The sequence below is a fragment of the Niveispirillum irakense DSM 11586 genome, assembly GCF_000429645.1.
Lineage (GTDB): Bacteria > Pseudomonadota > Alphaproteobacteria > Azospirillales > Azospirillaceae > Niveispirillum > Niveispirillum irakense.
Genome location: NZ_AUCG01000007.1, coordinates 1 through 45,315 on the forward strand (window position 1 = coordinate 1; position 45,315 = coordinate 45,315).

A 45,315-nucleotide genomic window follows, 5' to 3' on the forward strand; every position below is an offset into this window, starting at 1 on the left:
GGTGGTCATAGCGAGGGCCCCCCACCCGATCCCATCCCGAACTCGGCCGTGAAACCCCTCTGCGCCAATGGTACTTTGTCTTAAGGCACGGGAGAGTAGGTCGCCGCCAGGTCCGCCCGTAACAGGTAAATCACGATACCAGAACCAAACGCCCCTCGGCACATCGCCAAGGGGCGTTACCTTTTGCGGGCCGCAAAACGGCCCTCTGACGCGGGGTGGAGCAGCCCGGTAGCTCGTCAGGCTCATAACCTGAAGGTCACAGGTTCAAATCCTGTCCCCGCATCCAAACAAAAGCCGCTGAACTCGTAAGAGATCAGCGGCTTTTTGCTATCTGCGCCAGGCCGATACAGCTGACAGTGACGGAACACCCAAACCCGAATGTTCCGCCTGCTTGACCAGCGTGTGAACCCGGCGGCAAACCGGGGCTTCCCCGCCCAGCTTATCGGCCAGCGCCAGCACATGGCCCTGCAAGGCATCGATCTCGGTCGGGCGGTGCTTCTGCAAATCCTCCCACATGGAGGATCGCGCCAGCGGATCAATACGCAGCATGGCCCCTGCCAGCCGTCGGAACAGGAAATCCGGCAAATCCAGGAGAAAAGGCAGCCAAGTGGGGCTGATGCGTCCCAGGCGCGCCGGGCGGATGCCGGCCTGGCGCAGAAGGGTGAGGGTTTCGCGCTGCTGTGCCGCCAGCAGGCGTCGCCAGCGGCGGTCGCCCAGTTGTTGCGCCAGTGGCAGACCCGAAAGGGCGTTCAAAGCATTATTCAGGTTGAGCAGCAGCTTACCCCATTGGACACTCACCATATCCGGGTGGGCGATCACCTTCCATCCCGGCACATTCAGCATCTCTGCCAGACCCGGCACTGTATCGGCGATCATGACCTCGCCCGTAGTCGCGCGGTGGAAATGGCTCTCTGTGGGCCGGGCGACGTTGAACGGCACCATGCCGGCCAGCACCTGCCGCCCTGGCAAATGGGCCTTCAGCCGGTCGGCATTGCCGATGCCATTCTGCAAACTGACAATAAGGGCATCGGCAGGCGCATGGGTGGCGATCAAGGCTGCCATCGCGTCCGTATCCGTCGCCTTCACGGTCACCAGGATCAACCCGGCATCGGCAAAGGCGATGGCCGGCTCCGTTTCCAGGTGGAGGGCATCTGGCGATAGAACCCGATCAACCCCATCCAGGTCTGACAGATGCAGTCCCCCAGCCAGCGCCGTTGCCAGGGCAGGGCGCAACAGCAGGGTGACCGGCAGGCCGGCCAGGGCCAGGCAGCCCCCGGCATAACCACCGATGGAACCGGCGCCGGCGATAGCGATCCGCCGGCCCGCTGGCAGGGTAAAGGCCATCTGCGTGTCAGGCGGTGGTCTGCCGGGGATGGGCGGCCACCGGGCCGGCAATGCCGCTATCGACCAGCCGGTTCACCTCCGCCTCCACATCCTTGCGCAGCCCCAGGGCAAAGAAAGCTTCAGCCATCAGGAACAGGGGCGCCATGAAGATCTGCCAGAGATTGGCGGTCAGGGCTGGCTTGTTGCCCTCAAACCAATGGCCCAGCAACTGTACGGCCCAGCCGCCGACAAAGGCGGCGATGCCGATACCGGCGGCAATGGCCGTGGGCAGTGCTGCCACCTGTTCCGCCAGCCACAGGACCGGGAGAGTGACCAGCGCCAGGGAGCCGCCGATCAACGGGTCCAGCGCGACATAGTAAAAGACCAGTCCCGCCACCAGGATCACGGCAAGGCTGATGTTCATCCCGGCAATGTCGAACCGGGCATAGGTCGCAGCCAGGATCAGCGAGAAGACGATGGTCGGCACGCCGAACGCATGGGTCAGCTTATTGTGCGGGTGGCGGTGATAGGCGGCATAGAATGCCATGGTGCGGGCCAGACGGCTCATTCTCTGTTCCTCCCGATATCGATAGGCGGCTCTTAAAAACAGACCGATTGGTTTGTTTTTACATCGAAGCGTGGTTCGTGGCAATGATGAAGCGATGAAGGGAAGAATCGAGATCGTCATGGAACAGATGGCATCACAGCCGGTGGCCCGGCGCAGCCAGACACAGCGCCGGGAGGAGATGCGCCAGCGTCTGGCGGCGGCGACCCTGGATGCCCTGGCTGAACATGGTCATGCCGGCGCGTCGCTCTCGGTGATCCTGGCGCGGGCCGGGGTGTCGCGCGGTGCCTGGAGCCATCATTTCGAAACCAAGGCCGAGATGCTGGCCCTGGCCGCAGAAGGGCTGCTGCGTGACGCCATCATCGCCGCACGCACCCTGGCCTTGCCGCTGCCGGCTGATATGTCGGACCCGGCGGCCCGGTTGTCCGCTTTGCTGGAGATGGCCTGGGGGCGCTTTTATCAGGGACGCCACCGCGACCTGCTGTTCGAGGTGGTGCTGGCGGCGCGGACGGATGCGGAATTGCGCGCCCGTCTGGCCCCAATCTTTGATGCCTTTATCGGTGAGGTCGGACAGGGCTGGGGGATGGCTTTGGCCCCATCGCCGCAGCGGGGGGCGGCCATGGCCGATCTGATGGTGCTGACTGTCTATATGCTGCGCGGTATGGCGATGCAGGAACTGGCAGCCGGTGACACGCCCCACCATGCGGCACTGCGCCGGCTCTGGGTGGATATGCTGATCGGCTTTCCGGCCCCGCCCGCCACCTGATCAGGCCGGCGGCAGGGGGACGGGGGCCGGATCGCCATCAAGATCCGGGGCTGCCGGGCGCTGGGCGATGGCGCAAAGCCGCTGGATGACGGCAGCCTTGGGGCTGGACACTTCCCCTTGTTCAAACGCGACGACATGAAGCCGGCCCCGCGCCAGTTCCAGCAACTCCCCCGCCCGCAGCAGGAAAGCGGGGCTGGACGGACGGCCAAAGCGCTGGTTGCCCATGGCGAAGGTCTCGTAAAGCAGGATGCCGCCCGGCTTCAAGGCGGCCAGCAGGTCGGGCAGCAGCGGGCGGTAGAGATAATTGGTGACGATCACGGCATCGAAATCCGCCAGGGCTGCTGGCCAGGGATTGCCATTCTCCAGATCCGCCTGAAGCAGGTTCACCCGCTCCTGCCCCACAAGGTCGGCCACGCCGCGCAGGTCGAGATCCACGCCCGTGACATGACAGCCCCGTCCATGGAAGAAGCGCAGATGCCGGCCACCCCCGCAGGCCAGATCCAGCAGCCGCGCACCGGGGGGCACCAGGGGCGCAAACCGGGCGATCCAGGCAGAGGGTGGGGAAAAGGGCAGGCTGTGGCTCATCACATGTTTCTCATCAGGGCAGCGGCGGAAAGACGGGGCGATGGGTGCCTTGCATGACAATGGCATTGCAGTGGGCGTCCCCTGTCGCCATGTTCATCGGCAGAAGGCGGTCGCCATCATGGCATGGGGGACCGATGATCGACAGCAATGGGATGTGGGATCGGGGATGATCCTGTTCGATCTGAAATGCGGCCAGGGCCACCGGTTTGAAGGATGGTTCCGCAACAATGATGCCTATGAGCAGCAGGTGGCTTCCCACGCCCTGACCTGCCCGGTCTGCGGCGATGTGCATGTGGAAAAAGCTCCGATGGCACCGCGCATCGCCAAATCCGGCCGCACCCGGGAGGCGGAGGCCATGCCGGCCCCGGCCCCCGCGGCCAACCCCGAGCCGGCCGAGCAGGCGCAGCAGGCCGAAATGCTCCGCGCGTTGCGGGAACTGCGCCGGCAGGTGGAAGCCAATGCCGAACATGTCGGCGACCGTTTTGCCGAGGAAGCGCGCAAAATCCATTATGGCGAAACCCAGTCCCGCGCCATCTATGGCGAGACCAGCCAGGAACAGGCGGAAAAGCTGCAGGAAGAAGGCGTCGCCTTTGCCCGCATCCCCTGGCTTCCGACTGGGAACTGACCGGCTGCCATGCCGTGACCTTGCAGGGAGGATTGCTGGAATCCGCTTGACCCTGCCGGCCTGATGGCGCATCAACCCTCCTACCGTTGACGCCTGTTCGCGCGCGGGACCGTGCTGGACGACATCCCGGCCCGGCCCCGGTGAGAGCGGGCGCGTATCCATTTGTGGGGTTCGCCCCGCCAATCCCTGTCCAGGGGCGGCCTTGTGGTTGCCGGATGCGCTTCCCTTGAAACATTCAGATGTGGAGACGACAGATGTCGATCACGGCTGAGCGCAAGACTGCGCTGATTGAAGAGTACAAGACCAAGGAAGGCGATACCGGTTCGCCGGAAGTGCAGGTTGCCATCCTGACCGAGCGCATCGTCAACCTGACCGAACACCTGAAGACCCACGCGAAGGATTTCCATTCCCGCCGTGGTCTGCTGGTGATGGTCGGTCAGCGCCGCCGTCTGCTGGACTATGTGAAGGGCAAGGACAAGGCCCGTTACGAGAGCCTGATCCAGCGCCTGGGCCTGCGTCGCTAAGACGCCGGAACGGTCGTCTGGTCGCCGCCATCCGATCCATCATCGGCAAGGTGCCATCCCACGTGAGCCATCGCCTGTTTCTCCCATGCCAGATCACCGGGCCTGCTGCGGCAGCCAGGGGGATGGCGTCGGTGAAGGGGATGGCCGGGCTGACACCCTTTGGCGGCGCGGCGATCCGGGCTTTACGCCCGACATGATTGAGGACGGCCAGCCGGGATCCCTTCCGGCTGGCCGTTTTCGTTTTCCGGTGCCGATGAGCGGTGCTGGAAAACATCTGAAGGGATGAAACAGGCGGGGCCGTCCGATTAGGCCCCGGCCCGGCGCCCAATCCGGGGCGATCCAGGGTTTCGGATGGAAGGAACGATAAGATGTTCAAGGTCTTCCGCAAGGAAATGGAATGGGGCGGTCGCAAGCTGGTCATCGAGACCGGCAAGATCGCTCGTCAGGCCGATGGCGCCGTCATGGTCAGCTACGGCGACACGGTGGTGCTGGCCACTGCCGTTGGCGCCAAGTCCCCGAAGCCGGGTGTGGATTTCTTCCCGCTGACGGTGAACTATCAGGAGAAGGCTTTCGCCGCGGGCAAGATCCCCGGTGGCTTCTTCAAGCGTGAAGGCCGTCCGACGGAAAAGGAAGTCCTGGTCAGCCGTCTGATCGACCGTCCGATCCGTCCGCTCTTCGTCGATGGCTATCGCTGCGAGACCCAGGTGGTCTGCACCGTGCTGAGCCACGATCTGGAAAATGACCCGGACATCGTGGCCATGATCGGCGCGTCCGCCGCGCTGACCATTTCCGGCCTGCCCTTCCTGGGCCCCATCGGTGCCGCCCGCGTCGGTTACGAGAATGGCCAGTTCATCCTGAACCCGACCGCTGACCAGATGGATAATGCCATCCTGGATCTGGTGGTTGCCGGTACGCAGGAAGGCGTGCTGATGGTCGAATCCGAAGCCAAGGAGCTGTCGGAAGAGATCATGCTGGGCGCCGTGATGTTCGGCCACACCCAGTTCCAGCCGGTGATCGACATGATCATCGACCTGGCCGAGGAATGCGCCAAGGAACCCCGCGACATCGCCCCGCCGGCCTTCGACAAGGAAGCCGTCAAGGCCCGTATCCTGCAAGTGGCCGGCGCGGACGTGAAGGCCGCCTATTCGATCCTGGTCAAGCAGGAGCGTTACGCTGCCGTCGGCGCTGCCAAGGACAAGGCCAAGGAAGCGCTGAAGGAAGAGTTCGCGCCGGAAGCCATTTCCGAGATGTTCAAGGAAGTGGAAGCCGACATCCTGCGCGGTTCGGTCATCGAGACCGGCAAGCGCATCGATGGCCGCACCACCGTGGATATCCGCCCGATCGTGGCTGAAGTGGGCATCCTGCCCCGCGCCCATGGTTCGGCCCTGTTCACCCGCGGTGAAACCCAGGCGCTGGTCGTTGCCACGCTGGGCACCAACCAGGATGAGCAGATCGTGGATGCGCTGGAAGGCGAATACCGCGAAAACTTCATGCTGCATTACAACTTCCCCCCGTACAGCGTGGGTGAAGCCGGCCGCATGGGCAGCCCGGGCCGCCGCGAAATCGGCCATGGCAAGCTGGCCTGGCGTGCCATCCACCCGCTGCTGCCGTCCAAGGAAGAGTTCCCCTACACGCTGCGCGTCGTGTCGGAGATCACCGAGTCCAACGGCTCCTCCTCCATGGCCACGGTCTGCGGCACGTCCTTGTCGTTGATGGATGCCGGCGCCCCGCTGGCCCGCCCCATCGCCGGCATCGCCATGGGCCTGATCAAGGAAGGCGACAAGTTCGCCGTTCTGTCCGACATCCTGGGTGATGAAGATCACCTGGGCGACATGGACTTCAAGGTCGCCGGCACCGAAGCGGGCGTCACCGCCCTGCAGATGGACATCAAGATCACCTCCATCACGGAGGAGATCATGAAGATCGCCCTGGCGCAGGCCCAGAAGGGCCGCATCCACATCCTGGGTGAGATGAACAAGGCGCTGAACACGGCGCGCGGCGAAGTGTCGGGCAATGCCCCGCGCATCACCGTGATCAACATCCCGAAGGAGAAGATCCGCGACGTGATCGGCTCCGGCGGCAAGGTGATCCGCGAGATCGTGGAGCAGACCGGCGCCAAGATCGACATCGAGGATGACGGCACCGTGAAGGTGTCGGCCGTGGACAGCAAGTGCTCCGACGCCGCCATCAAGTGGATCAAGGGCATCGTGGCCGAGCCGGAAGTGGGCGAGATCTATGACGGCAAGGTCGTCAAGGTCATGGATTTCGGCGCCTTCGTGAACTTCCTGGGTTCCAAGGACGGTCTGGTCCATATCTCCGAGCTGAAGAACGAGCGCGTGGCCAAGGTCACCGACGTTGTGAAGCAGGGCGATGCCGTGAAGGTGAAGGTCCTGGGCTTCGATGATCGCGGCAAGGTGAAGCTGTCGATGAAGGTTGTCGATCAGGCAACCGGCGAAGACCTGTCCAAGAAGGACGCCCCGGCCGAGGGTTGATCCCTTTTGCCGTTGCGGCCCTGAACAGGGACTGTGTGGAAAGGCCGTCGGGGTGACCCGGCGGCCTTTTTCATATTATGGTTATGTAAAAAATATTTGACACGGAAAATCACTTGGCGCACTTATTGTTAAATAAACTTAACATAAAGAATGGGGCGCTTAACATGTCCTTCCGAGAGAAGCTGATCTGGTTGCAATTGCTGGCGCTGGCCGTTTTTGGGGTGGCCTATTTCGGCCCGGTCTTCGGCTCTTATCTGGGGGTGACGGCGGTGCCCGGGGGCCAGTTTATGTGGATGGTCTATTGCATCCTGGCTTTAATCATCGGCCTGCCGGTGGCTGCTGTGGGGATGGCGATCGTCGCCAGCCTGCGCACACCGCGTGAAGCGCGCAGCCCCAGGGATGAGCGCGATCGTGTGATTGCGCTCTTGGGAACGCGGACGGGCTTTTATGTCCTGGTCACCGGCGTCCTGGTGGCGATGCTGAGCATGCATGCCGGCTCCGGCCCCGTCCTGCTGGTGAATTTCATGCTTTTCGCCCTACTGCTGGCTGAACTGTCACGCCTGGGTACTCAGGTTTTCCTGTATCGGCGGGGTTGGTGAACGATGCTGCCCTTCACCAACAATATCCGCCGCCTGCGCTTTGATGCGGGGGAGATGACCCAGCAGGATCTGGCTGAACGGATAGGCGTTACGCGCCAGACGGTGGCCGCCATTGAACAAGGGAAATACTCACCATCCCTGGAGGCTGCGTTCCGCATCGCCCAGGTGTTCAAGGTACCGCTGGAAAGCGTCTTTCAGTGGCAGGGTGATGGCAAGGCCGGCGCCCCATAGGGAATTTGAAAAGCGAGAGGCGCCGCATTGCCGGCGGCCTCTCGCGTTCGGCGGACAGCCGGGATCAGGCCGCCGTCAACCGCGCCAGCGCCTGCACGGTCTGGACACAGGCCGATGCGGCTTCCCGGCCTTTCTTGATGAAATGGTCGCGGAAGAAGCCGTTATGGGCGTCATGTTCGTGGAAATGATGCGGGGTCAGCACGGCGGAGAAGACGGGCACGCCGCTATCCAACTGTACCCGCATCAACCCGTCAATAACGGCGGATGCCACGAAATCATGGCGATAGATGCCGCCATCGACCACCAGCCCGGCAGCGACGATGCCGGCATAGCGCCCGCTTTCCGCCAGCTTCTTGGCATGCAGCGGAATCTCGAAGGCGCCGGGCACCTCGAACAGATCGACATGGGCGGCGGGGATGCCCAGATCGCCGATGGAGGACAGGAAGCTATCGCGGCACTGGTTGACAATATCGCTGTGCCAGCAGGACTGGATAAAGGCGATGCGTGCCGTGGCCAAGGTTTCAGACTGATTCATGGTCTCCCTTTCCTTCAAGGACCAGAACCAGGGCATGATGACAGGCGCCGGCCCCCGGCACCGTGCCGGGCGGGTGGCGAGCCTGTCCTCTCTTCCATCCGGACTGTAACCGTCGGCCCCGGAATTTCACCGGATCTGCTGACCCCGACCGGGATATCCTGGCCGGGCGCTCGCGGGCTATACCGCCGGTGGGGATTTTCACCCCGCCCTGAGAGATGGTGGCGACCGGAATGGCGGCCACGGTGAAAGCCGATAGCAGGGATGGGGGCGTGGGTGCAACGGTGCGGAACGGGGTGGGTGACGTTGCCCATCTGATGGTTGGGCTCACCTGATGGTTGGAGACGGTGGCGGCCCCGGTGTCTTGGCATGCAGGGTCTTGCCGGTTACGGCGTAACAGACGGAAGCCTCAAAGGGATTTGCCCATGGTGACCCGTCGTCTGTTGCTGGGGGGGCTGACCGGTTTTGGCCTCGCCTGGTCCTTTCCGGTTCGCGCCGCTCTTGACCCCTCATCCCCTGACATTCCGGCTGTCACGGCACTGATCCGGAATGCTATCGCTCGCCACGGGCTGAAGGGGGTGGCGGCCGTGGCGCTTCAGGCCGGCCAACCCTTCTATCGCGGCTATTTCGGTGCGATCAGGCCCGCCACCGCGATCCCTGTCGCCTCGGCCAGCAAATGGGTGGCTGGCCTGCTGGTGATGTCTTTCGTCGCGGCGGGAAAATTACGTCTCGATATGACCATGGCTGAGGCGGGGCTGGTGAAGGCTGGCCCCGCCGGCGCCATCACCCTGGCCCAGTTGATGAGCCATGTCTCCGGCCTGGAGCCGCTGAGGCCCATCCGGCAAGATCGGCGCTATCCAACCCCGGCCTCCGCTGCGCGGGCTCTTGGCGAGATGGAGATGGCGGCGGTACCGGGCACGGTTTTCGCCTATGGTGGCGTGTCCATGCAGGTGGCTGCCTATCTGGTGGAGCAGGTGGGCGGGGCGGATTGGAACAGCCTGTTCCGCCGCCATATCGCCGATCCGCTGGGCCTGTCGCCCGCTTGCCGATGGGGGGAGAAATGGGGGGTGGCAGGGGGCCTGATCGCCAGCCCGGATGATTATGAGCGTATCCTGTTGATGATCGCGGCCCGTGGCGTGACCGGGCAGGGGCGGCGCATCCTGCCCGAAAGCATATTTCCGGCGATGGAACGCAATCTCGTTGCCGGTGCGCGGCGCGAGAAACTGCCGCCGGCGGCTGAAACGCTGGCCGGCTATGGTATCGGCTTTTGGTGCGAGACGGCGGCAGCCGATGGTACCTGCACCATCCTGTCCAGTCCCGGTGCCTTTGGCACTTATCCGTTGCTGGACCGGCAGCGTGATATTGCCATCCTGCTGATGGTGGAAAACCGCCTGCCGCGGGTCATCAAGGAATGGCGTGGCATCATCCAGATTTTAACGCAAGTGGCCCCACGGCCCTAGCGGATGGCGCAATCCCCACCCGTCCTGCTTGCAAAAAACAGGGAAATGAGTAGCCTTCGCAGCATCCGCCGGCAGGGCCGGCCCCAAGGCAGTGACAGGGACGATGCTGGAAACCCTTCCCCTCTATTTCACCTTTCTTGGTGTGTCGGTTGCCCTGCTGGCCGTCGCCGTCACCCTTTATATGCTGATCACCCCTTATCGGGAGGTGGCCTTGATCCGGGAGGGCAACAGCGCTGCCGCGGTCAGCCTGGGGGGCACTGTGATCGGCATGGCGATTGCGCTCTTTTCCATCGCGTCGGGCACCTATGCCATCGTGGATCTGCTGCTGTGGGGTGCCGTTGCCCTGGTCTGCCAGCTTGGCGTCTTCGCCATTGTCTGCCTGAAGCTGCCGGGCTTTCGTCAGGGGATTGAGCAGGACCGGCTGGGCTATGGCATCACGCTGGGCGCTTTTTCCATCGCCATGGGCATTCTCAACGCCGGTGCCCTTTCGATTTGATGGGGGCTTCCCCACATTTGCCCCGATAAGGGCCGCAAAGGCCGATCCATTTTTTCAGGAGCATTTCCGCGATGATGCAGTTCTTCCGCACGCTGCTGGGCGTCAAGGGTGAGCAGGTGGGCCGCCAAGTGGTGGACGCGCTGGTCGAACTGGACCCGAAAAGCGCGTCGATCGCCCAGTTGCGGGTGATGGAAGCCGATCTGGACAAGGCCGGCAAGCTGCTGGCCAACCTGCGGGTTGAGCTTCAGCGCGAACGTAAGGAAGCCGTGGAAGCACGGGAGAATTATGGGCGCCGTCTGGCTGCCGCTGAACATCTGAACAACCAGCTCGCCACTGCCGGCGCCACCGACGATGTGAAGCGCGCCAGCCTGGAATCCAGCCTTGCCAACCTGCTGACCCAGTTGGAGCAGTTGGAAGAGGAAGTGCTGATCGAGGAGCGGGAGGCCGACGAGGCCGAGGCGCTGGTGGCTGAAGCTGAAGCCGCTTATCGGGAAAAGGCCAAGGCCCTGTCGGAGGCCAAGACCGCCCTGGCCAAGGCCGAACGTGACATGGAACGCGCCAAGATCGAGGAGAGCCGGGAGAAGGAACGCGCCAACCGCGCCGCCCAGATCGCGGGTCTGCGCGGCGAGGGCGACGGGTCCAAGCTGACCGTGGCGGTGGATGCCATGCAGCGTCGCGCCCAGCAGGCCCGCGTCAATGCGGAAGCCGCGCGCATGAAGGCCCAGGCCCTGACCGATCTTTCCTCCCGCAACAGCGACAATCTGGGGGATGCCAATATCGAGGCGGCGTTGAAGGCGGTCAGCGGTGGCCCCACGCCGGGCCTGTCGGTGCATGAGCGTCTGGCCCGGTTGAGCGGCAAGTCCGCGGCCCCGACCGCCAGCCTGCCGTCGCCCGACAAATCGGCCTGATCCCGCCGCCGCCCAGGGAGGAAAATGCCATGACCGACGCCCCGTCGCCCGCGCCCAAGCGCCGGCGTTCTGCCTATATCTCCACGCTGCTGATCGGCGGGGCGGCGGCTTTGGCCCTGTCCGCCTGCGATGGTGGCGATGCGGTGGAACAGACCGAGGCGAAGATATTCCCCACGGTGGAAAGCTGTCAGGTCGAGTTCTCTGCCGAGGAATGCGCCAAGGCATTCGAGCAGTCGCGCCAACTGCATATGCAGAACGCGCCGCGCTTTGCCGACATGAATGCCTGTGAAGCACAGATGGGACCGGGGGCCTGCCAGCCGATGGCGATGGCCCAGCCCGATGGCTCTGTTTCCAACGTCTTCGTGCCCGCCTTGATGGGCTTCATGCTGGCCCGCGCCCTGCAGCCCAATCCCGGCTATGGGGGCGGCTATTATGGTGGCGGCTATTACATGCCGCGCCCCATCTATATTGACCGTGGCGGCTTCATGCGCAGTGGCGGGGCGGAAGTGGGGCGCTGGTCCGGTTCCCGGGAAAGCTTCAGCCGCTCTTCCGTGCCCAGCACGGTTCAGACCCCGGTCAGCCGGTCGGGCCAGGTCGGTCAGCCCTCGCGCAGCACCAGCCGGGGCGGCTTTGGCAGTTCTTCGCGTGGTTTCAGCGGTGGCGGCTGATCCGCCGTTCCAATCAGAGTAACATCATGCAGCGTGTCTCGATCCGTCCCCGCCCCGACTGGCCCGCCCGGATGGAGGCGTTGGGGTTTGATTTCCACACCATCCCGACATCCGAGGACCCGAGCGGCCTTTATTGGGATGAAAGTGCCTATTGGCTGTTCACCGAGGCCGAGATCGACCTTCTGGATGATGCCAGCGTCGAGCTGCACAAGATGTGCATCGCCGCCGCCCGCCGCATCATTGACGAGAAGCTCTATCCGCTGTTGAACATTCCCGCTTCCGCCGTGCCCGCCATTGAGGCGTCATGGGCGCGGCGGGAAGCGGGAAAGGAATTCTCCCTCTATGGAAGGTTCGATCTTGCCTATGGCGGGCCGGACCATGGCGATGGCATGCCCAAGCTGCTGGAATATAATGCCGATACGCCCACCGGCCTGTATGAGGCCGCCGTGGCGCAATGGGCGTGGCTGGAAGAGGTCTTCCCCGAAGGCGACCAGTTCAATTCCATCCATGAAGGGCTGGTGGAGGCCTGGCAGGGTCTGCTGCGGGCTGACCGGCGGCTGGCGGCGGACCAGGGTCGGCGGGGGACGGGGGAGCAGTCGCTCGCCCTGCACCTGACCTGCGCCATGCCGCATAAGGAGGATGAGGGCACGCTGCGCTATATCCAGGATACGGCAACGGAAGCCGGCCTTGCCACCAAGGCCATCGCGCTCTCCGATATCGGCCTGACGGAAGAGACCAGCCCCTGGGACCGGTCCACGCGCTTTGTCTTCACCGACTTGGAAGACCAGGATATTTCCAGTCTGTTCAAGCTGACGCCATGGGAATGGCTGGTGGCCGATGATTTCGGCACCAAGCTGCTGGATCTGGTGGCAAAGGACCAGATCCGGGTGGTGGAGCCGGCCTGGAAGATGCTGCTGTCCAACAAGGGGCTGTTGGCCGTGCTATGGGAAATGTATCCCCACCATCCCTATCTGGTGGAAGCGCATTTCGACCGCCGCGCCTTTGCCCCCGGCACCCGCGTGGTGGCCAAGCCGCTGCTGGGTCGGGAAGGGGCGAATATCTCCGTCGCCACGTTGGGCGAGGGGGGCACATTGGCCAGCCGACCGGTCCTGGAAACCGAGGGGCCTTACGGGGCGGAAGGTTATGTCTATCAGGCCTGGTCGCCGGTCGTGTCGGCACGGGCGCCCGATGCCAAGGGCGTGATGCGGGACCATCACGCTGTGATCGGTGCCTGGATGGTGGGTGACCAGTGCCGGGGCATCGGTATCCGGGAGGACAGCACGGCTGTGACCCGTGATACGTCCCGCTTCGTGCCGCACCGGTTTGAATAAACCAATCTGCCTTGAGTTTGACCCTTGGCGGATTGGTGTCGGCGGTGGCTGCCGCCGCGTGGCTCGTGCCGCGTTAGAGTTTGTCAGATTTAGGTTGGATCAACCTCCACCGTCACCCCGGCCTGCGCCGGGGTGACGGTGGTAAGAACCATGTCCGATTCCATTTAAACCTGACAAACTCTAGCCAATCCAACGGATGTTGCTGCCCCGCCTTCCCCATCGGGGGGAAGGCGGGGCAATGGTGCCCGGTTACAGCTTCACGCTGACATCCACGATGCCGTGATCATCGGGATTGTCATGGGCGTGGAAGCCCAACTCGCGGCAGAGGCTGAGCATGGAGACATTCTCCCGCAGCACCTCGCCGAACACTTCGCTGATCCCCCGGTCGCGGGCATAGGCCAGGATTTCCCGCATCAGCAGCGACCCCAGCCCCTTGCCCTTCATGTCGGACCGGACCAGCACGGCATATTCGGCCCGTTCATTATTGGGGTCGGCGGTGATGCGGACGACACCGAAGATCGGCCCCTTGCCATCGCCATCAATCTGGCCGGTGGGGATGGCGACCAAGGCCATTTCCCGGTCATAGTCAATCTGGGTCAGGCGGGCCGCCATCTGGTGTGACAGGCGGCGCAGCGGCGCGAAGAAGCGCAGGCGCAAATCTTCCACACTGGTGTGGGAGACCTGATCATGGATTGCCGTCTCATCCTCCGGCCGGATGGGACGAATCAGGAATTCCTGCCCGTCGCGCAGGGTCACGCGATGTTCCAGCCGCTTGGGATAGGCGCGGATGGCCAGCCGCTTCTTGGCCTGTTCAGTAGCGGGCACCACGCGGATGCGGGCATCCAGGGCCAGGATACCGGTCTCATCCGCAAAAAGCGGGTTGATATCCAGTTCCGCGATTTCCGGGAAATCAATGACCAACTGGCTGATCTTGGTCAGGGCCAGGGCGATGGCGTCCAGGTCAGCGGCGGGCCGGTTGCGATAGCCCTTCAGCAGCTTATAGACCCGTGTGCGGGCCATGGCCTCATGCGCCAGGTTCAGGTTCAGCGGGGCCAGGCTCAAGGCCTTGTCGCCCACCACCTCCACCGATGTGCCGCCGGCACCGAACAGGATGACGGGGCCGAACAGGCTGTCATCCACCATGCCGACGATCAGCTCATGCGCGCCGGGACGGTGCGCCATCTCCTGCACGGTAAAGCCCTCAATCCGGGCTTCCGGCATGGCGGTGCGGATACGCTCAATCATCGCCTCCGCCTCGGCCCAGACCTGGGACGGGGCCAGGTTCAGCGCCACGCCCCCCATGTCCGATTTATGGGTGATATCCGGGGACAGGATTTTCAGCGCGATGCGTCCGCCCAGCCGCTTGGCCGCGCGTTCCGCCTCTGCCGGGCTGCTGGCGGTGACGGTCTGGACGCAGGGGATGCCATAGGCGCGCAAGACCTCCTTCGCCTCATATTCCGACAGCCAGGGCCGCCCTTCCGCCAGGGCGGCATCAATCGGCGCGCGGGCGGCGGCCATATCCACATCAAACTGGTCCGGCGCGCTGGCCGGCATTTCCATCAACAGTTCCTGATTGCGCTGATAGCGCACCAGATGCAGGAAGGCGCCCACCGCCTGACCGGGCGTGTGGTAATGCGGGATGCGGGCAGCTTCAAACAGGCGGCGGGCGGGGGCGGCCTGCTGTTCACCCAGCCAGTTGGTCAGGATGGGGATCTTGCGGTCGCCGCCACCGCGCTGGTTGCGGGCATGAACGATATCCACCACGGCCTGGGCGGCATCGCGCCCATCGGCCACCGCCGTCGGGCAGTTCAGCACCAGCACGGCATCGCAGTTCCGGTCGGTCAGCAGGATGTTCAGCGCGTCGGCATAGCGCTTGCCATCGGCATCACCAATAATATCCACCGGGTTGCCATGGCTCCAGGTTGGCGGCAGCACCTTGTTCAACTGCTCGATGGTTTCCGGCGCCAGTTGCGCCAGCCGGCCGCCGCCGGCGATCAGTGCATCGGTGGCCAGCACGCCGACACCGCCGCCATTGGTCAGGATGGCCAGCCGGTCGCCCTTGATCTGCACGCCCGTGGCCAGGGTGCCGGTGGCGGAGAACAACTCGTCCAACTCCCCCACCCGCAGCATGCCGGCGCGGCGGAAGGCGGCATCATAAACGGCGTCAGCTCCGGCCAGGGCCCCGGTATGGCTGGCCGCGGCGCGCGATCCTTCCTCGCTCTGCCCGGCCTTGATGACGATTACCGGCTTGGCGCGGGCCGCGGTGCGGGCGGCGGACATGAATTTGCGCGCGTTGGTGATGGCTTCCACATAAAGCAGGATGGCGCGCACGCCAGCATCCTGGGCCAGATAATCCAGCATATCGCCGAAATCGACATCCGACATCGACCCCAGCGACACCAGATGGGAAAAGCCGATGCCGCGCGGCGTCGCCCAATCGACGATGGAGGTGACGATGGCGCCTGACTGGGCGACCAGAGCGATATCTCCCTTCAGCGGCGGCACATGGCAGAAACTGGCATTCAGCCCCTGGCCGGGCACCATGATGCCCAGACAGTTCGGCCCAATGACGCGCAGCAGGTGCGGCTGGGCGGCATCCAGCACGGCCTGCTGCAATTTGCGCCCTTCCTCCCCCATCTCACCGAAGCCGGCGGTGATGACGACGGCGGCCTTGGTGCCGCGCGCGCCCAACTCGGCAATCAGGCCGGGCACGGTGGCGGGCGGGGTGGCGATGACCGCCAGATCGGGCACGACCGGCAGGTCGGCCACCGATTTATAGGCCAGCACCCCCTCGATGCTGCTTTCACGGGGATTGACGGGCATGACCGGGCCATCGAACCCGGCATTGAACAGGTTGCGGGCGATCACCTTGCCGACCGACCGGTCGCGGCGACTGGCCCCGATCAGGGCGACAGAGCGTGGCTTGAACAGCCGGTCCAGGTTGCGGATCGTCATCGGGGCGCTCCTTATCAACTGGCAATGCCCATCGTCGGGGCAGAATGGATGCTGACAGATCGGGGCCGCACCATAAACCCCATCAAAAGGGGCGCGATGATATGGGTCAAACAGGAAGGCGATCAGGACGGGAATGATCCAATCCCTTCCCGGGGGACGGCGGCGACGGTCGTCGCGCGCCCAATGGCGCGTAGCCGAGCCGCCGGATGGCGGCGCGGGCGATTGAAGCCCGGTGATCGGTTTCGATCATCGGGACGGCATAAAACCTTACTTCTCCAGTCCTTTGAGGGCGAGGCGGGCCTGTTCATGGCCGGCTGATGCCGCGCGGGACAGCCAGATACGCGATGCGTCCAGATCCTGGGCCACGCCGCGCCCTTCCCAATACATCAGGCCCAGCCGATAGGCGGCTTCCGCCAGGGGTGGGTCTTTGGGCGGCAGTGGCGCGCCGGGACGCGGCTTGGGCGGGGGGCTGGCGGCCAGCCGGTAGAACCGGGCGGCCAGATCAGCATTGCGGCCGATCCCGGCCCCACCCCGGTCAAAGGCGTCTGCCATCAGGAAGGCGCCGATCGTGCTGCCCTGGCAGGCATGGTCGAAGGCGACCGACAGTTCCGGCCGATTGGCGAAGGGCTGGTGCCCCGCCTCCACCCCGGCGCGGCGGATATCCACGCAAGGATCGGCCATGCGGCAGGCGGCCAGCCCGGCACAGACCAGCGGTTCTGCCTCTGGTGTGGTGGTACAGGCCGACAGAACCGCCAGCGCCATCATCGCCAGCATCCGCACGGACAGGGAGCGGGGGGAAGGACCGTGTAGGCGGGGTGCCATCAATGGTTCCGGGCAATGGGGTGATAAGGGACAGCATAGCATCGCTGTTCCCTCTTTCCACGGCGCGGTGGTGGACTATCTTCGCTGACAGGAGACCGGCAGGGGCCGGTCAGGGGGGCCTGTTCATGATCCGCGTCCATCATCTCAATATTTCCCGGTCGCAGCGGGTGCTGTGGCTGCTGGAGGAAATCGGCCTGGACTATGAGGTGGTGCGCCATTGGCGTGACCGCCGCACCATGCGCGCGCCCAAGGCGCTGCGCGACCTGCATCCGCTGGGCAAGCTGCCGCTGGTAGAGGTGGATGGCAGGGTTCTGGCCGAAACCGGGCTGATCATCGAATATTTCATCGCCCGCAATGCCCCCCATCTGGCCCCGGCGCCCGAGGCCGGCGACGATCACTGGCGCTATCGCTATTGGATGCATCATGCGGAAGGGTCGCTGATGCCGCAATTGCTGCTGAAGCTGATCGCCACTAAAATGGGCCTGCTGGCCCTGCCGATCCGCGGCATGGTGAATGAGCAGGTGAAGCTGCACCTGGATTTCGTGGAGAAGGAAGCCGGGCGCAGCCAATGGCTGGCCGGTGACCAGTTCAGCGCCGCCGACATCATGATGAGCTTCCCGCTGGAAGTGGCGGCGCAGCGGGCCGGGATGGGGGATGATTATCCCCATTGCCAGCGCCTGTTGAAGGCGATGCAGACCCGCCCCGCCTATCAGCGCGCCTGGGCGCGCGGTGACGGGGCCGATAAGCGGTGAATGCTGGTTGGGCCCCATCTTGGCCATAGGCAGGACGGGGCCAACCTTTCAGATCAGGAAGGTCTTCGGGTCGGGGATGGGCCGGCGGTCAATGGCTTTCAGCAACGCCACGACGGAGCGGATCAGGAACCAGAGGGCGACCAGCAGCAAAAGCACGATCCCCACCCCGATCACTGACAGGATCGCGCCGATGAAGGTGAAAAGCAGGCTGAGCCAGAAGGTGCGGATGGCATAGGTCAGATGCCCGGCCCAGATGGTGCCTGCCATCTCGTCCCGCTTCACATAAGCGATGATCAGGGCCACCAGCGCGGTAATACCGAAAACGCAACTGGCCACATTCAGCGCATGGACCAGAACGCAGGTGTCACGGAACCGGTTTTCTTCCGGCGTGACGTAATCATTCATCATCCCCCGTTCCCTCTTTCCCCAAAGTTCTACAACCCTGACAGAGTTGACCGGTACCATCCCCCTGGCAAGGGGAAAGGGCAGGTGGTCCCGCGGGCGGGCATGAAAAAGGCCGGGCACCCACAGATGGATGCCCGGCCTTTTCATGATCTCCCCGCAGGGGGACGGATCAGCCTTCGGTCTTGTAGCGATCGAAGCTTTCCTGGATCAGCTTGGCAGCCACGTCAGCCTCGTCCCAGCGGACGATGCGGACCCACTTGCCATGCTCCAGATCCTTGTAATGCTCGAAGAAGTGGGCGATCTGCTCGACCAGGATCTGCGGCAACTGGCGATAGCTGGTGATGTTGGAATAGAACGGGTGCAGCTTGTCCACCGGCACGGCCAGGATCTTCTCATCCATGCCGGCATCATCTTCCATGATCAGCACGCCGATGGGGCGGGAGCGCAGCACGACGCCCGGCACCACGGGGGTGGTGCCGACCACCATCACGTCAATCGGGTCGCCATCCAGCGCCAGCGTGTGGGGGACGAAGCCGTAATTGGCCGGGTAGAACATGGCCGTGTGCAGGAAACGGTCCACGTACAGCGCGCCGCTTTCCTTTTCCAGCTCGTACTTCACGGGCTGGCCGCCCTGCGGGATTTCGATGATGACGTTGATGTCCCAGGGCAGGTTTTTGCCGGAGGGGATCTTGCTGATATCCATCGTTCAGCCTTCTTGGCAGCATTTCCTATCGGGCGGGCCTCTCCCGCCACGCAACCGGCGCGCATCCTAGCGGAGTGCAGGTGCGAAAAGAAGGGACGGGACCGGGGTGCGCCCGTGCATTTCCGCCGCATCTACCAAAGTCGGTACCGCCGGGCTGGCCTGGCTGGCCCTATCCATGCTCATATCCCGGCATCTGTCTTCCTTTAAGCCATATGCCGCCCGTGACCATCGCCGATCCCATCGCTTTCGCCCCCCTGCTGCTTGATGCCGAAGCCCGCTTGATCGCGGCCGGGATCGACGATGCGCGCCTGGACCTGCTCTATCTCGCGGAAGCGGCCTTTAATGTGCCGGTGGCCCAGCTTCGCCGGCGGGGGGAGGTGGTGGTGCCGGCTACCGGCCTGCCGGCCTTTCAGGAGAAGGTGGCCCGCCGCCTGACGCGGGAGCCGGTGCAGCGCATCCTGGGGCGGTGGGAATTCTGGGGGCTGGATCTGGCCCTGGGGCCGGAAACGCTGATCCCCCGCCCGGATACCGAAACGGTGGTGGAAGCGGTGCTGAAGCGCCGCCCGGACCGGCGGACCCCCTGGCGGGTGCTGGACCTGGGGACCGGAACCGGGGCCATCCTGCTGGCCTTGTTGAGCGAATATCCAGAAGCGACCGGGGTCGGTGTCGATCTCAGTCCCGAGGCGGCGGCGGTGGCGCGGGGCAATGCGCAGGCGCTGGGCCTGGGGGAACGGGCCGGCTTTATCGCCGGGGACTGGGCCAGCGCGCTGGAAGGGCGCTTCGATATCGTCGTCTCCAACCCGCCTTATATTCCCGAGGCAGAGGTGGACGGGTTGCAGCCCGAGGTCGCCCTGTTTGAGCCGCGGCGCGCCCTGGCCGGCGGGGCCGATGGGCTTGATCCTTACCGCCTGCTGGCGGGGGAAATGGCGCGGCTGCTGGTGCCGGGCGGGCTGGTGGTGATGGAACATGGTGCCGACCAGGGGCCTGCCGTGGCTGGGCTGTTGCGCGAAGCCGGGCTGGCGGATGTGGCAACCCTGCCCGATCTGGGCGGGCGTGACCGGGTGGCGCTGGGCACAATCCCCATCACACCGCGCGACTTGTGAAAAAACCTGTTGGAATGCAAGTCAACTATCGCTAGGGTCCGCAGCATATGGCGGTGGCGCGTGGGGCGCCCGCCATGGCGAAGCCCTCGGACCGGGGCTGGCAGCCCAGGGGATGGAATACCCGACCTCCCCCTCTAAAACACAGGTCGACCGCCAGAAAGCATATGCTCGAACGATGGTGAAGACCGGGTCGCCAATGTCCGAAGGCAGGAAACCAGGGGCCAGAGCGCAAATCGAATGAGACAAGGACCGAACACACGGCGTTCACGCGGCCGCGGCGGCAATAATAATGGCGGCGGTGGTGGTGGCGGTGGAAATGGCGGCAACGGGGGCGGTAATCGCCGTCAGAGCGGACCGCAGCGCCACCAGAATTATGACAGCAACGGGCCGGATGTCCGCATCCGCGGCAATGCTTTTCAGGTTTATGAAAAGTATCAGGCGCTTGCCCGTGATGCACATGCCTCCGGTGACCGGATCGCGGCTGAGAACTATCTCCAGCACGCGGAACATTATTACCGCATCATGTGCCTGATCAACGAGCAGGAAGCCCGCCAGCGTCCCAATGGCTATCGCCAGGAACAATCGCCCCAGCAGGGCGGTTACGAGGGTGATGAAGGGGATGAGGGCGACGAGGCGGAAGCCGACGGCGCTGAACAGGACCAGCCGGCGGCCTGACCTGCCCCTCTGTCTGAACCCGCCCGGCGATCCTGTCAAAAGGCGCCGGGAAGGTTTCTGCCTGTGATGGTTTTTCCGTACCGCTGCCAGCGGCTGGCCGGGGCGCTGATAGCGCCCTGCCGGCCCCTTTTCATTTTACTTATACCAATTCGCCGAATGATTGACCCTTGGTCAACCCTTCGACGGCCTCAGGCGCCGGCGCCAACATCCGTTGGCTTGGCTGACGCGGCACGAGCCGCGCGGCGGCAGTCGCCGCCGATACAAATCCGCCATGAGTCAAACTCAAGGCGGATTTGTATTACACTCCGCTTCCCACATTCCGCATCATTCGCGGAACCGGTCCCCACCCGGCGTGGGGAAACGCCTTATCCCAATCTCCCGTGATCGTGACCGATCACAGGAGATTTCGTGCTTCCTGGCTCGCCGGGTGGGCCATGCTGCTACCAGGCGGCGGGTCGGCGGTCGCCGCCCTCAACTCCGAACAGGCTTGTCTGTCAGGTCCGGCTGCGCCAGCCGGGGGCTTCTGCATCCAGGATGCGTTCCAACTGGCCGACCCGCTGTTCCAGCCGTTCCGCCCGGACGGTCAGCTCATGGGCGGCGCCTTCCGACAGGCTGCCCTGCCGCATGGCGCGCATCTTGGTCAGGTGCTTCATGACGATGGCCACGATGGGGATCATCAACGCCATGACCGGCACGATATAGGGCGTATTGAACATGTTTGCGACCTTCTGCGTCAGGTGCCGGCGCCAGCGGGCGGCATAAGGGGCAGGGAGAGAGGATCAGGGCTTGTCGGCCAAGTGGCGGAACTTGCGGTTCAGTTCAAATTCCGGGCTGGTGACATAGCGCTCGATATCGGCGACCCGGCGGTCGATCTCATCCATGCTGCGGAAGCGCCGGCGCAGATCGACCTCGCCCTGGGCCTGTTCCAGGTCAATGGCCTGCCATTTGCGGATATGGTTCAGCACAATGGCGATGCTGGGAATGGCCAGGGCCAGGACCGGCACAATATAGGGTGTATTGAACATGGGGGGCGGCTCCCTCAGGGCGACGGGCTTCTCATGGCGCCCTTCCGGTCTTTACTTGCTCTCCAGATCCTTGAACTGGCGGTGCAGGTCATATTCCCGGGAGGCGACATAGCCTTCAAGGCTGCCGATCTCGCGGTCCAGATCGCGGAATTTGGCGCGCAGGGCGGACAGGGTCTGGTCGGGCTTGGTTGCAACCGAGCGCCAGAATACTTCTTCCTCGCGGCTTTCATACAGGCCCATGGGCTGCTGCTTCAATATCCACCACAGGATCGGATAGCCGAACAGGAAGACGGGCGTGAAGGCGAAGAAACCGATGATGAAACCCAGCCGGACGATCCAGCTGTCGATATTCATATAATCGGCGATTCCGGCGCAGACGCCGCCCAGTTTCACATCCGTGCGGCTGCGATACAGCCGGTGCGGGTTGGGTGAGCGACCGTAATTCTCCATCATCTCCTCCCCATCCAGCGATGTGGCATCGCCTGTCCCTTCATGGTCGCGATAGAACCGGCGGGACCGGGCGGGTGACAGGCCCAGATATTCGCCCCAACTCTGGTTAGGGTGCTTTCCCAGCCATTCATATTCCCAGTTGCGGCAGCTGCCCCCGGGGCCTGACCCATATCCGCGCCGCTGCCGGCCGGGAAAGGGAGGCGGGGTGGTGGGGTCGAAATCCCGTCTTTTCATGATTTCGACCTCCAGCCCGGTGCTTCGGCGTCCAGAATCTTTTCCAGTTGCCGGATGCGGTCTTCCATCTTGCTGGCGCTGTGCCAGAGATCGGACAGCATCTGCTCATCATCCGCCGACAGGGTCTTGGCGATACGCCATTTGGTGACATAGTGGAAAATGATCCAGACCGGCGCCACGATCACCAGGAAGATGATCGCGACGACGAAAATTCCTTCGGACATGCTAGGCCCCCTTTTCTCCCCGTGATGTGGGGTTTGGTACCGGATGGCCTGCCCTGAAGGCAAGGCCATGCCGGTTTCCACCCCGACACCTTACTGCTGCGTCTTCTGGGCCAGTTTCGCCTTCAGGGCCGCCAGTTCGGACTCGACCTTGGATTCCGCCTCCAGTTCGGCGATCTCCTCGTCCAGGCTCTTGCTGCGGCCCATGCCCAGAACGTCTGACCGGCCTTCCAGCACATCCAGGTTGCGTTCCACCTGGTCGAAACGGGACAGGGCATCGGTGATCCGCTCATCATAAAGCTGGGTGCGGACCTTCAGCCGGTTGGTCGCCGTCTTGTGACGGGCGATCAGGGCCTTCTCGCGGCTCTTGGCATCGGCCAGCTTCTGCTGCAGGGCACCGATATCCTCGTTGGTCTTGGCCAGGGCCGTATCCAGACGGGAAAGTTCGGTGGCCATCTGCTCGGCCGCTTCGGCCAGCTTGGCCTTGGCGACCAGCGCCCCCTTGGCGAGATCTTCACGATCCTTGGAGAGGGCGAACTCGGCCTTGCGCTGCCAGTCTTCGGACTCGCGGCGCAGCTCAACCAGCTTGCGCTCGATTTCCTTCTTCTCCGCAACGGTTTTGACCGCAGAGGAGCGCACCTCGACCAGGGTGTCTTCCATTTCCTGGATGATCAGGCGGACCAGCTTTTCCGGGTCTTCCGCACGATCCAGGATGGCGTTGATATTCGAATTAACGATGTCGCCGAGGCGGGAAAAAATGCCCATGTCAGGCTCTCCTTCAGGCAAGGGCAATGAAAAGGTTGCTCAAACCGGTTGCGACCGCAAGGATGATCCATGCTTCCACCGGCACAGCCCGGAAATCTTCGTAAAGATCCCGACCCATACCGCCGGCATGGCGGGCGAAAAACCCGCTCCGGCCCCTGATACCGTCGTCGGTCTGGCGGCTGCTCAGGCCCCCGTCAAGGGTGAAGTCGGTCATCGCTGCGGTTCCTTCCGTCTTGAGTGTCCCCGGTGTCGGGTTTCTATTCAGCAAAGGGCGTGCCAAGTGTGGCTGCTATCCTTGAAATCGTTTAATATCAATAAGTTATAGGTATTATTGAAAATGGAGGGGTTGTCGTCCGTTGGTACGGATGTCAACTCGTGGCGATTTTCACCACTCTCTCGCCAAACCGCCCACTTTCCGCTAGGGTGGAGCAAATAAGGTGAGAGAAACGCCCATGTCGCCTAATGCCAACCCGCCTTCGCTGATCGGTCAGGCCCCATCTTTCCTGGGGTTGATGGAGCATGTTTCCCAGGCGGCCCCTTTGAACCGCCCAACGCTGGTGATCGGGGAGCGGGGGACGGGCAAGGAACTGGTGGCCGCCCGCCTGCACTATCTGTCACCGCGCTGGGACAAGCCTTTCGTCAAGCTGAACTGCGCCGCCCTGTCCGATACGCTGCTGGAAACGGAATTGTTCGGGCACGAGGCTGGCTCTTTCACCGGCGCCGCCAAGCGCCATGTCGGCCGATTCGAGCTGGCCGATGGTGGCACCCTGTTCCTGGATGAAATCGCCACGGCTACCTTGCGGGTGCAGGAGAAGATCCTGCGTGTCATTGAATATGGGGAGTTCGAGCGCGTCGGCGGGACGGTGACGATTGATGTCGATGTGCGTGTCGTTGGCGCGACCAATGCTGACCTGCCGCGCCTGGCCGATCAGGGGAAATTCCGCGCCGATCTGCTGGACCGGCTCTGCTTCGATGTGGTGACCATCCCACCGATGCGGGCCCGACCGGAAGATATCCCCATCCTGGCCGAACATTTCGGTGTGAGCATGGCCAAGGAGCTGGGCCGCCCCTATTTCGGCGGGTTCAGCAGCGAGGCGATGCAGCAGCTTCTGGCCTATGACTGGCCAGGTAATGTGCGCGAGTTGAAGAATGTGGTGGAGCGGGCGGTTTATCGCGCCGCCGACCCGGACATGCCCATCAGCGATGTGCAGTTCGACCCGTTCGAATCGCCCTGGCGACCCAAGCAGATGTCGATCTATGTCGATGCGCCGCCGCAGCCGGCCCCGGCACCAGCACCCTCTTCCAGCGCACCGTCCGTGGCAGACGAAACCGGGGCAGGCAATGGGCTGCCGCCCTGGCCGTCGGAGGGGCCGTGCGACTTCCTGGGGCTGGTCTCCGATTTCGAGAAGGCGCTGCTGCGCTCGGCGCTGGAGCGCAACCAGTTCCACCAGAAGCGGGCCGCATCCGACCTGGGGCTGAATTACCATCAGTTCCGGGGATATCTGCGCAAATATGGTCTGCTGGAAAAGCGGCATGGCCCCCGCAATGGGGATGAGGCGGAGGATGGGGACGCGGGCGAGTAACCTGCCCGTGCCATCCCCCGTCATGCCGGGCGATCAGGCCTCGCGCAGGCTGGTATGGCGGGCACGGGCGCCCCGTTCCAGGGCAGCGGCGGTCAGCCGGTCTACGTCCAGCCCATGGCGGATCAGTTCCAGCATGCGCAGTTCCTCCTGCGTGGCGCTGCGATCGGATGCCACCACCTCGCAGGCCAGCATATAGGCGGTTTCCCGCAGCGCCTTGGGCAGGCTGCCCCGGATCAGGCCGATGGTCTTGTCCAGCCCGTCCGGATCGGACAGCAATTCAGTGCATTCACGCGCGATGTCGGTCAGCATGTTGATCGAGAAGCCCCGGAAAGCCGGGAGGGACCGTACATTTTCGCCGATGGTCAGCAGTTCCGCGTCGGTCATGTCACCATCGGCGGCAGAGGCCAGGACCATGCTGTAAATCAGGGCGCGGTAGTGATCGATCATCTTATCGTCCCGGGCCGGCATGGGGGGTACGGCCGGGGTGGCCGGCCTTGGCACCCTGGCATCACAGCCTGACGGCTGGTCCGGCACCGATCCAGCCCGAAGCAGGCTTACCCCTTTCGCGACCGCCTGCTTCAGCGAATCGGCAATGGCAGGCCCGCGGCTTCCGTCCAGACGATGCGCGATGGGGGCAGCAGCAGGGTTACGGTTGTGCCCTGCCCGAAGACACTGTCGATGGTCAGCCGCCCGCCATGCAGCTCCGCCATTCCCTTGGACAGGGTCAGGCCCAGGCCGGTGCCGGGATTGCTGCGGGCATAGACATTATCCACCTGATGAAAGGGGACGAAGACCTTGTCCAGATCCTCCGGCTTGATGCCGATGCCGGTATCGCTGACGGCGATATTGATGCCGCGCGCCGGGTCCATGCGCGCCACCAGTTTCACCTGACCGCCGGGGGAGGTGAACTTGATGGCGTTGGAAAGCAGGTTCAGCACGATCTGCTTGAACTTCACATCGTCGACCAGGATGGGCGGCATGCCATCGGCGATGTCGATCACAAGGTGCAGACGCCGTTCCATGGCGCGGGCGCGGACGATCCGCTCGCAGCCGCGCACCAGCTCATCCACCCCGCAGATCCGCTCCCGCAGTTCCACCCGTCCTGCTTCCATCTTGGACACATCCAGGATGTCGTTGATCAGAACCAGCAGGTGGCGACCGGACGCGATGATATCGCCGGCATAGGCGACGGTGCCGTGGGGCTGGCCCTTCTGCTCGGCACTTTTCAGCTCGCTCTCCAGCACCTCGGCAAAGCCGATGATGGCATTCAGCGGCGTGCGCAGCTCATGGCTCATATTGGCCAGGAATTCCGACTTGGTGCGGCTGCCCAGTTCGGCCTGGGCCTTGGCCTGTTCAAGCTGTTCGGCGGCGCGCCGGTTGCTGATGGTGAGGGAGGCAAGCTGTACGGCGCGGCGGGCCCGTTCCATCTCCCATTCCTGGGGTTCACGCACCTGGGTGGCATAGATGGCAAAGGCGCCCAATGCCTCTCCCTCGCTGTTCAGGATGGGCAGCGACCAGCAGGACTGGAAGCCCGCCTCCAGGGTGATATCGCGATACTTGTCCCAGCGCGGATCTTCCCTGATGTCCCGCGTCACCACAACGGCACGCCGATAGATCGCCGTCCCGCAGGACCCAACATCCGGCCCGACGGTCACCTGGGCGAAAGTCTGGCACATCTTTTCCGGCAGGTTAGGGGCCGCCCCGACGGTAAGACGCAGCCCGTCATCGCGCAGCAGCATGATGGAACAGCAGGCCGCCTCCAGATGCTCTTCCACCCCCTGGCAGATGGCGGTCAGAACTTCGGACAGGTCGGCACCGCTGGCGGCCATCTCCAGGATGCCGCGCTCGATCATCAACAGGCGTTCCGCCCGCCGCCGCTCCCGGTTCTCCATCTCCAACTGGCGGGCATTCTCCTTGAAGACGGTGACGGCCGATGCCATCGCCTTCAATTCCTTGCCGATCAACTGCTCCGGCACCTTCACACTATGGTCGCCACCGGCCAGCGCGTGCATGGCGGTGGTCATCTGCTGAATGGGACGCAAAACCCGGTTGCGTACCAGTAAGGCGGCAAAGCCCAAGGCGGCCATGGTAAGGGCCAATTGGATACTGTTGAGCCAGAGCCGCTGGCGTGCGGCCACCTTCATCTGCTCTGTCGCGTCGGCGGAGGCTGCCACCGCTGTTGCGATCATATCGCTGGCGACATTCAGCACATTGGTGCCGGTACGCATCAGTTCCGGCAGGCGCAGGCGCCCGTCACCGCGTTCTGCCGCTTCCATTACAGCAGCGCGCAGCGGCAGATAGCGTTGGTAGAGGGCGCTTTCCATCTGTTTCAGCGCCATGGCCGGGCTTTGCGGCAACAGGGCGGAATCAGCGGATTCCCGCAGGATGCGCCACGCCATTTCCGTTTCCGCCAAAGAGGTGGCGGCCTGCGCCGGGCTGGCCCTGCCGGACAGGCCCAGCAGTGAGGCGCGATAGAGCACGCCCATATCCTGCCCCACCTCCGATCGCAGACGGATGGCGTCCCGGGTCATCATTTCCGCAGCACCGGCCGCCCCGCCCAAGGACAGGGCTGGATGGTTCATTTCCCGCAGCAGGTTCAGCAAGGCTGCGGAAAGGCTCTGGGCCGCCTCCTGCCACTGTTCCACCACCTGCCGCATCGACACGGTCTGATCGGCGGTGGGGCCACCCTCACCGGGGCGCAGCATCGCATCCACGGCGCCGCGCACTTCCCTGAGACGGGTGAGTGCGACGCGGACCGAGGCGATATCCTCCGCCAATGTCCTTTCCAGCGGGATCTGGTCCAGGCGGCGAAGCGCGGTATCGGCGGCTTCGTCGGCCTGACGGCGGTGGCGGGCAATCTGGTTTGTCAGGTCGGCATCAAGGGCGCCGGGCAGGCGCGCGCTTTCCAGCATCAGGTTGACCATGCCGGTTTCGATCGCATGATCACGCGACGCGACCAGAAGGTTGCGACTGACCAGTTTCAGATCAACAATTTCCCTGGCGAACTTATAGTCACGCCACCCTCTTTGCAGGTCGGCCGCCGTGCCGACGAGCTGGACAAAGGCCAGGACCGCCAGGCCGCCCATCAGGACTTTGCGCATACACTCCCCCGCCCCGCGCGGATTGAAACCGGCCGGACTCTGCGATGACCATGGCAAGTGTACGATCGGGGCGGCAAGCCTGCAATCGTGGCGATGTAACGCCCCGATGCCGGTGGTCGTATCGGGGCTGGCGCTTATGCTTTGTCGGCGATGCGGATGATCACATCCACCCGGGCCAGCCGTGTGCCTGTCGGCAGGTCGGGCATCGCATCCAGGCGCAAAAGGGTGCCGGAGATATCCTCCAGACGACCGCTGCCCTCATGGAAAAGATGATGGTGGTCTTCGATATTGGTATCGAAATAGGCGCAACCGGGGTCCACCACCACGTCGCGCAGCAGCCCGGCATCGCGGAACTGGTTGAGCGTATTATAAACCGTGGCCAGGGAGACCGGCACGCAGGCCGCCACCGCTTCCCCATGTAATTGTTCGGCTGTGACGTGGCGATGGCCATTGCCGAACAGCAGTCCCGCCAGCGCCAGCCTCTGGCGTGTCGGGCGCAACCCGGCTGCAATCAGCCGCCGGGCCAGCTCTTCCGGGCAGACGGGCGGACGGGGGCCGGCACCATGATGGCCATCGCAGGGGGAAGGCATGTCGTTGGGCATAGGGGTCGGTTCAAATCTGTCACGGTGGGGGCCATCCGGACCCGTGATGTGGCGCGGCTGGTCGATAATGACAAGGGGTATCAGGCCTGAAGCGAGGATCTGTCCAGCATGATGCAGCGGCCTTGATCTGGGAAATGGCCGGCAGGCGCGGGGTCAGGCGTTGCCGAAAGGCCCGCCGTCATCCTCCGGCTCCTCCTCGTCATCCTCATCTTCATCCTCGTCTTCATCCAGCCCGTCAAACGGGTCATCCCCATCTTCGAACGGGTTGCCTTCCATGTCGTCGCCGGCGGGTGACAGCAGATCGGACAGGGAAAACCCGTCGATCTGGGCCAGCAGGGCGTCATCCTCCATCTCGGTATCTTCCGCCGGGCCGACCACGGCCTTGCGGATTTCCCGTTCCAGCATGGCCAGCAGGGTGGTTTCCCTTTCGCCGCCAAGCGAGGCTTGCGGGAAGGCGAAGCTGAACAGAGCCACCGTCGTGTGGCCATCCACCGCCGATCCCCGCAACCAGAGGAAAAACCGCAACGGTTCCCCCTCTTCTTCCCCATCAGTGACGAAGCGGGCAAGCGCATCGCCCTCACCCAGCCATTCCATATCGCCTTTGCCCTGGCGGCCATCCGGTCCCTGGGCGAACTGCTCCGCCGTCTGGCGCAGCACGGCCTGGGCCAGCAGCTCTGCATCCTCCCCTTCATGGACGAAGCTGTGGACAGCGACGCGCAGGCTGCCATAGCCCGGCTCTTCCCGGGAAAAGATGGTCAGCTCGTCTTCTGTGCGGCTGTGCCAGTCCCAGGGCAGGCGGAAACGCACCTGATCGCGATGGGCGACATTGCGCATGGTGACGCGCTGGACAGGGCCGGGCAGGGACGTGGGGTGGAAACGGACCCGCGCCGCCTCCTCCCCCAGCCGGTCGATCAGGGCCGCCAGATCGGGTTGGGCGGCCGATAGGGCCGGCACGTGAAGCTGCAGCGTCACCACATGCACATGGTCGGGGGGCTGGAAGTCCGCCACCTTCCAGACGAAAACCTGGCGGTCCGGCGGCTGGGCCACGGCATAGGCGATCCAGCGCCTGTCCTCGTGGCCTTCCTCCTCCTCATCCCCCTCATCTTCCGATGGCAGGATGCCGGGGGGCAGTACATTCTCGCGGTCCAGATACTGGATCGCCTCTTCCGTGCGCACCCCATAGGGATTGCGGTAGGTCGTCACCGACACCAGCAGGTCCACGGGGTGGGAGCCCGGCGACTGGAAGGCCAGCCCGCCATCGTCCCGCGATATGGGTTGCCAGTTCGCCGGCACGCGCAAGGATGCCGCGCCGCCATACAAGGCGACCGGATTCCATTCACCGCCCGGATCACTGTCGAAAGCTTCATCCCTCATGCTGGTGAATCTAGGCGCAGCCGGCGGTGGAGTCCATGACCCCCGCACAAAAGCCTGTTCATGGCGCAGGTGAACAGGGTTTTTTCTCCCGCTGCACGGGCCTGTGGTGGCTTCCTCAACCCACAAGATCGGGGGTGATGGGCAACGACACAAATGGGTGCGAAAACGGGAACTGTCATAATACCTTCGACAACCCATTGTCACATACAAGTAGATTCAATATGTTCCGCACAATCGTAGCCCCTCTTGGAAAATAGGACGGACGGTCCCGGATGGCAGCAAAACGTCGCCCCCCGTCGAACCCGGACGATACGGCACCGGAATCGATGCGTGCGGTTTGTCGCAACGTCGTGGTCGGCGGGCGGCGCACCAGCGTGCGGATGGAACCGCTGTTGTGGGAGTCCCTGGCAGATATCTGCCGGCGGGAAGGCCATAATATCAATGACATCGTGACGATGATCGATGGGCGGCGGGGCGACAGCGCGCTGACGGCGGCGCTGCGCATTTTCATTCTGTCCTATTTCCGCACCGCGTCGGAACCGGCCGGCCCCGTTACAGGCATGGCGGAGGAACAGGCCCATTTTGGCACGGCGGCCGATTTCTCACCCGTTTTCCAGCGCGCGTTGGGCGTGTTCGATGAGGACTGATTCTCACCGTCGGGTAGTATTGTTTTTACAACTTTAATTAGAATAACTTTCCGTACGCCTTCGGCCGGGCCGCCTGCCAACCCTCTGGGCAGGCAGGCACCTTGCCGGTCAAAGGCGGGAATCACCAGCGCAGGCCGGGGATGGCGGCAACGGGGCGATGGCCGCTGGCCTCCACCAGGGCGCCCAGCTTCTCCGCGTCGGGATGCTCGCCCCAATTGCTGCCCAGCTCCTCGCGATGGATACCACCGGTGACCAGCAGCCCGTCGATTCCAGCGGCATTGGCGCCGGCAATATCGGTGCGCAGGCTGTCGCCCACGGCCAGGATGCGCGACGGCGGCAGGTCACCCAGAAGCTGGAAGCAGCGACGATAGACGGGGGCATGCGGCTTGCCGTGGTAGCGGACCTCGCCACCCAGCTCCTCATACCGGCGGGCCAGTTCGCCGGCGCAGATCACCATCTTGTCATCCACCACCACGACCAGATCGGGGTTGGCGCAGATCATCGGCAATTTGCGGGCAAGGCAGGCCTGCAAGGCCGGCTCATAATCAGCCAGCGTCTCGTCGAAATCATCAATGCCGGTATTCAGCACGAAATCGGCCTGATCCGGGGTCTGCACGCGGCGATGGCCGGGCAGGCTGTCATAGACATCATTGTCGCGCGGCGGGCCGATATGGAACAGGTTGCGCCCCAGCCCCCGGTGCCATTCATCGGGCGGATCGCGCAGCGCCTCATGCGTCGCCTCGCCTGACGTATAGGCCGCGTCATACAGGTCGCCATCAACCCCCATCGCTTCCAGCTTGGCCACCGCTGCCGGGATGCGCCGCGGCGCGTTGGACAGAAGGCAGACGCGCTTGCCGCGATTATGCAGCTCCGTCAGGCAATGGACCACGCCGGGATAGGGCCGCACGCCATCATGGATCACGCCCCACAGGTCGAGGATGAAACCATCATAGCGGTCCACAATGCTGGACAGGCCGTCGATCAAAGGCAGGGCGGTCATGGCGATTCCGGCTTCAAGGCGAAAGGGAAAAGGTTGCCGGAAGGGTGGGCGCCAGGGCGCAGCGGCACAAGGCCGGGATCGGCATGGCAGATGTGAGGGGGAGGGATATGCCGGCCCGGCGGCGGGCACCGTTATGCCTTGTCCGCCTGGCCCTGCTTCTTGGCCAGCCTCGGCTCCCCGAACAGGTAGCCCTGGCCAAAATCGATATAGAGATCAAGCAGTTCGATCAACTGCGTCTCGGTCTCGATCTTCTCCACGATCAGGTCGATATTGGCGCGGTCAAGCTGCTGGCGCAGTTCGCGCACGGCGCGGGGGTCGGCGAAGCGGCCATCCGGGTCCAGCAGGCGGGCGGCATCCAGCTTCACATGGCGGATATCGTGGCGGGCCAGTTCCGACCAGTCCATGTCCAGCCGCCAGACCTGATCCATGGAGAAGCGGAAGCCCAGCCGGCGCAACCCATCCAGGAAGCCGGTGGCGAACAGCCCGCCCTGCATCAATTCATCCTGGCTCAGCTCAAAAATCAGTTTGCTGGCAAGGTTGGGGTTCTGCGCCATGTACTGGACGAATTCCCGCATGAAGCCGGCATCATTCAGCGTGGCCGCGGAAATATTGCAGAAGAAACCGACATTCTGGTGCCGCTTCTCCGTCTCGCGCAGCAACTGGATACAGCGGAACAGCAGCAGATTGTCGATGGTGGCAATCAGCCCCGCATCCGCCGCGACGCCCAGATATTGCTCGGGCAGCAGGTAGCGCGGCTGTCCGTCCGGCCCCTGCCCGGCACGGATGCGGGAAAACAGCTCATAATAACGATGCCGGCGCTGCGGCAGGCTGACCACGGGCTGGAGGAAAATATCCACCTGGTCGGTGCGCAGCGCCTCCTTCACCCGGTCCAGGGTGGCGGCGGGATCGGGGGCCGGGGGCGTGGCGGTCAACATTATCGCTGGCGGCCGGGGGCTTTGCGTGAAAAGCGGCCCCGGATCAGGGGGGGCGGTGGCAGGAATGTCCGGCGCGTCAGGGGCTGGGGCTACAGGCGCCGGCCGCACGGTGGCGGGAAGCTGTTCAGCCAGCCGTTCCAGCACGCGGGTTTCCGACAGGACGGCTTCCACCTCCCCCCGCGTCACGGGCTGGTTACTGGCCAGCCGCTGGTCCAGGGCCAGCAGAAGGTGTTTCACCTCCTCCTGCTGTTCGCGCAGGCGCCAGATCTTGCGGTCGGTGCGGTCCTGGGCATCCTGCCGGGCCCAGAATTCATGCAGCAGCCCGCCGAAGGTCAGCACAAGCAGGCCATAAAGCAGGCCGGTATGCTGGTCCATGCCCGCCACGGACAAGGGCAGGGTAACCGCCACTGTCAGGGCCAGGGCCGTATAGGCGGCGGCGAAGACCAGATGGCGGACCCAGCGCATGGCGACCCTGTCCCCTGTTCCTACGGCGTCTGCTTGGCAGTGATCGTGTGGGCAGCACCCACGGCATCGGCGACATGGGCGAAGCCGTCGCGGGCCAGCAGGGCAGCCAGATCGGCCTTGATACGGCCCACCAGCCCCGGCCCTTCATAGACCAGGGCGGAATAAAGCTGCACCAGGCTGGCCCCGGCGCGGATCTTGGCATAGGCATCGGCCCCCGATGCCACCCCGCCCACGCCGATCAGGGGCACACGGCCACCCAGCAGCCGGTAAAACTCGCCCAGAACCTTGGTGCTGGGCTCCATCAGCGGCACGCCGGAAAGGCCGCCCGCCTCCGCCGCCAGGGCGGGGGGGATGGCGGCGGGCCGTGCCAGCGTGGTGTTGGACACGATCAACCCGTCGATCCCGCTTTCCAGCACCACGGCGGCAATGTCAGCCTTGTCCTCGTCCGTCAGGTCGGGGGCGACCTTCAGCAGCAGCGGCGGGCGCACATCACTGCGGGCGCGGGCTTCCAGGCAGCGGCCCAGCAGATCGGCCAGCGCGTCGCGGGACTGCAAGGTCCGCAGGCCCGGCGTGTTGGGGGAGGAGACATTGACCGTCAGGTAGGAGACCAGCGGCGCCACCCGTTCGATGCAGGTGACATAATCGCTGGCCGCATCTTCCGTCAGCTTGTTCTTGCCGACATTGCCGCCGACGATCCCGGCCCGGCCCAGCCGCAGCTTCAGGTTGGTGGCATAGGCGTCCAGGCCCTGGTTATTGAAGCCGAAGCGGTTGATGACGGCGCGCGCGCTGGGCACGCGGAACAGGCGCGGCTTGGGATTGCCATCCTGGGGCAGGGGCGTGACCGTGCCGCATTCGACAAAGCCGAAGCCCAGCTTCAGCATCGCGTCAGGCACCTCGGCATTCTTGTCGAAGCCCGGCGCCAGCCCGATCGGGTTGGGGAAATCCAGGCCGAAGACGGTGGTTGCCAGACTGGGCGCATCCCGTCCGCCGACACGCGGCACCAGCCCGGTCTTCAGGGCCTTGATGGTCAGGTTATGCGCCTGTTCGGCATCCATGGCCATCAGCAGCGGCCGGGCCAGGGGATAAAGGTCGATCATTGGCCGGTCCCCGTTTCCGCCGGAGCCACATGGTCCGGCATGATGTGCAACCCGTCCGGCCCCAGCGGCAGCGGGTCTACCCGCAGCACCGCGCCGGCGGCCAGGGGCCCGTAAAGATGGGGGAAAAGCTGGCCCCCACGGGAGGCTTCCCATTTCAGCGCATCGCCGCACGCCTCGGGATCGACCGTCAGCAGCAGCAGCCCGGTCTGGCCGGTGCGGTGGCGGGCAGCGCTCTCGGGCAATTGGGTGCCGGTTGAGAAATGGATGAAACCGTCTGCCCGGTCCTGGGAGGAACCGTCATAGCGACCGGCGGTCTGAGCGGCCTGCCATTCCTCGGCGCGGCACATATGGAAGATCGGAGAGGCCATGGAACCTGGCGGGTATATGGGAAATAAGGCCCCAACCTAATCCGAATGGGCGATGGATGCCAGCGGCAGGATGGTGTCGCCCTTGCTGCCTGCATTGAAGAATATGAGAATGCGTCTTACTTGGATGGTGATGGTCTATACCTCTGAATAGTAGAAAAAGGTAAGAGAAGCGGAGTAATCTTCAATTGTGGTTGTCCGAAATTCCACGCAAAATTCAAAAGGGAGTGTGGTCATGAAGAATGCAGCTCGTTCTTTACAGGACATCAACGAGCAGGCGCTGAGTGATCGTATGCGTTTTGCGCTGGAAGAGGTTGAGCAGATGGGCATTCGTGGTCTGACAGCCGTTCCCGTCAAACCCACGCAGGAGATGCTGACGGCGGGTTCCCGCGCCGGTGGTATCGGGGTTGAAACGGTGATGGCGGTCTACTCAGCCATGTTGCGCGCTGCCGATTGATGGAAACCTCGGTCGCTTTTTTCTGTTCTTGTTCTCCGTAGTCTCTCTCTGTTCCCAACTCCGGCGCCGTCCACGTCACTGTGGACGGCGTTTTTTTTGTGCGGGTTGCGCGGCCGACCCCGTCTTCAATCCCGATAGAACAGGAAATCATCCAGGACCAGAACCGGTGTCCGCCCGCAGGCCCAGGCGGGATTCTCACCGGCACTGTGGAAGCGGGTTGCCCCGTTTCCCGGTAACGGAACCGCCTTTCCCGTCATGGCCAGGATGCGGCGGGCGATGCGGAGCGCGATGGCGAAGCTGGGGTCGCGGCTGTCCACGGCCTGCACTGCCCCCTCTTCCGCCGGGGTGCGACAGGCGAACAGGCTGGGATCAAGGGCGACCGAGGCGATATGCCGGCCGTCACGCTGGCTGATATTCACCGCCATGCCGGCCATTGCCTCCATGACCGCCGGACGGGTGCCAGGGGCGATGGTGCGGCTTTCCCCCCACAGGCTGCGGGCGAGCGTTTCCACGCTGCTGCCATCATGGATGGCGCCGGCATCGCGCACAGGGGGCGCGGGCTGGCTGTAATCAGGGGTCAGGCTGGGCCGGCTCATCGTCCACCCCCATCGGCCAGCCTTCCGTCCAGCTTGGTTTCAATCCGCAGCAGATGGCTGGTCAGCCGGTCTTCCAGGGCCTTCACCTCGGTGATGGAAGCATAGCTTTTGGCCACTTCCAGCTTATAGGCGGCCAGCGATTCGCGCAGTTGCGTCGATGTTGTCTCCAGGTCGCGGCGCAGCGGGTCCAGCGCCTGTTCACTTTCCTTGCGGGTCTGCTGGACCAGCCAGAACAACCCGCCCAGGACGGGCAGTTCAATGGCGGTGATCCACCAGATCAGGTCCAGCGGCGGCGGGCTGTTCATGGTCGTCTTTCCTCCTTCACCATTCAAATTCAGGGTGTGAAATCAATCGCGGCCTGTACCGCCCGGCGGGGAAGGGCGCGGTCAGGGTGCTGGGGCGGGCAGGCCAGGATGGCACCGGCCACGGCGTCCAGCCCGTCATCGCGGCCTTTGCCCCGGGGCTGCCATTCCCGCATTTCGGTCAGCAGCGGGCTGTCCATGACGCTGTCATGGATATGCAGGTCGCCCCGATAAAGCGGGCATCCCAGCCGGCCAGGATGCGTTCGGCCTTGGGGCGGTTGGCATATTCGCCCACCACGCGGGCGGTCAGCCGCCGTTCGCCCAGCACGGTGCGCAGCGTTTCCGGCAGAAAGGCACCGATGCCGTTGCATTCCACATGGATGGTCGGCACGGCGAATTCCGCCGCCAGATCGGCCACGGCCTGGCACTGGATGGCGGCGGCCTGCCGTTCCGATCCTGCCGGCACGGTCAGATAGCGGACCCGATGCAGGAAAAAGCGGCCCTGCCCATCCTCCCCCAGCAGCACGGCAACGCTGCCATCGCCGCCCTTGCGCCCGTCGCGCCGCCTTGTGCCCAGGGCGGGGTCCCACCAGATGCGCAGGCTGCGCAGCCGTTTCTCCCCCAGCCGGTGGCTGGTCTGGCCACTGACCTGCACGATGCGGATATCCTCCGCGTAGGTGACCAGCCGTTCCGGCTCCAGCCGCCCATCCTCCGTGGCGATGGGGATCAGCATCATCTGGCTGGTGAATTTGTTCGGCCCGCTGCGGCGGCGGATACGCTCAATCGCTTCGGGCGGGAACCGTTCCGGCCAGGCGCTGGTGCCATCGGCCCGCAGCAGCGGTTTTTCCAGCCGGGCGAACCCGTCCAGAAAGGGGCTTTCCTCCCCCGCCGGCGGCTCCAGGCTGTAGATGGAATGGAACGTGTGCGGCGTGCCGATATAGAGCACCAGCCCATCGGGAGAGAGGACATAGGCAATCTCCGACAGGCGATGGCGCAGCTCCGCCCGTTTGGTGTCGGTATTGGCGCTGTTGGGCACCTCTACATCATCGCAGACGACGATATCGGCATGGCTGCCGGTGAAATTGGCCGTCACCCCCTTGGCCGCCATGGACGGGTCGCGGCCCACCCGGTCGCGGCGGATGATGAATTCCTCCGCCCCCCACATTTCCGGCTTGTCCGGTTTCAGCCCCTGGCAGGCGGGGTGGCGTTCAATGACGCGCTTGACGGTGCGCACCATCTTCTTTGCCAGATGATAATCGGCGGCCAGCACCAACACCCGCCGGTCGGGCAGAAGATGCAGCAGCCAGGCGCAGAACAGCCCGACCAGGGTGGATTTGCCGCTGTCACGGAAGGCCAGCAGCAGCAATTCCCGCCGCCCATCCTGCCATTGCGACTCCAGCCAGTGGCAGATGTCCCGGTGCAGGGAGGGGGTTTCCATGCCCTGCTGCCCGTTCCATTCGCTGACAAATTGCTGAAAGCTGCGTTTATCCCCGTCCCCCGCCATCATCGGCAGCGGCCGACCAGGAACCAGGCCGTCCCGTTGGACAGGGCCGTCACCCCATCATATTGCCCTTCCAGGGTCAGGGCGGCGCCATCGGGGCCGGTGGCCCCGTCCGTTCCGCTGGTCAGGGTGACGGGATGGGTGCCGGGATCGGTCTTCTTCACCGTCACGACCATGCCGGCATTATCAGCGGCGGGGGCCGGCAGGCGCACCTCCACCGGTCCGGCAAAGGCGGAGACAAGGTAATATTCCGCCCCCAGATCGGGCTGGAACAAGCCCGCCGCTTCATGGAAATGCAGCGATGCCGGCGTGCGGCTGGCCGAGACGACCCACCAGCCGGCCCCGTTGGAAAAGACGCGGACGAAATCATACTGTTTGCCCAGGCGCCAGCGCCGCCCGTCCGGCCCGGTGCCGCTTTCCGCCGTCACGGTGACGGTGCCGGCAGCAGGGTCGGATTTCTTGATCGTCACCACCCGGCCCACCGCCTGCGGGGCGGAAGGGGCGGGCAGGCGCACTTCCACATCGCCATCGGCGCCGCTGACCAGATAAAGCGACTTGGCCAGATCGGGGCTGAACAGGCCGGCTGTGTCGTGGAATTCGGCATTCACCGGCTGCTGGCTGCCCGATGTCACCCACCATCCCGCGCCATTGGACAGGACGGATACGCTGTCATAGCGGTTGGCCAGCAGCATGGGCCGCCCGTCCGGGCCGGGGCCACCCAGTTCCGTCACCGTCACCGGGTTGGCGCTGGCATCGGTCTTCTTGATGGTCAGCATGCGGCCATTGGCGGTGCCGGCAGCCGGCAGGCGGAACTCCACCGGCCCGCCAAAGGCCGATACCAGATGGCTGGTGGAGGCAAGGTCGGCTTCCACCAGCCCGCCGCGTTCCGGCTCCACATAATGGGTATCGACGCTGAACCCCTCCACCCGCAGGTCGGTGATATGGGTTTCCTTCAACAGGTTGCGCAGCGGATATCCGGCATTGACGGCGGTATAGGCGCGGCTGTCCGCCGGGTCCCAGATCGGCTGCCCGCCGGTGGCGGAGAACAGGTTGACGATGGCGCTGTTCTGGCTGCCATTGTCGATGCGGATGCCGGGCAGGGCGCCCAGGCTCTCGGCATAGAAATTGACGATCAGGTTCTGGTCCGTCGCCGCCCCCAACCGCAGGCAGGCCTCCGCACCTGGATGCAGGTTCGCCTCGCAATCGGTGAAGCTGTTATTGAAACGCCCGGCGGAAACAAAGAAGCCGCAACCACTCATGGGAGCGGACAGGCTATAGACGCGGACATCCTGGAATTTGTTGGCGTTGGGCGTGTCGCCATTGCCTTCCACGGTCATCAGCACGCCATGCAGGGCGGGCCGCGCCACCAGCACGCGGGCAATATGGTTCCAGTAACAGGGCCGGTCGGTATCCAGATAACCATCCAGCACCAGCCCGATCAGGCAATCCCAGATGGAGACATTCTCCACCATGTTCTTCACGGCCGGCCCGTCGCGGCCATAAATCTTCACGCCCGATGCGCCGCCGACAATGCGCAGGTTGCGCAGGGCGGCATAGCCATCCACCATCTCCACCGCGTTAAATTGGCTGGGATATTCCGGCAGGTTGACGGGATCGTAGGCCGCCATGCGGGCCTGGATCACGCTGCCTTCCCCCTCCCCATACAATGTCTGGCCATAGGTCAGTGGCAGGGTGGCGCTGGTGCGATAGGTGCCGGCGGGCAGGAACACGGATTTATGCGCGGCCAGGGCCGCCAGGATGGCACCCGTATCATCGGCAATGCCATCGCCCACGGCACCGAAATCCCGGACAGAGACAAGATCGCGCAGCTTTTCCGCCACCGGTCGCTCAACCGCACCGGCTCCCTGGGCCACGCTATGGGCCATCACCGGCAGGCTTTGCAGCGGGACCGGCACGGGGTTGCCAACGGCATCGAAACCCAGGGCGCGCCCCGCCCGCTGTGCCCGGTCCGGCAGCAGATGGGCCGATGGCAGGTCGGTGGCGGGCGCGCGCAACATGCGTTCCTGGTCGGCGGCCAGTTGCTGCACCATGGCGGTCAGCCGGTTCAACTGCGCATTCAGGCTGGCGGCGGACAAAGCACCGCTTTCCAGGAAATCGGCCTCCCGGTCCAGGCGCAGCCTGCGTTGCAGGGTGATGATAGTGCCCGCCGGTGGCGCCTGTTCCAGCCGCACCGCCCCGCCCGCCGCATCCCCCACCCCTTCAATGACAAAGCCGCCCGTTTGCGGGGCGGCATCCAGATGCAGGGTCAGGTCGGCAGCACTGTAAAGCGGGAAGGCAAAGGGAAAGCGCGTGGTGTCGCCATCAGCAATGTAATGCGCGCGCGGGCTCACCGCCGGCACGGGGGAAGTGTCGGTCGTCATGGATATTTCCTGATCGGATAGGGTTGCGGCGCGGCTTACGCGCTTCGGGCCAGCCGTTCCAGCCGCTGGCGTTCCTGTAGCTGCGACAGTTCCAGCAGGTTGCGGCGATAGTCCGCCTGTTCCCGGTCGGACAGCGCCTGGATGCGCAGCGTGTCCAGCTGTTCCGCCGCGGCGGCTTCGTCCTCCGCCTCGCGGATCTGGCCCAGCAGGATGGCCTCGCCCGATCCGTCGGCGGTGGAAATGCCCTGTGCCCCCAACTGCGCGCGGGTGCGGCCCACGGCGCGGCGCAGGGCGCGTTGCCGCCGCTTTTCCTCCGCATCGGCGGTGGTGGCGATCTGGTTGGCCTGATTCTGCAGACTGGTGCGCAGGGTGGCGGCCTCTTCATCCTGGCGGTCGCGCAGACTGTCCAGCTCCACCCTCTGGCGCTCGGTCAGCAATTCCCGCTGCCGGCGCTGGCTGCCGCTTTCAATCCCGGCCAGGTCACGGACGCGGCCAAGGGTGCTGCGGGCGGTGTCGATGGCGCCCAAGGTTGCCAGAACGGGCGTGGTGATTCCGGCCATTACTCATTCACCTTCATCTCTTGGGTCACGGACAGCAGGGTGAAGGGCAGGGGCCGCGCCTCCTCAATCCGCCAGCAGGGGCGGGTCGGGTCCAGCGACCAGCCCAGCGTGGCGATGCGCTTGTCCCCGGTGAAGGGGGGCGGGGCTTCTGCCACCAGGGTGGGGATGGCCAGGGGGCCGGTGGTGCGCCGCAACGGCACCTCCACCAGCCCCCGCCCCAGGTCGGCGCGCAAAGCGGGCGTGTCCTTCAGCCGGAAGGTCACTGCCAGCGGACGGGCGCGCCGTCCCTGTCCCGTGGCCGCCAGCGGGTTTGGCGGCATGGGTTCCACACTATGGGTGAAGGCCAGCCCGGCCTGCAGGTGCCGGACGGGCCGGTCCAGCCGGATGCGTCCGGCCATCACAGCCTGATCCTGCATCAGCAGCCCATCGGCCAGCACGCTGACCCGGCGACCGTCCAGATGGTCCAGCCCGGCCCAGCGCGGGGTGGGGCTGGCGGCATCGCCGGTCAGGCCGGCATCCACCGCCAGCGCCTCATCCCACGCCTCTACCGACACGGTGCCGTCGCGGGCCACCATCCAGTACAGGATGGTGCCGACCATGGCGGCGGACAGGATGCGGCCTTGGGTGCGGATGCGGGTCCAGGCGCTGATCTGTTCGGCGCGGAACAGGGTCAGCGCGGCCAGGCTGCCATCGGCCTGCACCGCCAGCAAAAGCCGCCGTCGCCGGTCATATTCCAGTTCCCGCGTGCCGGGCAGCAGGTGGCGGGCGGTCAGCGACAGGTCGGTCGCCTGATAGGAGCGGTCCAGGTCCGTCCATAAAAACTCCCGGATGCTGCCATCACCGGCGGCGAACAGGGTGGCCCCATCCACTTCGCGCGGCGGGATCTGTGGTCCCGGATGGCTGCCGATGCGCGTCTGCCGGTCCAGCCGGATGGCGCTGGGCGTCAAGGGTTCCCCCGTCACCGCCCATTCCCCGCCGGTGGTGAAAACCTGCAGATGACGGCCGGAAAAGACGGTGCGGATCGGGTTCACCTCATCCGACAGGATGGCGAATTCAATCGCACTGTCATCTTCCCCTTCGCCCAGGTCGAAATTGAACAGATCGCCTGATTTGGACAGCCACAGCCGGTTGGGCAGGTCACGCGACCCGCCAATGACCAGCCGGTCCTGGTGAAAGCCGACACTGACCGGCCAGCCCTGCATGGGGGAAAAGGCCGCCTCGTCCCAATCCACCGTGGGGTCGAGATGGGGCAGCGTGTCGGCCAGATCCAGCTCGATCTCCACGGGCGAACGGACGGCGGCAATGCGGCCCGGCAGCCGGTGCAGCCGCAGGGCCATGCCTTCATGCGCGGGGCCGAAGACGGGGGCCGAGGCCCGCACCCGGATGCGCCCGCCCGGCCCTGATGGTGTCAGGGTGATGGCGGGATCGGCGAACCGGTGGAACGGGATGCGCGGACGCCCCGCCTCTTGCGCGAATTGCCAGGGCTGCAGGCGCCATTGGTCCTGCCCGCTGCGTGCCAGACGCTGCGGCGGCACATCGGGATGGCAGATCAGCAGCACATCGCCGCTCTGCGCCCAGTTGATGGCGGCAAGCTGGTCCAGGGTCCAGGGGGCGGGCAGGCGGGCTGCCACCCGGTCCTGGTCGAAGATGGTGATCTGCCGGTCGGTGAGGGCCAGCAGATGGGTCTGCTCGGTGCTGAAGGTGAAGGCGACCAGCCGGCCCGCCCCCGGCAGAGTGGCGATGAAGGCGGTGCCGGGCCGGCGGGTGATGCCGCCGGTCGGCTGCACCAGCACATTGGTCAGGTCCAGCGCGCCATTTTCAAAGGCGCGCAGGTCGCCCCGGCCCAGCAGGTCGCGGCTGACACAGCCGCCGGTGAAGCTGGTTTGGATTGTGCGGGTGCGGGTCATGACAGGCGCGCCTCAATCAGGCTGAAATCTTCCAGGCCCGGCTGGCTGTCCTGACTGGTGTCGATCTGGCGGGCGCGGCGGAACTCAACCTCCGCCTGGCGCATCAGGCTGTCGGCCCGGCTGGTATTTTCCGTCATCGGCACGCAGAATTCCGCCGCCAGCCGCGTCACCAGCGCCTGGGTGAAAAAGGCGGGGAACCCGGCCTCGTCCAGGCGGGCGATATAGGTCAGCAGAACGGAAGGCGCATCGCAGAGCAGATGATGCCCCTGGATGCGGAAGGTCAGGCCGCGCCCCCGCCCCGCCGTGCCGGCGGAAAGCGCGCGCAGGAAATCATCCGGCAGGGCGAAACCATGGGCATGGTCGCCCGCCGGGGGGGCCGCCAGCCGCACCAGGGAGGCCTGCCTTGTGGCAAAGCTCCAGCCATGGGCGGCCAGCAGCGCATCGCGGCAGCCGGGATAAAGCCCGGCTGCCAGTTCAGCCTCCGCCGTGCCGTCCTGGAAACTGGCAAGCGGGGCCGCCCCGATCCGCATCAGGGCGCGGGCACACAGCCCGACGGCGGAAATGGTCATTGACTGTCCTTGTGGTCTTGGCGATGGCGAGGAAAAGGCGGGCCGTGCCTCAGGCGGTCAGGCCGCCGATCCCCACGTCACCGGCGGCATTGCTTGCCACCACCAGGATGCGGCTGGCCCGCGCCCCGCCGGTGCCGCTATTGGCCAGGATCATGTCGCCCACCCGCAGCAGGTGGCTGGCGGCGTTGAAATAGCCGGCATTGGCCGTGCTGGCGGCGGTATCGGCGGTGGTGTAGTGCCAGAGCGTGAAACCGTTGGCATAGGTCAGCACGCTCAGGTCTTTCGGCAGAAAGGCCATGGGCTTGGTTCCTTGAAACGGGATGGGATGTGAAGCTGATAAGGGGGAGGAATCTCCGACGCCTTATTCCTTACAGGGCAGGGTGACGATGCCGGCCTCGTCGATCAGGCAGGCACCCTGGGACATCATGTTGTTGACGAAATGGGCGGCGCGGTCGCCATGCCAGGTGATGTCGCTGGTCACGTCCGCGCCGCTGCCATGGCCGATGGCGGTCTTGTGGTACCAGTGGCACAGGCGGGTGCCGCCGGTCAGCGACAGGCCGGAATGGGGCATCCACAGCGTGCCCAGCCAGCGCTTGGCCTGGGTGCCGCGCCAGGGCAGGTCGGCATCGCCGATATAATCGGCATTGGCGAATTCCTCGATGCCCAGCAACTGGCTCCATTGTTTCCAGCCGACAATGGCGAAGCGCTGGCCATCATCGGGCACATCGGCCGCACCCAGCATCTCAAACGCGGTCAGCACCTTGTCGCGGGTCAGCCCGTCGCTATCATTGCCGGCCAGATGGCTGTTGCGGTCCAGTTGCTGGATGATCAGCTCATCCGTCTTGCGGCCCAGCGCATAGGCGCCGGCATTGGCGATCACGCCGCGCTCGTCGATATTGGTCTTCAGCTCGTCCAGCTTGTCGATCCAGTCGCCGGCATAATAATCGGCCAGCAGACATTCGACCGATTCATGTTCCAGATTCATCACCGGCACCTGCCCATGGCGGGATTTGGTGGCAGCGGTTCCCTTGCCCACCTTCTGGAAGGTGGTGCTGGCGCCCTGGATATTGTTCTTGCTGCGCACGGTGGCGCGCAGCTTCGATCCAAGCCGCTGATAGGCTTCATGGACCTCACGTTCAAACTGTTTGACGAAGGCTTTTTCGATGTCGGTGGACATGCGGCAGGGGCTCCTTGGCTCTGGGAGGGGCAAAGCGGCGCAAAGCATGCCGGGCCTACAGGATAAATATCCTGTCAGGTTGTCCGGGTTGTTCCAGCCGGTTCAGCCGGAAGGCGATGGGAGTGGGGGGTTTTAGTGCAGAGGCGGCTTTGCCGCGATCACCGCGCTCGGGCATGGCTCGGGCGGTGTTAAGTGAGATTTAGGATATAAAACCTATATCGTCAAGTTCTTTTTCCGCCGTGAAAAATGCTTTCACAATCGGGGCTGGTCGCGGCACCCTGCGGCTACAGCTTTGGGGGGAAGAAAAACATATGGAAATCTATCAGCCCACCTGGTTCATCCCGACTTATCAGCCGGTCCAGCATGGTGACTGGCAGGTGCAGATCGGACCGATGGTGCTGTGCAAAGGCTATTGGAGCCCGGCGCGCCTGTGTCTGAACATGGCCGGCCTGCTGCGCCGGGAAGCTGATGGCACCTTGCGCACCTGGATGTCGATGACCCCGATGGAGATTGAAAGCCAGGAATTGGGCTGTCAGTTCGCCCGTGGCCATGTGCTGGTGATGGGCATGGGGATGGGCTGGGCTGCGGCCAATTCTGCCTTACGACCGGAGGTGACGCGGGTGACGGTGGTGGAGCGCGACCCTTTGGTGCTGTCCATGATCGAGACCCTGGATATTTTTGGCCAGTTGCCGGACGCGGCACGGGCCAAGATCCATATCGTGCAGGGCGATGCCCTGGCCTATGTGCCCGATCAGCCGGTTGATCTGCTGATGCCGGATATCTGGCTGCCGCTGGTCAGCGACGGGCGGGTGGAACAGGTGCGCCAGATGGCGGAGAATTGCCGCCCGAAACAGATATATTTCTGGGGTCAGGAGATGGAAATCGCCCGCCATGCCCGCGCCTGGGGCTTGGGCTGGGACGCCCCCGGCATCCAGGCCACGGTGGAAAGGTTCGGCCTGCCGCTCTTGATCCCGGAGGGTGTGGATTATCCGGCCAAGCTGGCGGCTGCTGCCAATCACTGGATGCAGGATCGCTGGCTGCCGGCGGCGGCCTGATTCGGTCTTATACCAATCCGCCGGAGGCAGCGCCCGGCGCATGAGGGAGCGTAAAATCTCCCTGGATCGGTCACGATCAAGATACCGTGTTTGCAGTCAAGCGGGTTTGAAGGGTGTGCGTGTTTTCAGGACGCCGTAGGCGATGACCAAGAGCTTTCTGGCGACGGCGACGAGGATTGCTTTTGGTGCCTTGCCGTTTTCCATCAGCCTGTCGGCAAAGGCCTTCAGGACGGGATTATGGCGTCTGGCGGACAGGGCGCACATGTAGAGGACGGCGCGGACCCTGGGGTTGCCGACCCTGCTGATGTGGGCTCGACGGTTTACGGAACTGCCGGACTGATGGTCTCTTGGGTCCAGCCCGACGAAGGCGGTGATCTGCTTGTTATGCGAGAAAGCCCGGAAATCGGGGATTTCTGCCAGCAGGAT

The 45,315-nt window shown here is 64.5% G+C and carries 51 protein-coding genes, 1 tRNA gene, 1 rRNA gene and 1 riboswitch; of the genes, 20 read left to right on the plus strand and 33 right to left on the minus strand.

The window, feature by feature from the left end; all coding sequences use genetic code 11:
• Both rrf and G473_RS0103000 read left to right on the plus strand, forming a co-directional pair.
• A 5S ribosomal RNA gene (gene rrf / locus G473_RS0102995) occupies positions 1–112 on the plus strand; the annotation flags it as partial.
• 97 nt (positions 113–209) lie between these two features.
• Positions 210–286, plus strand: a tRNA-Met gene (locus G473_RS0103000).
• Positions 287–327: 41 nt separating this feature from the next.
• Here the strand turns inward: G473_RS0103000 and G473_RS0103005 are convergent.
• Both G473_RS0103005 and G473_RS0103010 read right to left on the minus strand, forming a co-directional pair.
• Positions 328–1,344 (minus strand): 2-dehydropantoate 2-reductase, encoded by a 1,017-nt coding sequence (locus G473_RS0103005; protein WP_035705256.1) that lies wholly within the window; start codon positions 1,342–1,344, stop codon positions 328–330.
• A 7-nt stretch (positions 1,345–1,351) separates the two neighbouring features.
• Positions 1,352–1,891: an Mpo1 family 2-hydroxy fatty acid dioxygenase gene (locus G473_RS0103010; protein ID WP_029011880.1), complete on the minus strand. Its 540-nt coding sequence runs from the start codon at positions 1,889–1,891 to the stop codon at positions 1,352–1,354.
• 94 nt (positions 1,892–1,985) lie between these two features.
• On the opposite strand from G473_RS0103010, the gene G473_RS24820 reads away from it, so the two are divergent.
• Entirely contained in the window at positions 1,986–2,654 is a 669-nt protein-coding gene (locus G473_RS24820; protein ID WP_051329830.1) for a TetR family transcriptional regulator, read from the plus strand.
• Here the strand turns inward: G473_RS24820 and G473_RS0103020 are convergent, their stop codons facing one another.
• On the minus strand, positions 2,655–3,239 hold the full coding sequence (locus G473_RS0103020) for a class I SAM-dependent methyltransferase (protein ID WP_051329831.1): 585 nt from the start codon (positions 3,237–3,239) through the stop codon (positions 2,655–2,657). It abuts the gene before it with no gap.
• Positions 3,240–3,357: 118 nt separating this feature from the next.
• Between G473_RS0103020 and G473_RS0103025 the strand changes: the two genes are divergently transcribed.
• The 5 genes from G473_RS0103025 (at position 3,358) to G473_RS0103050 (ending at position 7,710) form a co-directional block, all read left to right on the plus strand.
• Positions 3,358–3,864: a DUF1178 family protein gene (locus G473_RS0103025; RefSeq protein ID WP_342665641.1), complete on the plus strand. Its 507-nt coding sequence runs from the start codon at positions 3,358–3,360 to the stop codon at positions 3,862–3,864.
• 254 nt (positions 3,865–4,118) lie between these two features.
• Complete coding sequence (gene rpsO / locus G473_RS0103030) at positions 4,119–4,388, plus strand: 30S ribosomal protein S15 (RefSeq protein ID WP_029011883.1); 270 nt, start codon at positions 4,119–4,121, stop codon at positions 4,386–4,388.
• Positions 4,389–4,756: 368 nt separating this feature from the next.
• Positions 4,757–6,880: a polyribonucleotide nucleotidyltransferase gene (gene pnp / locus G473_RS0103040; protein WP_029011885.1), complete on the plus strand. Its 2,124-nt coding sequence runs from the start codon at positions 4,757–4,759 to the stop codon at positions 6,878–6,880.
• A 164-nt stretch (positions 6,881–7,044) separates the two neighbouring features.
• On the plus strand, positions 7,045–7,479 hold the full coding sequence (locus tag G473_RS28920; protein WP_051329832.1) for a hypothetical protein: 435 nt from the start codon (positions 7,045–7,047) through the stop codon (positions 7,477–7,479).
• A 3-nt stretch (positions 7,480–7,482) separates the two neighbouring features.
• Complete coding sequence (locus G473_RS0103050) at positions 7,483–7,710, plus strand: helix-turn-helix transcriptional regulator (protein ID WP_029011886.1); 228 nt, start codon at positions 7,483–7,485, stop codon at positions 7,708–7,710.
• Between the two features lie 64 nt (positions 7,711–7,774).
• On the opposite strand, the gene G473_RS0103055 is transcribed toward G473_RS0103050, so the two are convergent.
• Positions 7,775–8,245 carry a 6,7-dimethyl-8-ribityllumazine synthase gene (locus G473_RS0103055; protein WP_029011887.1) on the minus strand — a complete coding sequence of 157 codons (471 nt, stop codon included), beginning with the start codon at positions 8,243–8,245 and terminating at the stop codon, positions 7,775–7,777.
• An 82-nt stretch (positions 8,246–8,327) separates the two neighbouring features.
• Positions 8,328–8,465: riboswitch (FMN riboswitch) on the minus strand.
• A 202-nt stretch (positions 8,466–8,667) separates the two neighbouring features.
• Here G473_RS0103055 and G473_RS0103065 point away from each other — a divergent pair.
• The 5 genes from G473_RS0103065 (at position 8,668) to G473_RS0103085 (ending at position 13,105) form a co-directional block, all read left to right on the plus strand.
• Positions 8,668–9,702 (plus strand): serine hydrolase domain-containing protein, encoded by a 1,035-nt coding sequence (locus G473_RS0103065; protein ID WP_029011888.1) that lies wholly within the window; start codon positions 8,668–8,670, stop codon positions 9,700–9,702.
• Between the two features lie 103 nt (positions 9,703–9,805).
• Positions 9,806–10,198 (plus strand): DUF350 domain-containing protein, encoded by a 393-nt coding sequence (locus G473_RS0103070; protein ID WP_035705259.1) that lies wholly within the window; start codon positions 9,806–9,808, stop codon positions 10,196–10,198.
• Between the two features lie 71 nt (positions 10,199–10,269).
• A complete protein-coding gene (locus tag G473_RS24830) occupies positions 10,270–11,106 on the plus strand; it encodes a coiled-coil domain-containing protein (RefSeq protein ID WP_051329833.1) in 837 nt (278 codons plus the stop codon).
• A gap of 29 nt (positions 11,107–11,135) precedes the next feature.
• Positions 11,136–11,774 carry a DUF1190 domain-containing protein gene (locus G473_RS0103080; RefSeq protein ID WP_029011890.1) on the plus strand — a complete coding sequence of 213 codons (639 nt, stop codon included), beginning with the start codon at positions 11,136–11,138 and terminating at the stop codon, positions 11,772–11,774.
• Positions 11,775–11,800: 26 nt separating this feature from the next.
• Positions 11,801–13,105, plus strand: coding sequence for a glutathionylspermidine synthase family protein (locus G473_RS0103085; RefSeq protein ID WP_029011891.1), 1,305 nt, complete (start codon positions 11,801–11,803; stop codon positions 13,103–13,105).
• A 249-nt stretch (positions 13,106–13,354) separates the two neighbouring features.
• Here the strand turns inward: G473_RS0103085 and G473_RS0103090 are convergent, their stop codons facing one another.
• Together G473_RS0103090 and G473_RS0103095 are read right to left on the minus strand one after the other, a co-directional pair.
• Positions 13,355–16,060, minus strand: coding sequence for a bifunctional acetate--CoA ligase family protein/GNAT family N-acetyltransferase (locus G473_RS0103090; RefSeq protein WP_029011892.1), 2,706 nt, complete (start codon positions 16,058–16,060; stop codon positions 13,355–13,357).
• A gap of 267 nt (positions 16,061–16,327) precedes the next feature.
• Positions 16,328–16,882 (minus strand): SEL1-like repeat protein, encoded by a 555-nt coding sequence (locus tag G473_RS0103095; protein ID WP_161630932.1) that lies wholly within the window; start codon positions 16,880–16,882, stop codon positions 16,328–16,330.
• Between the two features lie 125 nt (positions 16,883–17,007).
• On the opposite strand from G473_RS0103095, the gene G473_RS0103100 reads away from it, so the two are divergent.
• Positions 17,008–17,634, plus strand: a complete 627-nt coding sequence (locus tag G473_RS0103100) for a glutathione S-transferase family protein (RefSeq protein ID WP_029011894.1) — start codon at positions 17,008–17,010, stop codon at positions 17,632–17,634.
• A gap of 48 nt (positions 17,635–17,682) precedes the next feature.
• On the opposite strand, the gene G473_RS24835 is transcribed toward G473_RS0103100, so the two are convergent.
• A complete protein-coding gene (locus G473_RS24835; RefSeq protein WP_051329834.1) occupies positions 17,683–18,042 on the minus strand; it encodes a DUF4870 family protein in 360 nt (119 codons plus the stop codon).
• 166 nt (positions 18,043–18,208) lie between these two features.
• Entirely contained in the window at positions 18,209–18,742 is a 534-nt protein-coding gene (gene ppa / locus G473_RS0103110; RefSeq protein WP_029011895.1) for an inorganic diphosphatase, read from the minus strand.
• Between the two features lie 221 nt (positions 18,743–18,963).
• Between ppa and prmC the strand changes: the two genes are divergently transcribed.
• Together prmC and G473_RS0103120 are read left to right on the plus strand one after the other, a co-directional pair.
• The gene (gene prmC / locus G473_RS24840) at positions 18,964–19,845 is read left to right on the plus strand and encodes a peptide chain release factor N(5)-glutamine methyltransferase (RefSeq protein ID WP_245579975.1); all 882 of its coding nucleotides are present in this window, start codon (positions 18,964–18,966) and stop codon (positions 19,843–19,845) included.
• Between the two features lie 237 nt (positions 19,846–20,082).
• The gene (locus G473_RS0103120; RefSeq protein ID WP_029011896.1) at positions 20,083–20,520 is read left to right on the plus strand and encodes a DUF4167 domain-containing protein; all 438 of its coding nucleotides are present in this window, start codon (positions 20,083–20,085) and stop codon (positions 20,518–20,520) included.
• Positions 20,521–21,014: 494 nt separating this feature from the next.
• Here the strand turns inward: G473_RS0103120 and G473_RS0103125 are convergent, their stop codons facing one another.
• The 6 genes from G473_RS0103125 to G473_RS0103150 form a co-directional block, all read right to left on the minus strand.
• Positions 21,015–21,236, minus strand: coding sequence for a hypothetical protein (locus G473_RS0103125; protein WP_029011897.1), 222 nt, complete (start codon positions 21,234–21,236; stop codon positions 21,015–21,017).
• A 63-nt stretch (positions 21,237–21,299) separates the two neighbouring features.
• On the minus strand, positions 21,300–21,545 hold the full coding sequence (locus G473_RS0103130; RefSeq protein WP_029011898.1) for a hypothetical protein: 246 nt from the start codon (positions 21,543–21,545) through the stop codon (positions 21,300–21,302).
• Between the two features lie 51 nt (positions 21,546–21,596).
• Positions 21,597–22,229, minus strand: coding sequence for an envelope stress response membrane protein PspC (pspC, locus tag G473_RS28925; RefSeq protein WP_051329836.1), 633 nt, complete (start codon positions 22,227–22,229; stop codon positions 21,597–21,599).
• Entirely contained in the window at positions 22,226–22,453 is a 228-nt protein-coding gene (gene pspB / locus G473_RS0103140) for an envelope stress response membrane protein PspB (protein ID WP_029011900.1), read from the minus strand. The genes pspC and pspB overlap by 4 nt, the downstream gene beginning before the upstream one ends.
• 90 nt (positions 22,454–22,543) lie before the next feature.
• Complete coding sequence (gene pspA, locus G473_RS0103145) at positions 22,544–23,215, minus strand: phage shock protein PspA (protein ID WP_029011901.1); 672 nt, start codon at positions 23,213–23,215, stop codon at positions 22,544–22,546.
• Positions 23,216–23,228: 13 nt separating this feature from the next.
• The gene (locus G473_RS0103150; RefSeq protein ID WP_029011902.1) at positions 23,229–23,429 is read right to left on the minus strand and encodes a hypothetical protein; all 201 of its coding nucleotides are present in this window, start codon (positions 23,427–23,429) and stop codon (positions 23,229–23,231) included.
• A 238-nt stretch (positions 23,430–23,667) separates the two neighbouring features.
• Between G473_RS0103150 and pspF the strand changes: the two genes are divergently transcribed.
• Complete coding sequence (pspF, locus tag G473_RS0103155) at positions 23,668–24,798, plus strand: phage shock protein operon transcriptional activator (RefSeq protein WP_029011903.1); 1,131 nt, start codon at positions 23,668–23,670, stop codon at positions 24,796–24,798.
• A 33-nt stretch (positions 24,799–24,831) separates the two neighbouring features.
• Here pspF and G473_RS0103160 read toward each other — a convergent pair whose 3' ends face one another.
• From G473_RS0103160 to G473_RS0103175, 4 genes are all read right to left on the minus strand, one after another.
• Entirely contained in the window at positions 24,832–25,245 is a 414-nt protein-coding gene (locus tag G473_RS0103160; protein ID WP_029011904.1) for a tellurite resistance TerB family protein, read from the minus strand.
• Positions 25,246–25,376: 131 nt separating this feature from the next.
• The gene (locus G473_RS0103165; protein WP_035705262.1) at positions 25,377–27,899 is read right to left on the minus strand and encodes an ATP-binding protein; all 2,523 of its coding nucleotides are present in this window, start codon (positions 27,897–27,899) and stop codon (positions 25,377–25,379) included.
• Between the two features lie 134 nt (positions 27,900–28,033).
• Complete coding sequence (gene irrA / locus G473_RS0103170; RefSeq protein WP_084437599.1) at positions 28,034–28,501, minus strand: iron response transcriptional regulator IrrA; 468 nt, start codon at positions 28,499–28,501, stop codon at positions 28,034–28,036.
• Between the two features lie 153 nt (positions 28,502–28,654).
• The gene (locus tag G473_RS0103175; protein ID WP_029011907.1) at positions 28,655–29,875 is read right to left on the minus strand and encodes a hypothetical protein; all 1,221 of its coding nucleotides are present in this window, start codon (positions 29,873–29,875) and stop codon (positions 28,655–28,657) included.
• 272 nt (positions 29,876–30,147) lie between these two features.
• On the opposite strand from G473_RS0103175, the gene G473_RS24845 reads away from it, so the two are divergent.
• Complete coding sequence (locus tag G473_RS24845; protein ID WP_035705264.1) at positions 30,148–30,522, plus strand: ribbon-helix-helix domain-containing protein; 375 nt, start codon at positions 30,148–30,150, stop codon at positions 30,520–30,522.
• A gap of 121 nt (positions 30,523–30,643) precedes the next feature.
• Here the strand turns inward: G473_RS24845 and G473_RS0103185 are convergent, their stop codons facing one another.
• The 4 genes from G473_RS0103185 to G473_RS0103200 form a co-directional block, all read right to left on the minus strand.
• On the minus strand, positions 30,644–31,522 hold the full coding sequence (locus G473_RS0103185; protein WP_029011908.1) for a TIGR01459 family HAD-type hydrolase: 879 nt from the start codon (positions 31,520–31,522) through the stop codon (positions 30,644–30,646).
• Positions 31,523–31,653: 131 nt separating this feature from the next.
• The gene (locus tag G473_RS0103190) at positions 31,654–32,922 is read right to left on the minus strand and encodes an EAL domain-containing protein (protein WP_051329837.1); all 1,269 of its coding nucleotides are present in this window, start codon (positions 32,920–32,922) and stop codon (positions 31,654–31,656) included.
• A gap of 20 nt (positions 32,923–32,942) precedes the next feature.
• Positions 32,943–34,019, minus strand: coding sequence for a quinone-dependent dihydroorotate dehydrogenase (locus G473_RS0103195; protein ID WP_029011910.1), 1,077 nt, complete (start codon positions 34,017–34,019; stop codon positions 32,943–32,945).
• Positions 34,016–34,387 (minus strand): DUF952 domain-containing protein, encoded by a 372-nt coding sequence (locus G473_RS0103200; RefSeq protein ID WP_029011911.1) that lies wholly within the window; start codon positions 34,385–34,387, stop codon positions 34,016–34,018. Before G473_RS0103200 ends, G473_RS0103195 begins: the two co-directional genes overlap by 4 nt.
• Positions 34,388–34,619: 232 nt before the next feature.
• On the opposite strand from G473_RS0103200, the gene G473_RS0103205 reads away from it, so the two are divergent.
• A complete protein-coding gene (locus tag G473_RS0103205) occupies positions 34,620–34,841 on the plus strand; it encodes a hypothetical protein (protein ID WP_029011912.1) in 222 nt (73 codons plus the stop codon).
• A gap of 125 nt (positions 34,842–34,966) precedes the next feature.
• On the opposite strand, the gene G473_RS0103210 is transcribed toward G473_RS0103205, so the two are convergent.
• From G473_RS0103210 to G473_RS0103250, 10 genes are all read right to left on the minus strand, one after another.
• Entirely contained in the window at positions 34,967–35,437 is a 471-nt protein-coding gene (locus tag G473_RS0103210) for a hypothetical protein (RefSeq protein ID WP_029011913.1), read from the minus strand.
• Positions 35,434–35,742 (minus strand): hypothetical protein, encoded by a 309-nt coding sequence (locus tag G473_RS0103215; RefSeq protein WP_029011914.1) that lies wholly within the window; start codon positions 35,740–35,742, stop codon positions 35,434–35,436. Before G473_RS0103215 ends, G473_RS0103210 begins: the two co-directional genes overlap by 4 nt.
• Positions 35,743–35,771: 29 nt before the next feature.
• A complete protein-coding gene (locus G473_RS30170) occupies positions 35,772–35,939 on the minus strand; it encodes a hypothetical protein (protein WP_154667232.1) in 168 nt (55 codons plus the stop codon).
• Entirely contained in the window at positions 35,921–37,177 is a 1,257-nt protein-coding gene (gene terL / locus G473_RS24850) for a phage terminase large subunit (protein ID WP_245579976.1), read from the minus strand. The genes G473_RS30170 and terL overlap by 19 nt, the downstream gene beginning before the upstream one ends.
• A 65-nt stretch (positions 37,178–37,242) precedes the next feature.
• Positions 37,243–39,621, minus strand: a complete 2,379-nt coding sequence (locus tag G473_RS0103225; RefSeq protein ID WP_029011915.1) for a glycosyl hydrolase family 28-related protein — start codon at positions 39,619–39,621, stop codon at positions 37,243–37,245.
• 35 nt (positions 39,622–39,656) lie between these two features.
• Positions 39,657–40,181 (minus strand): hypothetical protein, encoded by a 525-nt coding sequence (locus tag G473_RS24855; protein ID WP_051329838.1) that lies wholly within the window; start codon positions 40,179–40,181, stop codon positions 39,657–39,659.
• Positions 40,181–42,088: a phage tail protein gene (locus G473_RS0103235; RefSeq protein WP_029011916.1), complete on the minus strand. Its 1,908-nt coding sequence runs from the start codon at positions 42,086–42,088 to the stop codon at positions 40,181–40,183. Before G473_RS0103235 ends, G473_RS24855 begins: the two co-directional genes overlap by 1 nt.
• Entirely contained in the window at positions 42,085–42,657 is a 573-nt protein-coding gene (locus G473_RS0103240; protein ID WP_029011917.1) for a phage connector family protein, read from the minus strand. Before G473_RS0103240 ends, G473_RS0103235 begins: the two co-directional genes overlap by 4 nt.
• A gap of 49 nt (positions 42,658–42,706) precedes the next feature.
• On the minus strand, positions 42,707–42,955 hold the full coding sequence (locus tag G473_RS0103245; protein WP_029011918.1) for a hypothetical protein: 249 nt from the start codon (positions 42,953–42,955) through the stop codon (positions 42,707–42,709).
• A gap of 63 nt (positions 42,956–43,018) precedes the next feature.
• A complete protein-coding gene (locus tag G473_RS0103250) occupies positions 43,019–43,834 on the minus strand; it encodes a phage capsid protein (protein WP_029011919.1) in 816 nt (271 codons plus the stop codon).
• 311 nt (positions 43,835–44,145) lie between these two features.
• On the opposite strand from G473_RS0103250, the gene G473_RS0103255 reads away from it, so the two are divergent.
• Entirely contained in the window at positions 44,146–44,889 is a 744-nt protein-coding gene (locus tag G473_RS0103255; RefSeq protein WP_029011920.1) for a hypothetical protein, read from the plus strand.
• Positions 44,890–44,985: 96 nt separating this feature from the next.
• Here the strand turns inward: G473_RS0103255 and G473_RS0103260 are convergent.
• A partial coding sequence (locus G473_RS0103260; protein ID WP_029011921.1) for an IS110 family transposase occupies positions 44,986–45,315 on the minus strand: 330 nt, incomplete at its 5' end.

Coding starts and splice junctions, on each gene's coding strand:
- rpsO (WP_029011883.1), top strand. CDS start 4,119: ATGTCGATCACGGCTGAGCGCAAGACTGCGCTGATTGAAGAGTACAAG.
- G473_RS30170 (WP_154667232.1), bottom strand. CDS start 35,939: ATGGACAGCCCGCTGCTGACCGAAATGCGGGAATGGCAGCCCCGGGGC.
- ppa (WP_029011895.1), bottom strand. CDS start 18,742: ATGGATATCAGCAAGATCCCCTCCGGCAAAAACCTGCCCTGGGACATC.
- G473_RS0103250 (WP_029011919.1), bottom strand. CDS start 43,834: ATGTCCACCGACATCGAAAAAGCCTTCGTCAAACAGTTTGAACGTGAG.
- G473_RS0103190 (WP_051329837.1), bottom strand. CDS start 32,922: ATGCGCTGGGTCCGCCATCTGGTCTTCGCCGCCGCCTATACGGCCCTG.
- pnp (WP_029011885.1), top strand. CDS start 4,757: ATGTTCAAGGTCTTCCGCAAGGAAATGGAATGGGGCGGTCGCAAGCTG.
- G473_RS0103175 (WP_029011907.1), bottom strand. CDS start 29,875: ATGAGGGATGAAGCTTTCGACAGTGATCCGGGCGGTGAATGGAATCCG.
- G473_RS0103095 (WP_161630932.1), bottom strand. CDS start 16,882: ATGGCACCCCGCCTACACGGTCCTTCCCCCCGCTCCCTGTCCGTGCGG.
- G473_RS0103150 (WP_029011902.1), bottom strand. CDS start 23,429: ATGACCGACTTCACCCTTGACGGGGGCCTGAGCAGCCGCCAGACCGAC.
- G473_RS0103065 (WP_029011888.1), top strand. CDS start 8,668: ATGGTGACCCGTCGTCTGTTGCTGGGGGGGCTGACCGGTTTTGGCCTC.
- G473_RS0103245 (WP_029011918.1), bottom strand. CDS start 42,955: ATGGCCTTTCTGCCGAAAGACCTGAGCGTGCTGACCTATGCCAACGGT.
- G473_RS0103010 (WP_029011880.1), bottom strand. CDS start 1,891: ATGAGCCGTCTGGCCCGCACCATGGCATTCTATGCCGCCTATCACCGC.
- G473_RS0103235 (WP_029011916.1), bottom strand. CDS start 42,088: ATGACCCGCACCCGCACAATCCAAACCAGCTTCACCGGCGGCTGTGTC.
- G473_RS0103080 (WP_029011890.1), top strand. CDS start 11,136: ATGACCGACGCCCCGTCGCCCGCGCCCAAGCGCCGGCGTTCTGCCTAT.
- G473_RS0103020 (WP_051329831.1), bottom strand. CDS start 3,239: ATGAGCCACAGCCTGCCCTTTTCCCCACCCTCTGCCTGGATCGCCCGG.
- G473_RS28920 (WP_051329832.1), top strand. CDS start 7,045: ATGTCCTTCCGAGAGAAGCTGATCTGGTTGCAATTGCTGGCGCTGGCC.
- G473_RS0103240 (WP_029011917.1), bottom strand. CDS start 42,657: ATGACCATTTCCGCCGTCGGGCTGTGTGCCCGCGCCCTGATGCGGATC.
- terL (WP_245579976.1), bottom strand. CDS start 37,177: ATGGAAACCCCCTCCCTGCACCGGGACATCTGCCACTGGCTGGAGTCG.
- pspA (WP_029011901.1), bottom strand. CDS start 23,215: ATGGGCATTTTTTCCCGCCTCGGCGACATCGTTAATTCGAATATCAAC.
- G473_RS0103210 (WP_029011913.1), bottom strand. CDS start 35,437: ATGAGCCGGCCCAGCCTGACCCCTGATTACAGCCAGCCCGCGCCCCCT.
- G473_RS24845 (WP_035705264.1), top strand. CDS start 30,148: ATGGCAGCAAAACGTCGCCCCCCGTCGAACCCGGACGATACGGCACCG.
- G473_RS0103255 (WP_029011920.1), top strand. CDS start 44,146: ATGGAAATCTATCAGCCCACCTGGTTCATCCCGACTTATCAGCCGGTC.
- G473_RS0103005 (WP_035705256.1), bottom strand. CDS start 1,344: ATGGCCTTTACCCTGCCAGCGGGCCGGCGGATCGCTATCGCCGGCGCC.
- pspF (WP_029011903.1), top strand. CDS start 23,668: ATGTCGCCTAATGCCAACCCGCCTTCGCTGATCGGTCAGGCCCCATCT.
- G473_RS0103085 (WP_029011891.1), top strand. CDS start 11,801: ATGCAGCGTGTCTCGATCCGTCCCCGCCCCGACTGGCCCGCCCGGATG.
- pspC (WP_051329836.1), bottom strand. CDS start 22,229: ATGAAAAGACGGGATTTCGACCCCACCACCCCGCCTCCCTTTCCCGGC.
- G473_RS0103090 (WP_029011892.1), bottom strand. CDS start 16,060: ATGACGATCCGCAACCTGGACCGGCTGTTCAAGCCACGCTCTGTCGCC.
- G473_RS0103055 (WP_029011887.1), bottom strand. CDS start 8,245: ATGAATCAGTCTGAAACCTTGGCCACGGCACGCATCGCCTTTATCCAG.
- G473_RS0103130 (WP_029011898.1), bottom strand. CDS start 21,545: ATGTTCAATACACCCTATATTGTGCCGGTCCTGGCCCTGGCCATTCCC.
- G473_RS0103160 (WP_029011904.1), bottom strand. CDS start 25,245: ATGATCGATCACTACCGCGCCCTGATTTACAGCATGGTCCTGGCCTCT.
- G473_RS0103050 (WP_029011886.1), top strand. CDS start 7,483: ATGCTGCCCTTCACCAACAATATCCGCCGCCTGCGCTTTGATGCGGGG.
- G473_RS0103100 (WP_029011894.1), top strand. CDS start 17,008: ATGATCCGCGTCCATCATCTCAATATTTCCCGGTCGCAGCGGGTGCTG.
- G473_RS0103120 (WP_029011896.1), top strand. CDS start 20,083: ATGAGACAAGGACCGAACACACGGCGTTCACGCGGCCGCGGCGGCAAT.
- irrA (WP_084437599.1), bottom strand. CDS start 28,501: ATGCCCAACGACATGCCTTCCCCCTGCGATGGCCATCATGGTGCCGGC.
- G473_RS0103205 (WP_029011912.1), top strand. CDS start 34,620: ATGAAGAATGCAGCTCGTTCTTTACAGGACATCAACGAGCAGGCGCTG.
- G473_RS0103215 (WP_029011914.1), bottom strand. CDS start 35,742: ATGAACAGCCCGCCGCCGCTGGACCTGATCTGGTGGATCACCGCCATT.
- G473_RS0103195 (WP_029011910.1), bottom strand. CDS start 34,019: ATGATCGACCTTTATCCCCTGGCCCGGCCGCTGCTGATGGCCATGGAT.
- G473_RS0103225 (WP_029011915.1), bottom strand. CDS start 39,621: ATGACGACCGACACTTCCCCCGTGCCGGCGGTGAGCCCGCGCGCGCAT.
- G473_RS0103070 (WP_035705259.1), top strand. CDS start 9,806: ATGCTGGAAACCCTTCCCCTCTATTTCACCTTTCTTGGTGTGTCGGTT.
- G473_RS24830 (WP_051329833.1), top strand. CDS start 10,270: ATGATGCAGTTCTTCCGCACGCTGCTGGGCGTCAAGGGTGAGCAGGTG.
- G473_RS24835 (WP_051329834.1), bottom strand. CDS start 18,042: ATGATGAATGATTACGTCACGCCGGAAGAAAACCGGTTCCGTGACACC.
- G473_RS24820 (WP_051329830.1), top strand. CDS start 1,986: ATGAAGGGAAGAATCGAGATCGTCATGGAACAGATGGCATCACAGCCG.
- G473_RS0103185 (WP_029011908.1), bottom strand. CDS start 31,522: ATGACCGCCCTGCCTTTGATCGACGGCCTGTCCAGCATTGTGGACCGC.
- G473_RS0103025 (WP_342665641.1), top strand. CDS start 3,358: ATGGCATGGGGGACCGATGATCGACAGCAATGGGATGTGGGATCGGGG.
- G473_RS0103200 (WP_029011911.1), bottom strand. CDS start 34,387: ATGGCCTCTCCGATCTTCCATATGTGCCGCGCCGAGGAATGGCAGGCC.
- G473_RS0103165 (WP_035705262.1), bottom strand. CDS start 27,899: ATGCGCAAAGTCCTGATGGGCGGCCTGGCGGTCCTGGCCTTTGTCCAG.
- G473_RS0103125 (WP_029011897.1), bottom strand. CDS start 21,236: ATGTTCAATACGCCCTATATCGTGCCGGTCATGGCGTTGATGATCCCC.
- pspB (WP_029011900.1), bottom strand. CDS start 22,453: ATGTCCGAAGGAATTTTCGTCGTCGCGATCATCTTCCTGGTGATCGTG.
- G473_RS24855 (WP_051329838.1), bottom strand. CDS start 40,181: ATGGCCGGAATCACCACGCCCGTTCTGGCAACCTTGGGCGCCATCGAC.